Genomic DNA, 55,892 nt, shown 5'->3' with positions numbered 1-55,892 from the left:
TCTTCGCCCGCGTCTTCGATTTCCTTGTTGCCTTCGGCGACACCCTTCTTGAACGAGGTGATGCCCTTGCCCACTTCGCCCATGAGCGAAGAGATCTTGCCGCGCCCGAACAGCACCAGCACCACGACGGCGATCAGAAGAAGGCCCGGAAGGCCGATATTGTTGAACATTGTTTCTCTCTCCCAGTGTCGGGGACTGTTTGTGCGCGCCCCCGGGAATTTCGTCAACCGTATCTAAGCCCTCTGCGCGCGGGTTGGAAGACGCAATGCGCCCCGATCTGCCGGATTCGGGCAAAAAATTCCTTGTGATCGGCGCGTGCGCATACTGATCGCGCGTTCTGCCTCTGTAGCTCCACGCCCCGGATCGCCCACCGTGCCCGGCGGTTGACAACACCAAACCTTGCCCGGTTTGGCTTATCGGGGCCTCCGGCGGGGATATTTGGAAACAGAAGAAAACCTGCCTCTTTCTTCTTCTGTTCAAAAATATCCCGGGGGAGTCGCCCGAAGGGCGGCGGGGGCAGCGCCCCCAGACTTGGCGTCTTTCAGTCCTTGACCGGAAAGGTAAAGCAACGGTCGCGGCGGATCATCAGCCACAAGGGTGTGCCCAGTTTCGGCAAGAAGACATTGGGCACGGTGGCCTTCAGGTAAGAGCCGTCGTGGTCCATCCGGAACTCGACAAGGCTTTCGGATCCCATGAAACGTGCGCGTTCCACGATGCCTCGCGCCGGCGTACCGTATTCGATCGTGGGATCAGGACCGCGCCCCTGCCGGTCGAAGTCGATCTTCATGTGTTGCGGGCGAATGACGATGTCCACCTCGTTGCCTTCATGGACGCCGGGCGCAAGGAACTGCCCGAAAGCGGTCTGCACGAGGCTCCCCTCGACCCGCCCGCGAATAACGTTGATATCGCTGAAAAAGGCCACCGCGTCGCGATCAACCGGGGCGTTGTAGATATTGTAGGGCGCGCCTTGCTGGACAATCTTGCCGTGGCGCATCAGGGCGATCTGGTCGGCCATGCGCATGGCCTCATCCGGCTCGTGGGTGACAAGAAGCACGGCCGTATCCTGTTCCCGCAGGATATCGAGGGTTTCATCGCGGATGCCATCGCGCAGGCGGTTATCCAGCCCCGAAAAGGGCTCATCCATCAGCATGATGCGCGGCCGCGGCGCGAGCGCACGGGCCAGCGCCACGCGCTGCTGCTCGCCTCCCGACAACTCGTGTGGGTATTTGTCGGTGTAATTGCCCAAGCCCACCCGCTTGAGCAATTGGTCCACGCGGCGGCCCATCTCGGCCCGGTCTCCCGAGAGGCCGAAGGCCACGTTCGCCCCGACGCTCAGGTGTGGAAACAACGCGAAATCCTGGAACATCAACCCGATGTGGCGGCGTTCGGGCGGCACCCGGAAAACCGTATCGCAGATCAGCTTGCCGTCGACCCAAATTTCGCCTTCGTCCTGCAGTTCGACGCCCGCGATCATCCGCAGGGTCGTTGACTTGCCGCATCCCGACGGCCCAAGCAGGCAGGTCACCTGCCCCGGCATCACCTGGAGCGAGACATCATCCACAACCAGTTGCCCGCCGTAGCGGCGCATCAGGTGCTTGGTTTCCAATCTCGGTATGGCGTCGGGCTGCAAGCAGGATGCCTCTTGGTCTTTCCGATTGATTTTATCGGGTTTTCTACAGGCCAGATAGCAACCCCGCGCGCCCCGTGCAAGATGGCACGCCTCAGCCTTTGCGCCTTGCACCGGCGAAAACCGCCGTAAACCCCACCCCGAGCACCACAACGCAGATCGCAAGAAGCTGTTCGTACTTGTGACCCACTGGCAAGAGCGCGGCAAACACCCCGTCCCGCGCGAAATAGGCCACCGCCCCCAGAATCGCCGCCGCAAAAGCCACCAGATAAGCCCAAAGCGCCACCCGGCGTCCCATGATGAGTCCCACCACCAGAACCGGCGCCAGGAACATGCTGGCCGTGCCGCTGACGGCGACAGCATCGAACAGCGTCTGGTTCCCCCAAAGCGTCAGGGCGGCCCCAAGCGCCATGAACACCAGCATCGCGGCGCGTCCACCCGACAGGCTGCGGGGCGCAAGGCGCAGTTCCTCCACCACCAGCCGCGCGGCACTGGCCAGTGCCGAATCGAGAGTGCTGAGCGCACTGACCAGCAGCGAGAGCATCAAGGCCGCAAAGACCCAAGCCGGGAACATCGCGGCCCATGTGCCTAAAAGCTGGCCTTCGTAATCGGCCCCCACCAAGGCGGCTTGAATGCCAAAAAGCCCAAAGCCGATGATGCAAAGCGTGGAAATCCAGAACGCATGCAGGAAAGAGGCCCGCGTCGTGACCCGGTCGGCGATAAAGCCCCGGTCCATCATCACCGGGTCGTGCGCCGGGTAGGAAAACACCTGCAAGAACGCCACCAACAAAAGGATTTGCCCATTCCACGCGCCACTTGTCCCTGTGGCCGTCAGAACAGCCCCAATCTGGAACCCCGGTGCCATGATCAGCGCGAAAAGCGCCACCAGAAACACCGCCAGAAAGATCACCATCTGCACCACATCCGTGCGCAACGATGCGCTCAAGCCACCCCAAGCGCTATAGGCCAATCCCAAAACCGCCACGATGATAATCGCCACCGGTTGCGCCAGCGTCATATCAGGCAACACCGCGCCGAAGATCAGGCCGACCACCAGCAGGTTGGCAAACACCTCGGACAGCAAACGCAGGGCAATGACCACGTTATAGGCCATAACGCCCGCACGTCCGAACCGTGCCGCAAGCCAGTCCTGCATCGACCCTGCCCCACCCTCGCGCAGGCGGTCCACGATCAAACCGCCGGTCAGGAAACTACCGTAATAGGCGGCATAAGCCAGAACGCCCCAGATGCCGTAGAAATACCCCAAGATCGCGGCATTCATCAGGGATCGCGCGAAGATCCACGTGGTCACTTGGCTCAGCACCAGAACCCAAAGCCCAGGGGCGCGGCCTGCCTCGCCCATACCACCAAAGAAACCATCGACACTGGCGCGGCGCGGGGCCACCAAGATCGAGGCGAGAACGATAACGCCGAAACCGGCCATCAAAACCAAGGGATGCATGCACGGGACCCTTCAAAAACCATCGGTCCCGTCGGGTTAGCAAGCGCGCCGGGGCCTGCCTAGCGCGCTTGTGTCGTTTGACGCGAACGTGATGGGTCGAGAGCAGGTCTTACAAGGTCGCGTTCACCGCGCCGCCATCCAGCAAGATGTTCTGCCCCACGATAAAGCCGGCATGCTGCGAACACAGGAAGGCACAGGCGGCGCCGAACTCTTCCTTTGTCCCATAGCGGCCTGCGGGGATCGTGGCGCAGCGCTGCGCCTTGGCCTCGTCCATCGAAATCCCTTCCCGCTCGGCCACGCCCTTATCGAGCGAATCGGCGCGGTCCGTGGCATGGATGCCCGGCAGAAGGTTGTTGATCGTCACACCCTTGCCCGCCACCTGCCGCGAGGTGCCCGCGACATAGCCCGTCAGCCCCGCGCGCGCCGAATTCGACAGGCCAAGCACGGGAATGGGCGATTTCACGCTTTGCGAGGTGATATTCACCACCCGGCCCCAGCCGCGCTCCATCATGCCCGGCACGATGGCCTTCATCAGCGCGATGGGGGTCAGCATATTGGCATCGAGTGCCGCGATGAAATCCTCGCGGTCCCAATCGGTCCACATACCCGGCGGAGGACCACCGGCGTTGTTGACCAGAATATCGACGGCCCCCGCCGCATCCAGCACCGCCGCCTGCCCCTCGGGCGTGGTCACGTCACAGGCCACGGTCGTCACCTCGACACCGAAATCAGCGCGAATCGCCTCGGCCGCCGCCTCCAGCGCCTCGGTCCCACGCGCGTTCATGACCAAATGCACACCCGCCTCGGCCAAGGCCCGCGCGCATCCAAGGCCCAGCCCCTTGCTCGACGCACAAACCAGCGCGCGTTTTCCTGTCAAACCCAAATCCATCTTGGTCCTCCCGTTCGTTGCTGCCATGACGGGTATCAGGATTTCATGCCGGAATGCCAGCGAAACACCGCGCCGTTGACCCGATACTGCCACAATCCTAAGCTACCCCTCTTTTAATCAGTTCCATAGAGCTTGAAGATACCTCACCGGCCATGTCGCAAAGCACACCCAGACCCTCGCAATCCATCCCCGTCTACCCGGCGATGGATTTTTCCGTGGTCAACGGCGCGAACCTGGGCGACCCGATCTCCTTCGCCGCCGAATTGGATCAGGGGGACACCTACGAACTGCACAAGCACGCGCAGCTTGAGCGCCTTGCCGTGCTTATGGATGATGACGGGCGGTTCACCATCGCCGAAAACAGCGCCTTGGGCCGACCCGGGGCCGTTCTGCATCTGGATTGTTGCCTGACGATGATGGCCGGCACCGGACAGACGAGCGAGATTCTGATCCTCGTCGAGGTGGATGACGCGGGCTGCGTCGCCGAGGTTTACATGCTGCCACTGGCGGAGTTGACGCCCCGGATGGGCTATGCCCTCGTCGGGATCGACCGCGAGAACGCCCGCCGCAAGTTTGCCGAGGTGGGCTGTGTCTCGTTTTCGCGCGGCACGCATATCACCATGGTCTCGGGCGAACAGCGCGCGATTGAAGATCTGGCCGTTGGCGACATGGTGCTGACCCGTGACGACGGCCCGCAAGAGGTGCGCTGGATCGGTCAATCGACGGTCCGCGCGGTGGGCGAGTTTGCCCCCATCCGCATCAAGGCGGGGACATTGCACAATGAAAACGACCTGCTGGTCAGCCCTGATCACCGGCTTTTCATCTACCAACGCTCCGACGCGCTGGGCGCCGGGCGACACGAGGTTCTGGTCCGCGCGCGGCATCTGGTGAACGGCGATAGCGTGGTGCAGGAGGATGGCGGCTTCGTTGATTACTTCCAACTGCTCTTCGACACGCATCAGATCATCTATGCCGAAGGCATCGCCGCCGAAACCCTGCTGGTCGACACCCGCACAAGGCCCGCTCTACCTGAGGAGTTGTCGGAAAAACTCAGCGAAGCCCTGCCGGGTCACGATGCCCGGGTGCGCACGGATTACGAGGTGGCCGAGGCTTTGCTGAATCACCCCGACGCGGCAAAACTTCTGAAGCGTGCGTCGACGCGGTAACCATGAAAAAACAGCAAGGATAACAGCTGGGCGTCAGGTCTTGCTATCTTTGGCCTGTTCTTGCTTTACCTTGTCATCCGCGCCGCCCAATGATGGCTTGCGCGTCACGGTTTTGATCGCCTCTGGCGTCCACTCTGCATCCGGCTTGGGCGCGCCGAAAGGGTCTTTGGCCTTTACATTATTCGCAGTATGCGCCGTTTGCCCCGGCTCACGCTCGGCAACAGGCTTGGGCGGGTCATGCTTTACAGTGCGAATAGGCTTTTGCGGTGTCTTGTCTTTCGATGACATGAAATACCTTTCCTTTCGCAACGGTAACGCACAACTGGCCCCGATGTTCCGTGATCGAAGGCCCTCCCCGGTCACACCCTGTATTGCACCGCCCTGCCCGCCCCTCTATATGCGCTCCCATGTTGGATACCGCCCATAACCGCCCCGATCTGCCGCCCGAAATCGCGCGGCGGCGCACCTTTGCCATCATCAGCCACCCTGATGCGGGCAAGACCACTTTGACGGAGAAATTCCTGCTTTACGGCGGCGCCATCCAGATGGCGGGCCAGGTGCGCGCCAAGGGCGAGGCGCGGCGCACCCGGTCGGACTTCATGCAGATGGAAAAAGACCGGGGCATTTCGGTCTCCGCCTCGGCGATGTCCTTTGATTTCAACACCTTCCGCTTCAATTTGGTCGACACCCCCGGCCACTCTGATTTCTCGGAAGATACGTACCGCACCCTCACCGCCGTCGATGCCGCCGTCATGGTGATCGACGGGGCGAAAGGCGTCGAGTCCCAGACCCGCAAACTCTTCGAGGTTTGCCGGCTGCGCGATCTGCCGATCCTGACCTTCTGTAACAAGATGGACCGCGAAAGCCGCGATACCTTTGAAATCATTGATGAAATTCAGGAAAATTTGGCGATTGACGTGACGCCCGCCAGTTGGCCCATCGGGGTAGGCCGCGATTTTCTGGGCTGTTACGACATGCTCAACGACCGGCTGGAACTGATGGACCGCGCCGACCGCAACAAGGTGGCGGAATCGATCAAGATCGAAGGGCTGGACGACCCCAAGCTCGACGAGAACATCCCCGCCCACCTGCTGGAACAGTTGCGCGAAGAGGTCGAAATGGCCCGCGAATTGCTGCCCGCGCTCAACCCGCAATCGGTGCTCGAAGGGCATATGACGCCGATCTGGTTCGGCTCGGCCATCAACTCCTTCGGGGTGAAGGAACTGATGGACGGCATCGGCGCTTATGGCCCCGAACCGCAACCGCAAAGCGCCTCGCCCCGGCAAATCTCGCCCGAGGAAAAGAAGGTTACCGGCTTTGTTTTCAAGGTGCAGGCCAATATGGACCCCAAGCACCGCGACCGGGTGGCCTTTGTGCGCATGGCCTCGGGGCATTTCAAACGCGGCATGAAACTCACCCATGTGCGCAGCAAGAAACCCATGGCGGTCTCGAACCCCGTGCTCTTCCTCGCCTCCGACCGGGAGCTGGCCGAGGAGGCTTGGGCCGGCGACATCATCGGCATCCCCAACCACGGGCAATTGCGCATCGGCGACACCCTGACCGAGGGCGAGGCCCTGCGCGTGTCGGGCATCCCCTCTTTCGCGCCGGAGCTTCTGCAATCGGCCCGCGCGGGCGACCCGATGAAGGCCAAGCACCTTGAAAAGGCCCTCATGCAATTCGCCGAGGAAGGCGCGGCAAAAGTCTTCAAACCCGCCTTCGGCTCGGGCTTCATCGTGGGCGTCGTGGGGGCCTTGCAGTTCGAGGTGCTGGGCAGCCGGATCGAGATGGAATACGGCCTGCCGGTGCGCTTTGAAGCCTCGCAATTCACCTCGGCCCGCTGGGTCACCGGCGACAAGGCGGCCGTCGATAAATTCATCGAGGCCAACAAACAACACATCAGCCACGACAACGATGGCGACGTTGTCTACCTCACCCGCCTGCAATGGGATATCGACCGGGTTGAGCGGGATTACCCCGATATCACCCTGTCGGCGACCAAGGAAATGATGGTGTAGCACCACCATCTGAAATATCCCTCGCCCCAGGTTAGGCCGGGGCGGGTAAACGTCTGGTTATCCAAGCCAAAGATGGACGCAGGCTGCAAACCCGGCTATAGGGCGAAAACCATCCTCAGGAGGCCCCAAGACATGGCACAAGATGAGCAGCCGCAGATTTATCTGATCACCCCACCCGAGGTTGAATTATCGCGTTTTCCCAAGGTGTTGTCGCAGGTTCTTGATGCGCATGACGTGGCCTGTGTGCGGCTGGCCCTCGCCACCCGTGACGAAGATGCCATTTGCCGCGCCGCCGACGCCTGCCGCGAAGTGACCCATGCCCGAGACATCGCGCTGGTGATCGAAAGCCATATCCTTTTGGTGGATCGTCTGGGCCTGGATGGCGTGCATTTGACTGATAGTGCGCGCTCGGTCCGCAAGGCACGCAAGGAACTGGGCAATGACGCCATCGTTGGTGCCTACTGCGGCACCTCGCAGCATGATGGCATGAGTGCTGGCGAGGCGGGAGCCGATTACATCAGCTTCGGCCCGGTGGGAGCCTCGGCCCTGATGGGTGGAGAGCAGGCCCCGGCGGAGCTTTTTGAATGGTGGAGCCAGATGATCGAACTGCCGGTCGTGGCCGAGGGCGCACTCAATGAGACGCTGATCCGCAGCCTCGCGCCGGTGACCGACTTCTTCGGTCTGGGCGATGAAATTTGGCAAGCTGAGGACCCGGCCGCGCAATTGGGCGACCTGATCGCCGCGATGCAGGGCTAATGCGTTCGCGAAAAACCTCATGGGCAGATGTTCGAGAAATGCCGTGCTCGGTTCAATCGTTGCACGCGTTTCGTACGACTCGTACGACGTGCCTTGGGACGTGACGGGATTTCGTACGAAATACCGGGGTTAGCCGTACGACTCGTACGATCCTATCCAGCGATTTGCCGCTCGGATGGCATACCGCGTCGCACCATGTCTTCAACATGCGCGGCCAGGGCCTTGCGATTGGCAAAGCTATCCACCTTAACAGGTTGATGGTAAACGACTTTCACCGCCCCATGACGCCGCACAGCCAGCGTCCGGACAAGGTGGGAGCCAAAATCCATATCTCCCCACCAACCGTAGAACCGCGCATCCTCACCCTTCGGGGCGGTGTAGATCACGGTGACCGGTTGAATAAACAACTCATGTCGCAAATCCGGTGTGAAGAATGCCTGAAAGAGCGTTGATTTAAAAGGCAAAACCCGCAATCCATCAGTCGAGGTCCCTTCCGGGAAAAACAACAATTTATGCCCGGCAAGCAAACGCTCTTCGAACACCGCCTGCTGCTTTTTCGCCTGCTTGCGATCCCGCGCGATGAAGACCGTTCCGGTTATCTTCGCCAGAAGCCCGATACCCGGCCATCCGGCCACTTCTGATTTCGAAACGAAATAGATACGCTTCCGAGCATTGAGGGAAAAAATATCCAGCCATGACGCGTGGTTAGCAACCACCGCGCCGGGTTGCGTCATCCGCTCGCCCTGCGTTTCATGACGCATCCCAAGAACCGCAAAAGCCCCGCGGCATACCAATTGAGTGATCCATGGCGTCCAAGGCCGATGGACACCATGAAGAGGTCGTTCTATCAACCTTATCAATGCCATAGCGACCACACCTAATGTAACCAAAAAGGCCAGTGAGCCACCACGCAAAGCCACCCTGAGCCAGCCCATAACGGTGATCGGCTGCGGCGTAGGTTCTTCCTCTGGTGACCACGTGAAATTCACTTCCTAACGCCTCGTGTATAAATGCTTTTTTGCTTTTCACTCATAGTTGCCGCATCCATCACAAGGCAGACATCCGTCGTATTGAAAGCACGGTCCACGAAGGCCCCTTCGCCCACATAGCCACCAAGACGAAGATAGGCCTTGATCAAGGCGGGCACCTGTTTCATGGCTGATACCCTGTTCAATTTTTCCTTTGGAATCAGGTTCATGTCCTGAAAAGCCGCCTCATGCGCCCGCACGCGCAGAGCCTCTGGCGCAAGATGGTTGTGATACAGCATCGACAGGGGCTGCGCCAGATGGCTGGCATCCGTGCCATGGAAACTGGCCACGCCAAACAGAATGTCTATGTCATGGTCCGTGACATAGCGTGCCAATCCCTGCCAAAGGTGAAACATGGCCGCACCGCCGCGATACTCCGCTTCCAAACAAGAGCGGCCCAGTTCCAACAACCGCCGACCCGAAGACTTGAGCACCCTCAAATCATACTCGTCCTCCGAATAGAACTGCCCGGCGCGCGCCGCCTGATCATCGCGCAACACACGGTAGACCCCGACGACTGAGCCATTTTTCGCATCATCCAGTAGCAACAGATGGTCAAAGAACGGATCAAACCTATCCCGCTCCAAACCCGACTCATGGTCGACCAACGGGCCATCACCGCCGAGTTCCTGCACAAAGACACGATAGCGCAACGCCTGCGCCGCGCGCAGCTCTGCCTGTGTTTCTGCCAGCTTTACCCGAAACCTCGGCTCAGCATCCATGATTTGCCCTCGCCCCCTTGCCTGTCAGGCGTTTTATGCAGGCAAAGCCCGGTTGGCAACGGCCAGCCGGCAACGCTCTTTTACAACCGCATAGGTTGTGTTAACCCTCTGGTAACCCTGATGAGTCATCAAAGACAGGTAACAGTTCTACGCGGGCACCATCAAACACCACTTTCCCATGGTCGGGAAAGTTCACTGTGACCTTGCCCGCGATGTTGGATTGCACCTGTCCCGTGCCCCAATCGGGCTGTGTCGGGTGACGCACCAGCATGCCGGGTTCGAGTATTGAGTTCATGTTTGTCACGTCGCTCACGCCTCTTGGGAAGGGAAGTCATGGGCCAGCATACCGATAACCTCGCCGCCCTGATAGGGTCTCGCATTTGCCATGACCTGATAAGCCCGATTGGCGCTGTCACCAATGGGCTTGAACTGATGTCGATGGCTGGCGGCCAAGGCCCCGAGCTCGACCTTGTCAATGAAAGCGCGGCCAATGCCAATGCCCGTATCCGGCTTTTTCGTCTGGCATTTGGACAGGCAACGCCGGACCAGAGCACCAGCGGTGAAGAGATTCGAGGCATCCTCAAAGACGTCTATGACAAGAGCCGGGTCACAATCGATTGGACCCCGCCTTTGGAGCTTCCACGCGCGGATGCCCAAGTGCTCATGCTGGCCCTACTGTGTTGCGAACAGGCCATTCCCCAAGGTGGCACCATAACCGTAACGCAGGAGCAAAGAGCATTTACCTTGATCGCGACCGGCCCGCGCATCATGGCCGATCCATCGATTTGGGAAAATCTCGGCCGTCCCTATCCAAATCGCGATATCGCTCCATCGCAGGTTCAATTCGCGCTTTTGCCACGCCTTTTGGCCGAACGTGGCAAAACCTGTACCTACAGGCTCAGCCAAGGCGAGGCCCGCCTCGCGCTTTAATTGCGGATCGCGCCATCGCCCTCGACCAGGTATTTGAAACTGGTCAATTGCGCGGCGCCAACCGGGCCACGCGCATGCATCTTGCCGGTGGCGATACCGATCTCGGCACCCATGCCGAATTCGCCACCATCAGCGAACTGGGTTGAGGCATTGCGCATCAAGATTGCACTATCGAGCCGGGCGAAAAACCTATCCGCGGCAGCGTCATCTTCGGTGATGATGCAATCGGTATGCTGCGAGTGATGCCTGCGGATATGCTCAATAGCCCCGTCTATATCCTCGACCACCTTCGCGGCGATAATCTTGTCTAGGTATTCACATCCCCAGTCGCCATCTCCGGCGGCATGGGTGCCTTTGATGGCTTGCAGGGTCTCATCGGCCCGCACCTCAACGCCGGCATCCATCAGCGCGCGAACGACCCCCTGGCCTATGGTGTCCACGACATCCTTGTGGATCAAAAGGCATTCAGCCGCGCCGCAAATGCCCGTGCGCCGTGTCTTGGCGTTCATCACCACTCGTAGCGCCTTTTCAGGGTCAGCCGCCTTGTCGATGTAGATATGCACGATGCCTTCGAGATGGGCGAACACCGGCACCCGCGCCTCGCGCTGGACAAGCCCCACAAGGCCCTTGCCCCCGCGCGGCACGATCACGTCAATATAATCGGTCATGCGAAGCATTTCGGAGACCGCTGCACGTTCGCGGGTGGGCACCAGTTGCACGGCATCTTCGGGCAAGCCCGCTGATTTGAGGCCATCGACAAGGCAGGCATGAATGGCCCCTGAGGAATGGAAACTTTCCGAACCACCTCGCAAGATAACCGCATTACCCGATTTGAGGCACAGCGCGCCCGCATCGGCGGTCACATTCGGTCGGCTCTCATAGATCACCCCGATGACGCCCAAAGGCGTGCGAACACGGCGGATGTGCAAGCCGCTCTCCATATCCCATTCGGCCAGAACTTCGCCCACCGGATCGTCTTGGGCCGCAACGGCGCGCAGCCCGTCGCAAATGCCTTGAATGCGGTCCTCATTGAGCAAAAGCCGGTCCATCATGGCATCCGACAGGCCCTTCTCGCGGCCGAAGTCCAGATCCTTGGCATTGGCCTCGATAATCTCGGCGCGGCGGGCCCAAACCGCATCGGCGGCGGCCTCAAGCGCAGTTTGTTTCGCCTGCGATGTGGCCACGGCCAATTCAGCCGAGGCGGCGCGGGCGCGCATTCCGATGTCGGCCATCAGGGCGGGGATGTTTTCAAGGTCTTTCATCGTCAAATCCTGTTCAATCTCTTACATCGCCATATCATCGCGGTGAATAAGCGGGCCACGGCCCGGGTAGCCCAGAACCGCCTCAATCTCTTGGCTACGGCGGCCGCTGATCTTGGCGGCGTCCCCGGCATCATAACGCGTCAAGCCTTGCGCCAGAACCCGGCCCGTCTGATCGGCGATTTCCAGCGGATCACCGCGTTCGAACCGGCCTTCAACCGCGCTCACCCCAGCCGGCAAAAGGCTACTTCCACGCAACAGGGCCTTGGCGGCTCCGGCATCCACAACCACACGGCCGCGCGGCTTCATCGCCGCGATCCACGCCTTGCGCTTTTGCTGCGGGTCCCCTTGCGCGCGGAACCATGTGGCAGGCGCACCGCCCGCAAGCGCGCGCACCGGGTTCAGGACCGAGCCCTCGGTGATCGCCATGTCACAGCCCGCCGCAGTAGCGGTTTTCCCAGCCATCAGCTTGGTTTTCATCCCGCCTTTCGAAAGGCCCGAGCCGGCATCGCCTGCCATGGCCTCGATCTCAGGCGTAATCACCTCGATCACATCAAAGCGGCGCGCCTCGGGGTCTTGGCTAGGATTGGCGGAATAAAACCCATCCACATCCGACAGCAGGATCAATTGGTCGGCCCCCGCCGTCACCGCCACCTGCGCCGCCATCCGGTCATTGTCGCCGTAGCGGATTTCATCGGTGGCGACGGTGTCGTTTTCGTTCACGATAGGCACAGCACCCAATTGCAAAAGCTGCTCCAGCGTGGCGCGGGAATTGAGGTATCTGCGCCGGTCGGTGCTGTCTTCCAGCGTCACCAAGACTTGGGCGGCACGCAGGCCGTGGCCCGCCAAAGCCTCGGCATAGGCGCGGGCCAGTTCGATTTGCCCCACGGCAGCGGCGGCCTGCGATTGCTCGAGCGTCAGGTCTGCCATGGGCAGGCCTAGCGCACCCCGCCCAAGCGCGATAGAGCCTGATGACACAAGGATCACGTCGATTCCCCGCCCACGCAGCCACGCCACGTCATCGGCCAAGGCGCGCAGCCAATCGGCACGCAAATCGCCACTGTCGCGGTCGACCAGCAGGGCAGACCCGATCTTGATGACAATGCGTTTGGCTTGGCTCAGGGCTGCCACGGCTCGGGCTCTTCGTCTTGGGCCTTTTGGCGCAGGCGATTGTCGTCGATCTCGGATCGCAAGGCGCGTAGCACCTCGGTCACACCCAGTTTCGCGGCCCCCGACATCTCGAAAACCGCGCCGCCACAGGCCGCTTCAAGCTCGGCCTTGGCCTCGGCGCGCCGTGCATCGTCAAGCGCATCCACCTTGTTGAGGACCGTCACACGCGGTTTATCGGCCAACTGCCCGCCATAAGCCTCCAATTCTTGAATGATCGTGCGGTAATCTTCTGCCACGGTCTCGGAGGTGCCATCGACCAGATGCAACAAGACCGCGCAGCGCTCGACATGGCCCAAGAACAAGTCCCCAAGGCCCCTGCCCTCACTCGCGCCATCAATCAGGCCAGGAATATCGGCGACAACGAATTCCACCTCATCGACGCCCACCACCCCAAGGTTGGGGTGCAGCGTCGTAAAGGGGTAATCGGCGATCTTGGGCCGCGCGTTCGACGTGGCCGCAAGGAAGGTCGACTTGCCCGCATTGGGCAGGCCCAAAAGCCCCACATCGGCAATCAGCTTGAGCCGCAGCCAAAGCGTGCGCTCAACCCCCGGCTGGCCGGGGTTGGCACGGCGCGGCGCTTGGTTGGTCGAGGATTTGAAATGCAGGTTGCCCCAGCCGCCATTGCCGCCGCGCGCCAGTTCCACACGCTGGCCCACCTCGGTCATATCGGCAATCACCGTTTCCTGATCCTCATCCAGAATCTCGGTCCCGACCGGCACCCGCAACACGATGTCATCGCCATCCTTGCCGGTGCGTTGCTTGCCCATGCCCGGCTGGCCGTTCTTGGCGAAGAAGTGCTGCTGATAGCGGAAGTCTATCAGAGTGTTCAGCCCCTCGACCGCCTCGGCATAGACCGAACCGCCACCGCCGCCATCACCCCCATCGGGGCCACCGTATTCAATATACTTTTCGCGCCGAAAACTGACGCAGCCACCACCGCCCGCGCCCGAACGGATATAGACCTTTGCTAGATCGAGAAATTTCATGTCGTCTCCTTACGCAAAGGCCGCTGCGGCCTCAATCCGCTTTGCGGCTATAGGTCCAGGTGGGCACCTTGGCCCCCCGCGCGACCGAGAATGTTTCGGCATCGCCAAGATAGGCGAAACCGCTGTTCGTCAAAACCCGTGCCGAGGCCGGGTTATCCTGAAACACGCTGGCGAAAAAGGTCTTGCAGGCATGTGGATTGGCCCCAAGGAGCGTCTCCAACGCGGCCGATGCCACGCCGCTGTTCCAAAAGGCTGGTGCCACCCAAAAGCCAACCTCGGACTGACCTTGCTCAATCCGCGTCAGGCCAATCAGGCCCATGACCTCGGGGCCGCCTTGCTTGGTGCCATCCATGGCCCAGACATCCTCGGCCCGGTCAGGGGCCTGCGCGCGGGTGATAAAGGCCTCGGTCGTGCCCGGCGGCAAGGGGTGCGGGATCGACGAGGTCATCGCCGCCACACGCTCATCGCCTGCATAAAACTCGATCAACCCTCGGTCCGAGTCCCGCAAAGGCCGCAGGTCAAAGCGATCGCCTTCGATCAACGGTTGGTCGATCCGTGTTTCCATCGTCATGCCTGTCCTCCTCCAAACAGCACGAACAAGACCGAGGCGACGGTTAATCCCGCCAAGGTCCACATAAGGTATTTTTCCGCTGGCGTTCCGGCGACGGTGCGGGCAATCCGGTCTCCCGCGAAGGTCCAGACCGGATGCAACAAAAGCTGCAAGGCCAGAAGGCCCGCCGCGATCACCATGGTTGCCTGAAGCGCGGGCGTGCCGGGAGCCACGAAATTGGTAAACCCGGCCACAATCATCGCCCAGGCCTTTGGATTGAGCGGATGCACGATCAGCCCCGCCACGAACCCCGGCACGCGCTCCACCTCGCGCCCGTGATCCAGTCGCAGGTTGGCCACTTTCCACGCCAACCAGAAGATATAGGCCGCCGAGGCATATTTGAGCGCGGTAAACACCCAAGGCGCCTGTGCCGCCAGTTCCATCAAGCCAAAACCCACGGGCCAGATGATCAGTTGCTTGCCAAGCGCCACGCCTGCCACGAACGGCAAGGCCGTACGGAAGCCAAAGCGCGCGCCTGTGGCCAAAAGCGCCATGTTGGCGGGCCCCGGCGTGCCCACCTGGCTGGCAGCGAAGGCCAGAAAACTGATCACGGCAACGCCCATGCGGTTGCCTCCTGCAAAGAAAAAAGGGACCGGCGGCGCCGATCCCCTTTTGATTCAAATATCGTAAGGTCGGCTTACTCGGCGGCCTCCGCCACTGGCAGAACCGATACAAAGGTGCGGCCTTTGATGCCCTTGTGGAACTTCACGTTCCCTTCAACGACAGCAAACAGCGTGTGGTCTTTGCCTTGACCCACACCTTCACCCGGCCAGAACTTGTTACCGCGCTGACGCGCGATGATGTTGCCGGGAATGACCGACTGACCGCCGTATTTCTTGACGCCAAGGCGACGACCGGCAGAGTCGCGACCGTTACGGGATGAACCGCCTGCTTTCTTGTGTGCCATTGGGTCTCTCCTTAACCTTTAGCCAGTTCTTTGGCCTGTTCGATCCAGCCTTCGCGCTCGATCCGGCCTTTGAACGACAGTTTCTCGTCCATATCAGCAACGTCTGCTTCCGTCCATGCCGCGATTTGGGCAAAGGTGGTGACGCCTGCTTCGTGCAATTTCTTCTCAAGCGCCGGGCCAACACCGCTCAATTCCTTGAGGTCGTCGCCCGCATCGGCCTTGGCGGCTTTCTTGGGGGCGGCTTTCTTCGGCTCTGCCTTGGCTTCGGCCTTTTTCGGCTCAGCTTTTTTGGCAGGCTTTGCAGCAGCGGCGGCACCAGCGGCCACAGCCGCAATCGAACCTGCGCCAACAGCGGCTTTCACGCCCGATTTGTCAGCGCCTTTTTCAAGGATCTCGGTGACGCGCAGAAGCGTCAATTGCTGGCGGTGGCCAACGGTCCGCTTAGAGCTGTGCTTACGGCGGCGCTTGACGAAGTTGATGACCTTGTCACCCTTCACCTGATCGACGACTTCGGCCTGAACGGCTGCGCCGTCCACCAAAGGTGCGCCCACGACCGGTTTATCACCGCCGAGCATCAGAATTTCGTTGAATTGGACTTTCTCACCGGCGTCCGCTGCAAGCTTTTCCACACGGAGCATGTCACCCGACTGCACCTTGTACTGCTTGCCACCGGTCTTGATGACCGCAAACATCTGCGTCTTCCTTTTCCGTTGCCGCGTCCTGTGGTCCCCGCCTTGGCGGACGTTGTCGGCCCTTGGCCACCCTCGAACTGCGCGCCCTGTCATGGGCGTAATTCATACATGCCCGTACAGCGACTGCTGCCGGGTTGCGCGCTTATTCAAAAGATCGAGCTTAAAGTCAAGGGGGTCTACACGTTCCAACTCAGAGTTTCTCACTCTGCATGTGCTGCGCCACGGCCTGCCCCATCAAATAGGAAAGCTCCTCGTACATTCTGTCGAAGGATTTGAACATGGCACTGTTGAAGACGCGCCCCGCATCCTCGCGCCAGAACGCCAGAAACCTTTCCAAATCCTCGGCAGAAAGCGGGTCATAAGCCATCATCAAGAACGCTCCCAACCAGTTTTCCGAGTCACTGCGAAAGGCCTCCTCTTGCGACCAGAGATCGGCAAGCATATCACTTTGCGTCATCTCCAGTTCGCCACCATCCATCATCCCGCGATAAAACATCATGGTCGAGTTCATGGCCCCCGACACGTTACGTTCAACCAAATCGCTTTCCGCGATCATCTGCTCCACCTGACCGCGCAAACGGGAGTCATCGGGGTGATCTTCGGAATAGCGGGCGCGGGCCTGCTCTTCGATCTCCGGCTCCAAGAAGGCGCGGCGCGCGGAAATCTCCAACGCCACGATCTCGGCCCCCAGATCACTGCCGTAGAAGTCAATGACCGCCTGCATCTCCGGCTCGGTCAAAGCCGCGTCAAACCCTTGCCGGATCACGCGCTGCATGCGGTCGGGGTCATGAATCCGCATCACGGTACTTTGCCAGCTGTCAAGATCGGCTCCGGGCAGCATCTCGGTGGCCACATCCTCGCCATAGCCCCGGCCCTCTTCACGCATGATCTCGATCGTGTCGGCAATCCGCAAGACCTCCATCAGGCGATCCAGCACCGGTGCCTCCTCGGCAAAACTGGCCAAGGGCCAGACAACAAGGGCCGCCAGCAGGCCGAAGTGATGCATCACGCGCGCCATCACAGTTCTTGCCCCGGGTGCAGGTCAGCCATCCGCACTGCCAGCCGCTCATAGCGGCTCGCCATGATCTCGAACTGAACGGCATTCATCAATTCGTAAACCCGCTGCATCTGCGGATGCTCAAGCGCCTCGCGATAGGCCTTCAAATCCTCGGTAGAAATATCCGCATAGGTATAGGCCGCCCCGGCCAAGGCCCCGGCCTTGAGCTCGATGCGCAATTCGTCTTCACCCTCCTTCAAAAGCGCACGCAGGGATTGCTCATCAATCGAACGGTCCAGAACCCCGGCATGCGAAGCGGCCATCAGAAACCTGACCTGTACTTCCTGTATTGCGCGGACCGCGTTGCCGGATTGGTCCACAGCCGCATTCAACCCCTTGAGCACCTGAAGGCGATCATCGCCCGCACGCATCATGTCTGCCACACGCTCTTCGCCGTCCTCGCGCTTGGCGCTGTCATCTTCAATCATATGCGAGGCATTTTCGACCTCAACCAAGCGCTGCCCCAAGTCCGAGGCATAAAACCCAGCTGCGTGGGCCAGATCCTCGTCCGAAAGCGTTTGCGACAGGATATCAAGCGCCACATCGCGCATCTCGTCCGTATCGAACACGTCAAGCGCGACCCGTTCCCAGTCACTGCCGAAATCACTTGCCTGCATGCCCAGCATTTGCGGAGCGTCTGCCGCGTTCAGGGCCAAGCTATCAAGGGCCACGCCAAAGCCAGTGACCTCAAGAAACGCTTCCAGACGGTCCCGATCCGCCGCCTTGGACGGTGCAGCAAAGACCAACACCAAAATGACTGACAGCACCATTGTCATTAAAGGGCCGCGCGCAACTCTGATCGTCATGGCATCTCCTTTCGTGGCGAAGATCTTCGCCCGTATCGCCAACCTATGCAAAAACTCTGCACAAACAATGCAAAACCCCCTTGTCTTAGCAGACAGAGGCGATTAAACGCAGCCCCCAGACCCCCGCGGAGAGGTGCCGGAGTGGTCGAACGGGGCGGTCTCGAAAACCGTTGATCCTTCACGGGATCCCAGGGTTCGAATCCCTGTCTCTCCGCCATTTTACTTTACCAAGCACAGCTTTTTCGCCGGACCGTTTTAGGGCCGGTGTTTCTTGGTGCCTTTTGGCTCAACGGCAGTAATTGGTAATTCTTTTTTACCAATCTTGTTGCCGATAGGAAACTTTGCCGCTACTTTCCCCAAAATCGCATGCAACCGCATGCCCATTTGAAACATGACCGGGAGGGAGCGAGACATGGTGAAGCGTATCGAAAAGCACGGCTTGCAAGTGGCCGAGGATCTGGCCAATTTCGTGGATGAAAAGGCCCTGCCCGGTACGGGTGTCTCGCCCGGGGCGTTTTGGTCCGGCTTTGCCTCTCTGGTCAAGGACATGGCGCCAAAGAACGCCGCTTTTCTTGAGCGCCGCGACGAACTTCAACAGCAGATTGACGACTGGCATATTCGCCACCGCAATCAGCCACATGATCACGAAGCCTACAAACAATTCCTCAAGGATATCGGCTATCTTGTCGAAGAAGGCCCGGATTTCGAGATTGAAACCACCAATGTCGACCCAGAAATTGCCGAGGTGCCCGGGCCGCAACTTGTCGTGCCGGTCACCAATGCGCGTTACGCATTGAATGCCGCCAATGCCCGCTGGGGCAGCCTTTATGACTGTCTCTATGGCACCGACGCCATGGGCAGCCTGCCGCCCAAAGGCGGCTATGACCGTGGCCACGGAGCCCGCGTTGTGGCGCGGGCGCGCGTTTTCCTGGACGAGGCCTTCCCGCTGGTCGGAACAAGCCACGCCGATGTGCGCCGATACTACGTCCAAGACGGCGCGCTTCTGGTGGATGATTGCCCGCTGGTCAGCCCGGAGAAATTCGTCGGCTTCCGCGGCAACCCCAAGGCCCCCGATGCCATCCTGCTGCGCAACAACGGGCTGCACGTGGAATTGATCTTCGACCGCGCCCATTTCATCGGCTGCCGCGATCAGGCGCTCTTGGCCGATGTGCAGATTGAGAGCGCGGTCTCGGCCATCATGGATTGCGAAGATTCGGTCGCCTGCGTGGATGCCGAGGATAAGGTGCTGGCCTATTCCAACTGGCTGGGCCTGATGCAGGGCAATCTTGAGGCCAACCTCGACAAAGGCGGCAAGACCATCACCCGCCGCTTGGCCGAGGACCGCCACTATACCGCGCCCGATGGCAGTGACCTGACGCTCAAGGGCCGGGCCCTGATGTGGGTGCGCAACGTGGGCCACCTGATGACCAACCCCGCCATTCTGGACGCCGACGGCAATGAAATCCCCGAGGGCCTGATGGATGCTGCCATCACCACGCTGATCGGCATGCATGACCTCAAGCGCGACAGCGGCAATTCCGTGCATGGCTCGATCTATATCGTGAAGCCCAAGATGCACGGCCCCGAGGAAGTGGCCTTCACCAACGAGATTTTCAATCAGGTGGAGGGCTTCCTTGGCCTGCCGCAATACACCGTCAAAATCGGCGTGATGGACGAAGAGCGCCGCACCTCGGTCAACCTCAAGGAATGCATCCGCGCAGCCTCGCATCGCGTGGCCTTTATCAACACGGGCTTCCTTGATCGCACCGGTGACGAGATTCACACCAGCATGGAGGCCGGCCCCTTCAGCCGCAAAGACTTTATCAAACGCAAAGCATGGATCAGCGGTTATGAGAACCAGAACGTCGATATTGGTCTGGAATGTGGGCTTTCCGGCAAGGCCCAGATCGGCAAAGGCATGTGGGCCATGCCCGACATGATGGCCGCCATGCTGGAGCAAAAGATCGAACACCCCAAATCCGGCGCCAATTGCGCTTGGGTCCCTTCACCCACGGCGGCCACGCTGCACGCGCTGCACTATCACAAGGTCGATGTCTTCGCCGTGCAGGACAAGCTCAAGGCCGGGGGGCGGCGCGCCTTTGTCGATACGCTGCTCGATATCCCCATGGCCAGCTTCCAGAAATGGTCGAAAGAGCAGATTCTCAAGGAAGTGGAAAACAACGCCCAAGGCATCCTTGGCTATGTCGTCCGCTGGGTGGATCAGGGCGTGGGCTGTTCCAAGGTGCCCGACATCAACGATGTGGGCCTGATGGAAGACCGCGCGACCTGCCGGATCAGTTCGCAACATATCGCCAACTGGTTGCACCATGGGGTGGTCAGCGAGGTTGAGGTGATGGAAGCCATGCAAAAGATGGCCAAGGTGGTGGACCGGCAGAACGCCGACGATCCAAGCTATCGCCCCATGGCACCCGGTTTTGACGGCATCGCCTTCCAAGCCGCCTGCGATCTGGTCTTCAAAGGGCGCGAGCAGCCCTCGGGCTATACCGAGCCGGTGCTTCATCGCCGCCGGTTGGAACTCAAAGCCGCTGACGCGGCATAAGACAGGAGGCCACTATGGCAGAACTTTCGCTCAACCGCGCCCGCTCGATCATCCGCAAGGCCTTGGCCAAGGGCCGCGAGGAAGGCTTCAAACCGCTTTCCGTCGTCGTGCTGGACACCGGCGGCCACGTCAAAGCCTTCGAGCGCGAAGATGGTGCCGCCCCCGGTCGCTTCGGCATCGCCCATGGCAAGGCCTATGGCGCGATCATGCTGGGCATGGCGGGCCGGGCGCAAATGGCCCGCGCCGAACAGCAAGCCTATTTCATGGCCGCAGTGAACGGCGTTTACGGTGGGCAGGTCGTACCCGTGCCGGGCGGCGTTCTGGTACGTGACAAGCGCGGCAACATCGTCGGTGCCGTGGGTGTGACCGGCGACACCTCCGACAACGATGTGATCGCCGCCGTGGCGGGAATCGAATCCGTCGGCCTGACCCCGGAAGAGTAACGCAAAGGCCAATGCGCCCGTCCCGGCGCAGGGCCAAAAATGTGGCGACACCCCCAAAATGACGTATGGTAAACGGTCGCCCCCCTAGACATCTGAACTTGTCGGTTTACTTGTAGGCGAAAAGGCACCAATAGGACACTCGCCATGCAACTCACTATTGATGGAACGACCCACGAGTTAGACATTGAACCCGAGATGCCCCTTTTGTGGGTCTTGCGTGACGAGCTTGACCTGAAAGGCGTGAAATACGGCTGTGGCATTGCGCAATGCGGGGCCTGTACCGTTCAAATTGACGGGCAAGCCGTCCGCTCCTGTCAGGTGATGGCCGGCGATGTCTGGGGCGAGGTCACCACCATCCACGGGCTTGGCACGCCAAAGGCCCTGCACGCGGTCCAGGCCGCTTGGGTCGAGCATCAAGTGGCACAATGCGGTTATTGCCAATCGGGGCAGATCACCGCTGCTGCCGCCCTTCTGGCCGAGGTGCCAAACCCCACTGATACTGATATCGACGATGCGCTCAGTGGCAACCTCTGCCGCTGCGGCACCTACCCGCGCATTCGCGCCGCCGTCAAAACCGCCGCCCAAACATTGCAGGAGGGCTAAGGGATGAGCCGCGCTGGAAAAATCGCCCGTCGTACCTTCCTCATCGGATCGGCCGCCATTGCCGGCGGGGTGGCCTTCGGCGTCGTGGCCTACAAGCGCCCGCATGCCAATCCGCTGCTGGACGACCTGCAAGACGGCGAAGCAGCCCTGACACCTTATGTGCTGATCCGCCCCGAGGGGATCACCCTGATCACCCCGCGCGCCGATTTGGGCCAAGGGGCCTATCACGTACAAGCCGCGCTTCTGGCCGAGGAACTGGATGTGGATCTGGCCGATGTCTCAATCGACCCAGGCCCGCCCAGCCCGGCCTATTACAACACCGCGCTCTCAGCCGATGCGGCCCCCTTCCCGGCCACCGATACCGGGTTCATGGCCGAAACCACCCGCGCCGTTTTGGACGCGCCGATGAAATTCCTTGGGGTGCAAATCACCGGTGGCTCAACCACCGTGCCGGATTCTTACGAGAAACTTCGCCGTGCCGGAGCCATGGCCCGCGAAACCCTGAAAGAGGCCGCCTCGCACGAATCAGGAATACCCCGCAACGAGCTTATGACCAGTGGCGGCGCGGTCATCCTGCCCGACGACACCCTGATGCCCTATACCGAGCTCGCCGGCAAAGCCGCGCAAATCGAGCCTGTGGAGGGTATCCCACTGCGCCATCCAAGCCAGTGGCGTCAGTTGGGCCAGCCCATGCAGCGCTTGGATATTCTGGCCAAATCCACCGGCACGCAGGACTACGGCATTGATGTGGAGATGGAGGGCCTCATTCACGCCGCCGTCCGCACCAACCCCGCCATCGGCGGCGAAATGCATAGCTTTGATGCCGCCCAAGCCGAAACCATGCGCGGCGTCGAGAAAATCGTTCCCATCACCGGCGGCGTCGGCGTTCTGGCTGACAACACGTGGCGCGCCTTTCAGGCCGTGCAGGCCGTCAAGGTGGACTGGGGCCCCGCGCCTTACCCCGCCAACCAAGAAGATCATTGGGCAAGGCTTGAAAACAGCTTCACCCCCGATGCCCAAGACAGCCAATACAAGGACGAGGGCGATGTAGACACCGTTCTCGAAAGCGCCAAGGTGATCGAGGCCGACTACCGCGCCCCCTACCTCGCCCATGCGCCATTGGAACCCATCAACGCCACCGTCCGCGTCACCGATACCCGCGTAGACGTCTGGACCGGCACGCAAATCCCCCGTTTCGTGCAGGATAACGTCGCTGAAATCACAGGGCTTGAGGCTGAAAACGTCCATGTGCATGTGCTTATGATGGGCGGCAGCTTTGGCCACCGGCTCGAAGACATGGTCGTCCGCCAAGCCACCGAACTGGCGATGCAGGCCAAAGGCCGCCCCGTCAAACTCACCTACAGCCGCGAAGAAGACATCTCGCACGACTTTCCCCGGCAAATCGCCATGGCCCGTGGGCGCGGTGCGGTCGCCAACGGCCAAGTCACCGCCTGCGACCTTGGCATCGCCATGCCTTCGGTCATAGCCTCGCAAATGGGCCGCCAAGGCCTGCCCGCCGCTGGCCCGGATTTGCAAATTATCGCTGGCGCTTGGGATCAACCCTTCGCCATCCCCAACTACCGCGTTACCGGCTACCGCGTCGAGGGATTGGCGCCCGTAAGCTCCTGGCGCTCCGTCGGGGCCTCCTCCAACGGTTTCTTCCACGACAGTTTCCTTGATGAACTGATCCACGCCGCAGGTGCCGACCCACTGGAAGAGCGCCTTCGGCTTTGCAACCACGCCCCCTCCCGCAAGGTGCTGGAGGCCGTGGGCGAGATGTCGGACTGGGGCGCGCCCCTGGGCGAGAACCAAGGCCGCGGCGTGGCCTATTGCCTCTCGTTCGGTGTGCCCTGCGCCGAGGTCATCGAGGTGACCAATAGCGACGACGGCATCCGCCTTGACCGCGCTTTCGTCGCCGCCGAAGTGGGCCGCGTCCTCGACCCGGTGAACTTCGAAAACCAAGTCCAAGGCGGCCTGATCTGGGGGCTTGGTCACGCCATGATGGGCGAGATTACCTTCGCCGAAGGCCGGACCGAGCAACAGAACTTCGATACCTACCCTTTCCTGCGCCAATACCAATGCCCCGAGATCACCGTGCGCGGACTGGAAAACGGTGAAAGTGTCCGCGGCGTGGGCGAACCACCGGTCCCCCCCGCCGCCCCGGCACTGGCCAACGCGATCTTCGCCGCCACCGGCAAACGCCTGCGCGAAATGCCCTTCAACAAGCACGTCACCTTCGTCTGACATTGCCTTGCCAAGCCCCGCGCGGGGTGTTTCATGGGGCCATGTCCCACGCCCTGACCACCCTCGCGCTGCTCGGATTTGGCACGCTTGCCGCCTTTGGCGCGCAGGCCCTTGGCCTGCCGCTGCCTTTCCTGATGGGGCCGCTTCTACTCAGTGGCACCGTGGCCATGGCCCTGCCCACGCGGTTGCCGGATGGCTACCAATTCCCGCCATGGCTCAGGCTCATGTTCATCGCCGTGATCGGCTTGATGATCGGCGCGCAGGTCACGCCCGCGCTTTTCGCGCAAATCCCGCGCCTGATGCTCAGCCTTGCGGCGCTCACCCTCTTCGTCGTGGTGGCCCATGCCTTCAACTACACGGTCTTTCGCCGCCTCGGGGCCTATGACCGGGCCACGGCCTTCTATGCCGCCACCCCCGGCGGATTGTTCGAATCCATCGCCATGGGAGAAGAGGCCGGGGCCGACCTTGCCCGCCTGACCTTGCAACAATTCCTGCGGGTGATCGTGGTGGTTACCGCCCTGCCCCTTGGCCTTTCGCTCTGGCTGGGTGAACCGGTGGGCAGCGCCGGCGGCATGACATTGGCCCGCGATGTCGTCCCATGGCAGGCGCTTCCCGGCATTGCCATGGCCGGTCTTGCAGGCCTCGCAATCGGCCGCCTCCTGCGCCTGCCCGCAAAGCAACTTACCGGGCCGATGGCCGTGGCCGCTCTCTTGTCCCTTACTGGGGCATACCCGCTCGATATCCCGCAATGGCTGGTCAATGTGGCGCAGGTCGTGGTGGGCACCGCCCTTGGCATGCGGTTCACCGGGCTTAGCCGCGCGCTCATCCTGCGCGGCGCGGGCTTGTCGATCATCTCGGTCACCGGGATGCTGATCCTCGCCGCCCTCTGCGCCGAGGCGCTTTACCTCACATTGGGCGAACCTTTTGATACCATGCTCATTTCCTTCGCCCCCGGTGGCGTGACCGAAATGGCGCTTGTGGCGCTTAGCCTGCAAGCCAACCCGGCCCTCGTCACGCTGCACCACATCTGGCGCATCCTGATCACCGTGCTGGGGCTGTCGCTCACCCGCCGCTGGCTGCGCCGTTTCCTTTGACAGCGCCCGCGCCTTGCGTTATCTGAACACTTGTTCATTTTCTTAAACGGAGGTCACCCATGCGCATCACCGAAACCGCTGCGATCATCACCGGGGGTGCCTCCGGTCTGGGCGAGGCCACCGCCCGCCACTTCCGCGACCAAGGCGCAAAGGTCACCATCCTTGACCGCGACACCGCCCGGGGCGAGGCGACGGCCAAAGAGATCGGCGCAACCTTCGTGGAAACCGATGTGACCAACGAGGATTCGGTCAAACACGCCGTTGCCACCGCCAAATCGCAAATGGGCAAGATCACCACCGCCATCAATTGCGCAGGGATTGCCACGGGCGAAAAAACCCTTGGCAAAAACGGCCCGCATGACCTTTCTGCCTTCCAGCGCACGATTGACATCAACCTCATTGGATCGTTCAACGTGGCCCGCCTTGCCGCCGCCGAGATTGCCCAGAATGACCCCGATCAGCACGGCCAGCGTGGCGTGATTATCAACACCGCCTCCATCGCCGCCTTCGACGGGCAAAAGGGCCAAGCCGCATATGCTGCCTCCAAGGGGGGTATCGTGGGCCTCTCGCTGCCCATGGCGCGGGATCTGTCGCGCGAAGGCATCCGGGTGATGGCGATTGCGCCGGGCATCTTCCTCACCCCGATGATGCAAGGGCTGCCGCAAGAGGTGCAAGACAGCCTTGCGCAGGATGTGACCTTCCCCAAGCGGCTTGGCGATCCGGCGGAATATGCCTCGCTCGCGCGGTTCATCGTGGAATGCGATTACCTGAACGGCGAGGTCATCCGCCTCGACGGCGCCCTTCGCATGCAGTAACGCCTCAGGTCGCGCCCTCGGTCTCGATCTTCAGATCATTGCCACAGTGCTTGCAGTGGATGGCATCCGTATCATGCTTGGTCAGCCCGCATTCCGGGCAAGTGTGCTTGACCTTGGCGGGCGAGAAAATCGCCCGCACCAATTGCAGGAACAGGCCGACGCCCACCACCATGATGCCCACCGACAAAAGCCGTCCCGCGGGCGTGGTCATGGTGATATCGCCAAAGCCGGTCGTGGTCAGCGTCGCAACCGTAAAATACAGCGCATCGACATAATTGGTGATCCCCGGCTCTTCCTGCCCACGCACCACCAAGACAATCGCCGTCATGGCGAAAATGAATACCAACAGGTTTATCGCCGCAACGATTGTGTCCTCATGCCGCCGGAACAAAAGCGAGTCCCGCCGCAAATCCCGCATCAGATGGTAGGAATGAATAAGTCGAAGCGAGCGGAGCACCCGAAGTACCGCCAACCCCTGCCCCAGGAAGGGCGTCGCCAAAAGCGAAGCCAGAACGGCAATATCCACGATCACGTAGAACCGCCGTAGGAAGCGCAGCTTGTTATCTGCAATCCATAACCGCAGGATGAGGTCCAGCGCGATCAAGCCGCCGATCACCGCGTCGGCCATCAGCAACTCGCGCGTGATGGGCATGGCTGCGGTGGCCAGAAAGAAGATGATCGTCACCGCATCGAAGATCAGAAGCGCATAGCGAAACCGCGATGCGCGCTTGCTGCGTCCCTCGTAGAGCAGCCTGATCCGGTCTTTGAGGGGTCTGTCTTCAGCCATTTTTGCACCGACGTTTTACCGACATGATACCGACGTTATACCGACAGCCCGATTCAGCCAGCATTTTCCGCTTTCTCGGCCAGCTCAAGCCATTCTTCCTCGGCTTGTTCCAAGGCCTCTTGCCGGGTTGTCAGGGCCTCGGTCGCCTTCTTGAACTTCACTGGCTCACGAGTGAAAAGCTCCGGATCGGCCAGTAATTCCTCCAGCTTGGTAATCTCCGCTTCCAGCCGTTCCAACTCCTTGGGCAGTTCCTCAAGCCGGTGCTTCTCGGTGAAACTCAGCTTGGGCTTCGCTTGCGATGCTGACTTTGATTCAGCCTGCTTGGGTTTTGTTTTTGCGTCTTTTTTTGCGGATTCAGGCTGGGCATCCTCACCCTTCTGCGCCTGATAGTCGCTCCAGCCCCCGGCATAGACCGTGGCTCGCCCATTGCCCTCCATGGCAATTGTCGTCGTGGCCACGCGGTCCAGAAAATCCCGGTCGTGACTGACCAAAAGGACCGTGCCATCGTAATCGTCCAGCAATTCCTGAAGCAGATCCAGGGTTTCGATATCCAGATCGTTCGTGGGTTCGTCCAACACCAGAACATTGCTTTCCCGCGCCATCAGCTTGGCTAGTAGCAAGCGCGCTTTTTCCCCGCCAGACAAAGACTTAACAGGCGCTCTTGCCTGCCGCTCATCGAATAGGAAGTCCTTGAGATACCCCACCACATGGCGCGGCTGGCCCCGCACCATGACCTGATCGGCCTGCCCTGAAACCCGCATATCCTTGTCGCCCGTCAGGCTATCCCAAAGGGTCATTTCCGGGTCCAGTTGCGCACGGGCTTGGTCGAAAACCACTGGCAGCAGGTTGGTGCCATGTGTCACCGTACCCGTGTCAGGCTCCACCTCTTTCAACAACATCTTGAGCAGCGTGGTTTTGCCCACCCCATTGGGGCCGACAAAGGCCACACGATCCCCGCGTTGAATGCGGATCGAGAAATCGCGAAGGATGAGCTTATCTTCATAAGCCTTTGAAATATCTTTGGCTTCTATGACTTTCTTACCAGACTTCGGCCCCGACTCGAGCGCCATGGCCGCCGTGCCTTGCCGCTTGATTTGCGCCGCCCGTTCGGCGCGCAGGTCTTGCAGGGCACGCACGCGGCCCTGATTGCGCTTGCGCCGAGCGCTGATGCCTTCCACGGCCCAGCGGGCCTCGGATTTGATCTTGCGGTCCAGCTTGTGACGCGCGTCGTCTTCTTCCTGCCAAACCTTGTCTCGCCAGGCCTCGAACCCTTCGAAGCCGCGTTCCTGCCTTCGCACTTTTCCCCTGTCAATCCAGAGGTTTGCGCGGGTAAGTTCACGCAAAAACGCGCGATCGTGGCTAATCAGGACAAAGGCGGCGCGTGTCTGTTTCAACTCCGCCTCAAGCCATGCGATGGCTTCGATATCCAAGTGGTTCGTAGGCTCGTCCAACAGCATCAGGTCGGGCGCTTCGGCCATGAGCTTGGCCAAGGCTGCGCGCCGCCGCTCCCCGCCCGAAGCGGTCTCCACCGGGCGGTCGGGGTCGAACTTCAACCCTTCGGCCGCCATCTCGACACGATACATTTCACCGGCCTCAAGCGCGCTTGATGCAAATTCCCCAAGCGTGGAAAACCCCGACATATCAGGCTCTTGTTCCATGTAACCAACGCTGGTGCCCGGCGGAACCACGCGCCCCCCGGCGTCGGCCTCCACCAACCCCGCCATGACCTTCATCAAGGTGGATTTACCTGACCCATTGCGCCCCACAAGCGCCACCCGGTCCCCCGGCTGAATCACTAGCGAGAGGTCATGGAACACAGGATCGCCCCCGAAGGTCAGCGATATGTCGGAAAGTTGCATAAGCGGAGCACGAGCCATGCAGGCGGGCTATCCCGGTGCCGCGCAGGCGTCAAGGTGGCCCGAAAACCCACGTCGGCATCACGTCGGTTTTTTGTCGGTATCGCGTCGGTGCACCGCGCCTATTGCGCCACGGCGCGCAACAGCCTTTTGCGGGCCGGAGGGATGGCGGCGATCTCCAACCCCGTGAAGACATGAAGTGTGTTCATCTGACGGTCGACCACAGCATGATCACTGACCCACCCGCCCATGAGAAGATAGGTCCTGAGCAAGGGCGGCATCCGCAGCATGGCCTGCTTGGCATCCGGCCTGCGCCGGCGCAACTTCTTGGCAAATTCGACCACCGAAGGCGCCTTGACCCTTGGCCACCAGCGGCGCGGCGCCAAGTGTTTTGCCGCCAGCATGGCAAAGGCGTCGTGGTATGTATCGGAATCGGTTCCCTTGAAGGACGAACAGCCGAAAAGCATCTCGACGCCGTGGTCATCGACATAGCGTGTCATCGCGGCCCATGCGACCCGCACGACATCCGGGTCGCGCACCTCGGGGTCAACGCAGAAGCGGCCCATCTCGACCATCGGCCCCTCGAAGGCCGCAAGTGCCGACAATTCATAAAACTGCGCGGAATAACTGCGGCCTATTTCACCACCGCCGGACAAAGGCAGGATGCGAAAACAGCACACCAGCCGCTTGCTGGAGGCTTCCTCAACGAGGATATGCGTGCAAATATCGTCGAAGTCATCCCGGTCGCGCCCTGCCTCGGTAGAGCCGTGAAACGCCTTGTACCGCAAAGCCTGAGCGGCTTCGACATCGTCAGGGCCCTCGGCATGGCGCGCGATGTATCGCCCTTTGGCAAAACCAGTCATCAGAATACTCCCGCTCATGGGAAAGCGTATGCCCGCCTCCCGTATCACGCAAGCCATGACATATCTGTGACGTTATCCACCCAATGCATTGGCCGGGTTGAAGTTGCCGATATTGCCAAGCATCTGGCGCAGGAACCCATTATCGACCACCGAAGAATCGGTCACGCGGCGGGACAGCGGCACGATGCGACCGTCCTCAAGCCCGAAGCGTTCAATATTGGCAATCGCGTCTGTATCATCGAAACTGATGGCCAAGACCTGACGCTCAATGACCTCGGGGCGGAACATGCCGTATTCGCGCACCCTTTTGCGGACGTAGTAGTAGTTGCCATCTCCCAGAACGCCGCCAACCGACGGCGGCCCCACAACATCGTCCACCGTGGCGCGCGTATCGACCCCGACGACCAGTTGCTGGAGGTCTTCCTCGGGAGGGACATATCCATGATTGCGATAGGTCGCGCTACATGCCGTGAGCACAGACAACCCCAGTACGGCAGCAAGTTTCACGACTCGGTTTCTACTCGCAGACATCGCTGCCCCCTTGATCTCGACCGCATGCGGCTTTTATCCCGCTTACAACAAGGTGAGTGCAAGGTTCAAGAAAGGAAGATCGTTCATCATGCCCGAAACCACGCCTGAAACCACCGTTTTGCGGTTGGCCGATCTTTCGCAGCGCAAGCCGCACCGCTTTTCAATTCGCCCCGACCGCCCCAAGCAGGAGGCGATTGCGGCGCAGCTTGACCTGTCGGGACTTCGTAAATTGTCCTTCAAGGGTGAGCTTGCCGCGGATCGCGGCCGCGATTGGCGGCTGGAGGGGCAACTGGGGGCCACCGTCACCCAGCCCTGCGTCGTGACGCTGGAGCCGGTGACCACGCGTCTGGATGTCGATGTGACACGCCGTTTTCTTGACGAGATGCCGAATCCCTCTGCAAATGCCGAGGAAATCGAAATGTCCGAAGACGAAACGATTGAGCCGCTGACCGAACGTATTGACCTTGAGGCGGTGATGATCGAGGCCCTTGCCCTTGCCCTGCCCGACTATCCGCGCAAGGACAATCCGCCCCCCGTGGCGGCCGAATTCACCCCGCCCGGTGCCAGCCCGATCAAAGACGAGCATCAAAAGCCGTTTGCCGGTCTGGCCGATCTGAAAAAGAAGCTGGAAGGCGATGAGTGACTCCAGATCAGGCTCAGGCAAAAAACTGCTTGCTCTATAAGGGATTCGCTGTATTTTCGCGCTCTCATCGGAATTTGGGGTTGAACCGGCGGCTCGTGACGGATTAAGAGCCGCCTTAACCCGTGAAACCCGGGCCTCAGGGCCCACAGGAAATTGAGGTTGTGACATGGCTGTCCAACAGAACAAAGTATCGAAATCGCGCCGCAACAATCGTCGTGCGCATGACGCCCTGACGGCGGCCAACCCCAACGAGTGCCCCAACTGTGGCGAACTCAAGCGCCCGCACCACGTGTGCTCGGCCTGCGGCCACTATGCCGACCGTGAAGTCGTCGCGATGGCCGACGAAGTCGATCTGGACGACGACGCAGCCTAATAAAGCCAAAGGGCGGGCGTCCGCATGACTGCACCAGTGGATCAGTCGACCGCAGCGCGCGGGCGCATCATTGTCTCCGTAGACGCCATGGGTGGCGATCAGGGGCCGGCAGCTGTTGTTGCCGGCGTTGCCCGTTCGGCCCACAAGAACCCTGACATCGGTTTTATCCTGCACGGTCAGAAAGACGTGCTTCAACCATTGGTCGCCAAGCGCCGCGACTTGGCAGGCCGGTGTGAGGTTCGCCACGCGCCCGATGTGGTCGCGATGGAAGACAAGCCGGCACATGTTTTGCGCCACGGCCGCGACACCTCGATGTGGTCGGCGCTGGATTCGGTGCGCGACGGCGAGGCGACGGTATGTGTGTCATGTGGGAACACCGGCGCACTGATGCTGCTTTCGGTCATGCGCCTGCGAAAACTTCCCGGAATTTACCGCCCCGCGATCGGCGTCTTGTGGCCATCGCAAAACCCGCAGCGTTTCAACATCATGCTGGATGGCGGTGCCGATATCCGCGCCGACGCCAAGGATTTGATGCAATACGCGCTCATGGGAGTATCCTACGCGCGCAATGGGTTCGACCTGGAACGCCCGCGTGTTGGCTTGCTGAACGTCGGCACCGAAGAGCACAAGGGCCGCGCTGAACTCAAAGAGGCCCATGACCTTATCTCGGCCAACGCGCGGCATGCGGATTTCGAATTCGTCGGCTTTGTCGAGGGGCGAGACCTGCCCGGCACCACTTGCGACGTGATCGTGACCGATGGATTTACCGGCAACGTGGCGCTCAAGACCGGCGAAGGTACCGCCGGGCTGATCTCGGATCTGTTGAAAGAAGCGTTCCGCTATTCGCCCCTGTCGCGCCTGGCCTCGCTCTTGGCGCTGACCTCACTGCGGCGTTTGAAAAAGCGGATCGACCCGCGCCGCGCCAATGGCGGTGTCTTTCTGGGCCTGAATGGCACGGTGGTGAAATCGCATGGCTCGGCCGACGCAATGGGGGTATCCTCGGCCGTCAAACTGGCGTTTCAACTGGCGCAGACGGGCTTCAACGAAAAACTCGCGGCCCGGGTTGCATCCGCCTCGATGCTCGAACAAGATGCCACCACCGAAGACTCAGCCAACGGTGAAAAAGAATGACATTGCGCGCCGTTGTCGAGGGCGTGGGGCACTACTTACCTGATCGCGTCGTCCCAAACTCGGAATTCGAAAAATCTCTCGACACATCGGATGAATGGATTCGGACACGTTCTGGGATAGAGCGTCGGCATTTTGCCGCGGATGATGAAACGACATCAGATCTGGCCGTCCACGCGGCACGCGCGGCACTTGAGAACGCAGGGCTGAATATCGACGACATCGACGGTATTCTCGTTGCCACCTCAACCCCCGACCTGACCTTTCCGTCAGTGGCCACCATGGTCCAGCGAGACCTTGGCATGACCCGCGGTTTCGGGTTTGACGTTCAAGCGGTATGTGCCGGGTTCATTTACGCGCTGACCAATGCCAACGCCCTTATCCTTGCCGGTCAGGCCAAACGTCTTTTGGTCATTGGCGCCGAAACCTTCAGCCGGATTATGGACTGGACCGACCGGTCGACATGCGTGTTGTTCGGCGATGGCGCGGGCGCTGTGGTCCTCTGCGCACAGGAAGGAGACGGGACCAATGCCGATCGAGGGATTCTCTCGGCGGATTTGAATTCCGACGGGCGCTATCGGGAGATGCTCTATGTCGATGGCGGGGTGTCGACCTCGGGGTCGGCTGGCAAACTTCGGATGCAAGGCAACCCGCTTTTCCGGCAGGCGGTTGAAAAACTGACCTCGACCGCCGACACCGCGCTGGAGAAGATCGGCATGCAGGGGTCCGACGTGGATTGGATCGTCCCGCATCAGGCCAATATCCGCATCATCCAAGGCACGGCCAAGAAGATGGGCGTGCCGATGGATCGGGTCATCGTCACCGTGCAAGACCATGGCAATACCTCGGCGGCGTCAATCCCGCTGGCCCTTTCGGTGGGCGTATCCGAGGGCCGGATCAAACCGGGTGACATTGTCCTTTCCGAAGCGATTGGTGGCGGTCTAGCGTGGGGTGCCGTGGTTTTGCGCTGGTGACTCGCAAAAAATCGCTGTTTTCCGCCGCTTAAAGAACACCCTGCAAGCCGTTGACATTGACTCGGAAAATCCTTCGGTCCTAAAGTCCTTTCAAAGACAGAGGGGTCGTGATGAATAATAAAACATTAACAAGACTGGATTTGAGCGAGGCCGTATTCCAAGAGGTCGGGCTGTCGCGCAATGACTCATCGCAATTGGTGGAAAGCGTGCTGGCGCATATGTCCGACGCGCTGGCCAAGGGTGAACAGGTCAAGATTTCGTCTTTCGGCACCTTTTCGGTGCGCGAGAAATCGGCCCGCGTCGGCCGCAACCCCAAGACCGGCGAAGAGGTTCCGATCAAGCCGCGCCGCGTTCTGACCTTCCGGCCCTCGCACCTGATGAAGGAACGCGTGGCGGCGGGCAACAAAAGCTAGGCACGGATCGCATAGATGCCCAAATCCGCAGATGCCTTTCGCACCATAAGCGAAGTTGCCGATTGGCTTGAAACGCCAGCGCATGTCCTGCGGTTTTGGGAAAGCAAGTTCAGTCAGGTCAAACCGGTCAAGCGGGCCGGCGGGCGGCGCTATTATCGGCCCACGGATATGCTGCTTCTGGGTGGGATCAAGAAACTGCTGCACGACGATGGCATGACCATCAAGGGCGTTCAAAAAATCCTGCGTGAACAGGGCGTCAAACACGTTTCGGCCATGTCCCAACCCCTCGAAGAAGGCTTGGAAGTTGACGGCGCATCCAGCGGTATCACCCTTGATGCCGAGCCTGCTCCCCCTGACAGCGCGACAGTGGTGAATTTCAAGTCCTCATCCGCCAAGTCCGAGATCGCAGAGCCGACCGCCGAGCTGAAAGATGAGCCCGAGTATTCGGACGACGGCGATCCAATCGCCAAACCCGATCAAGCCCCGGATACTCTGGCTGGCATCGGTGAAGACACGCTGCCCGAGGCAGCGCCTGCAACTTTGGACGACACAACGCCGGAACAGGCCCCTGATACCTTGGCCGGTGGCGCCCCCGAGGGTGTCGAGGACACGGTGCTCAATGCGCTGGCGGATGCCGACGAGACACCCACCGAGAGCGAGGCACCGGAAGAACCGCAAGCCCCCGTCATGCCGAGTTTCCTGCGCCACCGAGAGGCCGAAAGCGACAGCGCGGACGAAACGACGCCTGCCGCCGAAGAGGAAGCGCCACAGGTTGACACGCCCGAAGATGATGTTCCCGCCGCCGCCCCGGCACAGGTCGAGGTGCCCGAGGACCCAACCGACGACATAAATGCCGATCCCGGCCTTCTGTCGCAGTTGCTCTCCCGCAAGGATGGGTTTGATCCCTCTATGGCCAAGGAGCTTGCACCGCTCATGGAGCGCCTGCGCGCCTTGCACGATGGCGCGCGTTCCGCGGGCTGAGTTTCCGTCAAAAAACCCGAAAATCCCCCTTGTTCCCGGTGCGAAAACAGGTATGTAACGCGTCAGTCGGGCTATAGCGCAGTCTGGTAGCGCGTCCGTCTGGGGGACGGGAGGTCGCAGGTTCGAATCCTGCTAGCCCGACCATTTCAAACCGCCCCCGACATCACAGGCCCCTGCCCCGGCATGATCCGATGCAGGGCGCCCGCGCAGGGAGGGCGACAATGACCGGTGTTTTGGCAAGCCAACAGATTTCGGCCCTGATCGCCGATGGCCGCCTTTCGGCCCAACCCGCTATCCTGCCCGAACAAGTCCAACCCGCCAGCCTTGATTTGCGCCTTGGCACCGTGGCCTACCGCGTACGCGCCTCGTTTCTGGCCGGGCAAAGCCGGACGGTGGCCGACCGTCTGGACGAGTTCGAAATGCACCGCATCGACCTGTCCCAAGGCGCAGTTCTGGAAAAGGGTTGCGTCTACGTTGTGCCGCTGATGGAGCATCTGGACCTGCCCGCCGATATGCAGGCGGTGGCCAATGCCAAATCTTCGACCGGGCGGCTTGACCTGTTGACCCGTGCCATCACCGATGGCGGCACCGAATTTGACCGTATCGCACCAGGGTATTCCGGCCCGCTATATGCCGAGATTTGCCCGCGCTCCTTCTCGGTTCTGGTGCGGCCCGGCATGCGCCTCAATCAAATCCGCTTCCGCGCGGGTCAGGCGCAATTGTCTGACGATGCCCTGCGCGCTTTACACACCGAAACGCCGCTGGTGGATGGCGAGGCGGTGATCAGCGATGGTTTGGGGTTCTCTGTCGATCTGAAGCCCGAAAAAGGAACGCTGGTGGGCTATCGAGCCAAACCGCATACCGGGGTGATCGACCTTGATAACATCGCGGGCTACGAGGCGGCGGAATACTGGGAAGAGGTGCATTCCGAAACAGGGCGCATCATCCTTGACCCCGGTGCTTTCTATATCCTTGTCAGCCGCGAGGCGGTGCATATCCCCCCCGACTATGCTGCCGAAATGGCCCCCTATCTGGCCATGGTGGGCGAATTCCGGGTGCATTATGCGGGGTTCTTTGACCCCGGTTTCGGACATGACGCAGCGGGCGGCAAAGGATCACGCGGGGTATTGGAGGTGCGGTGCCACGAAGCGCCTTTCGTGCTGGAACATGGGCAGGTCGTCGGCCGCTTGGTCTATGAACACATGGATCAAGCCCCGCAGCAGCTTTATGGCGCGGGGATCAAATCCAACTATCAGGGTCAAGGCCTGAAACTGTCCAAGCACTTCCGGGCTTGAAAGCGCCCAAGATCTATTGATCGCCGGGGTCTCGCTGTTGCTTGGACTTGCGGCCCTTGCTCATTGCGCCCATGCCCTTGTTGATGCCGGCACCGATGACTTTACGCATCACGATGCGCATCACCATATTGATAATCTGGTTGGCGTTCATTGCGCCCTCCTTCTCTGCCTCTGGGTCGGCATATAACACGCAATCATGCAATTTTCAGGGCAAGGCCCGAATTTTGTTGTGAGCTCAATCCTCGAAAAGCTCGCTTTGCCCTTCTTCCGTTTCTTCCTCGGCATCCTCGTCGCCTTCGCCCATCTGGGGCATGGTGCCGGGCGGCGGACGGTTTTCCAGCAAGCCCGCCGAGCGCAATTCCTTGAGCCCTGGCAGATCGCGGGCTGATTCCAGCCCGAAGTGATCCAGAAATTCCTGCGTCACGACGAATGTCACCGGGCGGCCCGGCGTCATCCGCCGACGACCAAAGCGAATCCACTCCATCTCAAGCAGTTGGTCCACTGTGCCGCGGCTGACGGATACGCCACGGATTTCCTCGATCTCGGCACGGGTGACGGGTTGATGGTAGGCGATAATCGCCAGCGTTTCGATCGCCGCGCGCGATAGCTTGCGGGTCTCGACGGTTTCCTTTTGCATCAGGAAGCCAAGGTCAGGGGCCGTGCGAATGGCCCATGCATCGCCCACCTTGACCACACGCACCCCGCGCCCCTCATAGCGCTTGCGCAAATGCACCACGGCCTCGGCAGCGTCACAGCCATGCGGCATGCGTGCCTCCATCTCCTTGATGCTGACAGGCTCAGCCGAGGCAAAGAGGATCGCTTCGCACATCCGCTCTTGTTCGGCGATGGGCGGAGCTTCGAAAAGACTTTCTGCCGCTTGCGCGTCAACGCTATCTTCTTGTGCGTTTTCAATATCTTCCGACATGCTCTTAATCCTTACGGCGCAACTCGATGGGTGCGAATGTCTCTGTCTGCCTGATCTCGGCGCGGCCTTCTTTCACCAACTCCAAAGAGGCCGCAAAGGTCGAGGCCGTGGCCGAGCGTAAACGCGCCGGATCGCCGGTAAAATCCTCGGGCAGATAGGTTGAAATATCCGTCCAGGTCCCGGCAAAACCAATCAGGGGGCGCATGCGCTCCAAGGCCTGCTCCAAGGTGAAAACCGCCTCGCGGTCCATTGTATATGGGCGGAATTCATCCTTCGTGCGGATGCGCGCATAGCCTTGCATCAGGTCCAGAAGCGTCGCGGTATAGGTCACCGTCTTGACCCTTTGCACATCCTCGGGAATGCCCCGCGCAAAGAAATCGCGGCCCATCTGATCACGCGCCATGAGCTTTGCAGCGTGTTCGCGCATGGCTTGAAGACGCTCAAGTTGAAACGCCAGATGCGCGGCCAGTTCCTCGCCAGAGGGCCCCTCTTCTTCAGGGTCGGGCGGCAGCAACAATCGCGATTTCAGAAACGCCAGCCATGCCGCCATCACAAGATAATCCGCGGCCAATTCGATACGCAGTTGCTTTGCGCGCTCCACGAAGGCGAGATATTGCTGCGCCAACTCCAGAACCGAGATCTTCCGCAGGTCAACTTTCTGCGTGCGGCTCAGGGTCAGAAGCACGTCCAAAGGGCCTTCGAACCCATCCACATCAACGATCAACGCCTCCGCCGCCATCCGGTCGGAGACACTGGTCACCGTGGTTTCTGTCTCGAAATCGTCCTCAGCCATTACCGCGCCTTGATATCAGCGCATCCAGCTTTGCCTCAAGGGCGGGAATGTCAACCTCCGTCGGGGTCTGCCGCGCGGCAATCGCGCGTGCGGCGCGGGCCTCGGACGCCCCCCAAAGTTGCCCCGAGGCTGCGGCGACGGCACGCCGATCGTCCAAAGAGGCATTGCAAAGCAACACCACATCGCAGCCCGCCTCGATCGACCCTGCGGCGATATCCTCAAGCGACCCGGACAGAGCCTTCATCGAGATATCGTCGGTCATCACCAATCCATCAAAGCCGACATCCTCGCGGATCACTTGCATCATCACCGGCGAAAGGGTCGCGGGGCGGTCATCAATCTGCGAATAGACCAGATGCGCAGTCATCCCCATCGGCAGGCCGTTGAGCAACTTGAAGGGCAGAAAATCCACCGCCTCCAACTGCTCGCGCGCGGCATCGACCTCGGGCAGTTCAAGATGGCTATCCGCCTGGGCGCGGCCATGTCCGGGAATATGCTTGAGTACTGGAAGCACCCCGCCCTCCAACATGCCATCGGCCACGGCGCGACCAATGCGCGCCACCTGCGCCGGATCGGTGCCGTAGCACCGGTTTTTCAGGAAGGGGTGGGTGGCATCACTGGCGACATCCACCAAGGGGGCGCAATTGCTGTCGATTCCCAAATCGCGCAGTTCATGTGCGATCAGGCGATAGCGCAGGTACATGGCTTCTTCGGCCCGCTCTCCTGCGGCCCCGACATGCTCCATGGGCGGCAACCATTCGCGCCACGCAGGCGCGCGCAATCGCTGTACCCGCCCGCCTTCCTGGTCGATGGTGATGGGCGCCTCGCGCCCAACGGCCTGCCGCAGTTCATCGCAAAGCGCACGCACTTGCTCGGGCGTGTCGATATTACGGGCAAACAGGATAAAGCCAAAGGGGTTGGCCTCGGCGAAAAATTGTTTCTCGTCAGGGGTCAGGCGCAGGCCTTCGGCATCAAGGATACAGGCCCCAATGCCGCTCACCGCGTCACCACCGGGATGCATTCGGCGTTTTCCGCCACCAGAGCCGAACAGAACCGCCGCGCATCGCTCAGGTCGTCAAAGCCCATGGCGCGCAGCCGGTAAAAGGTCCGCCCGCCGCTTTGCGCCTTCTGGATCACACGGTCCTTGTCCTGCAAGTAATCCTCGAACCGGCCGGACAGGCGCGTCCATTCCTTGCGAGCCACCTCGGCGGATTCGAAGGCACCAAGCTGGGCAAGGCGGGTTCCTGTGGGGATATTGTCAGGGTCCACGTCGCGCGGGCCTGCCGTGGTCGCAACTGCGGCAACCTGTTGTACATTGGACAGGTTCGCGGGGCGTAATTTCGGACGCAAGGACACGCCCATCCCCTCGGTGACCGCGGGTTGCGGTTTTGCCTCGGGGGTTTCTTCGGTCACGGGGGCCAGTTCTTCAAGCGGGGCGGCGCCGGCGGTCAGCTCTTGCGCCAAGGCCTCGACCGCGGCCAGTTGTACGGCCTCATCCTCGGCGCTCAACTGCTCTGCCGCCTCGGCTGTGGGGCTTACCTCATCCTCAGGCGCAGCGGCCACTTCGGTTGGCGGGGTGTCCTCGAGCGTCAAATCCAGCGGTTCGGGCGCAAGGATCAATTGCTCGACCGGGCCAGCCGCCGTGCCTTCTGCGGCCACCTCGTTGACGGCCAGCCCTTGGTTGAGTGCTTGCCGTCCACCCGGATCGTCGGGCTGAATGCGCATCGGACCTTCGGCGGCGCGCACCACAGGCACACCGCTCACGTCGCGCACCAACAATTTGTAGCCCCATATACCAATCCCGACGATCAGCGTCAGCGATACCGCCGCACCCGCCAGATTGGCCATTCGTGCAAATCCATTGTTCTGCTCCGGCGCAGCGCCCGGCTGCGCCCCGTGCATATCTGCCATTTCTCGCCTCACTGCCACGGCGGTACATGGCCGCCGGGGTTTGCTTAATCTGCCTCGCCCCGGCGCGTTCTGTGCGATTTGTTACCGCATCTCCTCGGCCGGAGTTACGCCAAGAATACCAAGACCTGCGGAAATAACAACGGTCGTGGCCCGCGCCAGCGCGATTTTCGCCTGTGACGTGGCCGCGTCGCCCTCCTGCAAGAACCGCAGGGAGGGATCATCGTTGCCCCGGTTCCAAAGCGCGTGCAATTCGCTTGCCAGATCATAAAGGTAAAAGGCCACGCGATGCGGCTCGTTCGTGCGGCCTGCAATTTCCACCATGCGCGGCCATTCGGCCAATTTCTTAGCAACGGCCAGTTCGGCCTCATGCGTCAGGCTGGCCAGATCGGATTTGGCCAGCGTGGCGTCGTCCACGTCAATCCCCGCCTCGCGCGCCTTGCGCAAAACGCTGTTCACCCGGGCATTGGCGTATTGCACGTAAAACACCGGGTTGTCCTTGGATTGCTCCAACACCTTATCGAAATCGAAGTCCAGCGGCGCGTCGTTCTTGCGGGTCAGCATGTGGAAGCGTGTGACATCCTTGCCCACGGCATCGACAACATCGCGCAGGGTCACGAAGGTGCCTGCCCGCTTCGACATCTTGAAGGGTTCACCGTTCTTGTAGAGCTTCACAAGCTGCGTCAGCTTGATATCCAGCGGCACCTTGCCATCCGTAAGGGCCGAGACGGCGGCCTTCATCCGTTTGACATAACCGCCGTGATCGGCGCCGAAGACGTCGATCAGCATATCGAACCCGCGTTCCACCTTGTCATAGTGATAGGCGATATCGGGGGCGAAATAGGTCCAGCTTCCGTCGGACTTTTTAACGGGCCGGTCCACGTCATCTCCATGCTCGGTGGACTTGAACAGCGTCTGTTCGCGCGGCTCCCAGTCCTCGGGCTTTTTGCCCTTGGGCGGCTCCAACACGCCTTCATAGATCAGGCCCTTGGCCTCCAGCGCCTTCAATGCCTCTTCGATCCGGCCCGTGCCATAAAGCGATTTTTCCGAAAAGAAGACATCCATCTCTACACCAAGCGCTTTAAGGTCTTCGCGGATCATCCCCATCATCGCGTCGGTCGCAAAGGCCCGCACTTCGGCCAGCCAGACCGCTTCGGGCTGATCGACATAGGCCTCGCCCACCTCGGTCATAAGCGCTTCGCCCACGGCAATCAGGTAATCGCCCGGATAGGTGCCATCCTCGAAAGCCACCTCGCGGCCATGGGCCTCCAAGTAGCGCAGGTAAACCGACCGTGCGAGCACATCGACCTGCGCGCCGCCATCGTTGATGTAATATTCGCGGGTCACATCATAACCCACGAAATCCAGCAGGCTGGCCAAAGCATCGCCAAAGACCGCGCCGCGCGTGTGGCCCACGTGCAGCGGGCCGGTGGGATTGGCGCTGACGTATTCGACGTTCACGCGCTTGCCCTGCCCCATGTCAGAACGGCCAAAATCATCGCCGGTTTCCAGAGCGGAGCGCATTACCGCCTGCCACATCGACGGGGCCAGCCGCAGGTTCAGAAAGCCGGGCCCGGCCACCTCGGCCTGCGTGATCCGCTCATCCGTGCGCAAACGGGTCGCCAGTGCTTCGGCAATATCGCGGGGCTTGGATTTGGCGGGCTTGGCCAGCACCATCGCGGCATTGGTGGCCATGTCGCCATGCGCGGGGTCGCGCGGCGGCTCAACCGTCACATTGCCAAGGTCCAGCCCCTCGGGCAGCGCGCCATCGGCCTGCATCGCGGCCAGCGCTTCCAGAACCAGTGCATGGATTTCGGTGAAAAGGTTCATGGTGTTATCCCTCATTCGTCGCGCGTCGGTTTAACACCGTTACCGCCCGCGTCAATCGGATCAGGGGCCAAGGGCAAAACCACACCCGGCGCAAAAGCCGTATCTTCGGCCATCAGGCCACAGACCACGCGGCGCAGGCTTTTGACCGTGGCTTTGGTGCGCGGCAGGCGAAGCCCGGTCACCGCAAGCCCCCCGGCCCAGCTTTCGGCTTGCATGAGCGGTGGCAATGCCTCAAGCGCTTGCATCAGCGCCGCAGGCCCCGGCCCGGCATCGGGTGCTGCCGGCCAAAACAGCACAAGCACACGGCCCCGGCCTTGCGTCAGCCCTTTTGACAAGCCTTCGGTCAGCGCCGCGATCCCCTGAACGGCCGCCCCAGCCCGGTGCGGCGTACGCAACGCCTGACAATGGATCAAAAGGTCCAGCGGTTCGGCCGCCCATGTCGTGCCGAGCAACTGGCAATGCGCCGGGCGCAAGGCGTCGAGATGCAACGCCTCGATCCGGTCCGGCGCGGTTTTGGCGATCGCCTTCACCTGCTCCGCATCGTGGTCCACCACAACCACGCGCGCCCCGGCGCAGGCCGCCATGCGCGCCAGATCGCGGCCCTCGGCGCACCCCGCGGCCAGGATCACGACAACCTTGTCCCTGAACTCTCCCGCATCCATGCTTGCGCGTATTTCCCTCGCATACTGGCAGCCCCAGATTGGCCACAGATTGCTTAATCCTGCCTTGCCTCGTCATTCCGCGTTTCGCGCCGTTCCGACAACGCCAAAAGGCGGGTTCCCGGTACCGCCTTCGGCGTGGCGTCCTCGGCCAGAATGCGCAGGTCACCGCCCTCTGGCACCTCGGCGACAAGCACCGCATCCGGATTCGCCTCTCGCCAGTCATCAAGCGTATAGTCCTCGCTAAGCCGGGTCCTTCGAACCTCCCAGCCGGTGTTCATCTTCGAGGCAATTTCATAGTAGGTCAGACCACCCGCAATGGCCCGCCCGCCCAAGGTCGAGGGAAGGGCATGGCGGCGGCTGTCCTGTTTCGCACGCTTGAACTGAAACACGTTCTCACGGCCAAATTCCGGCGCAAGGTCGGTGGCCACAAGCGTGTTATAGGCGTCATTGTCCGACGCGGCGATCACCTTGCCGTAGCTCATGATCTCAACCCCGTGCTCGGCGGCTTCCGACAGGATGTCACCAAAGAACACCGGCAGCCCTTCCTCGCGTGCGGCCCGCAGGCGTGTACGGTTGGCATCGGTCACCAGCACCGGCACCTCCAACTCGCCCAGAGCTTTGGCCAGCGAGGCCGCAAATCGTGACCCACCGACGATGATCACCCCCGGCGTCGCCGCCCCGGCCAGCCCAAGCGCACGCGCCATCGGACGCAGGGAAAAGCCATGCAAGACGACCGTCGCCGCCACCAAGGCAAAGGCGAGCGGCGTTAAAAGCGCCGCCTTTTCAATACCTTCGGCAACCAACCTCTCACCGAATAATCCGGCGACCGCCACCAGTACGACACCGCGCGGCCCCGTGAAGCCCACCAGAAGCCGCTCTTTCATCGGCAAACCTGTACCGGCCAAGGACAACAACACCGTAACGGGTCGCACCAAGAGGATTACCACGAGAACCAATCCCACCGCGCGCCAATCCAAAAGCGCCAGCGTTTCAAAATCCATACTGGCCGCCAAAAGGATGAACACGCCCGAAACCAGCAGGATCGTCGCGTGCTCCTTGAACCGGCGAAGCTCGGTGTAACTCGGCAGATCGGCATTGGCGATCCAGATGCCCATGACCGTCACCGCCAAAAGCCCACTTTCGTGCAACACGTAATCCGACAGGGCAAAGATGCCCAAAAGCGCAGCAAACAGCACCGGCACCTTCATGAACTCCGGCACATAGGCCCGCCGGAAACCTTCGGAGATGACCCAACCGCCAGCGGCCCCCAGCACACTGGCCACCACGATCCCGCGCACGATATCCCAGACCGCGTCGCCCATCGTTTCCGCCGCTTGCAGGACCAGAACAACTTCGAAAGCCAACACCGCCGCCAAGGCGCCGATCGGGTCATTGACGATGGCTTCCCATTGCAGCAATTGCGCCGGGCGATGGTTCAGACGCGCCTGACGCAGCAACGGGGCGATCACCGTCGGGCCGGTGACGATCATGATGCCCCCGAAAACAGCGGACGACGCCCAATCCAGCCCCGCCACATAGCGCAGCGCCAATGTCGACAAAAGCCAGCCCAAGGGCGCTCCGACGACAACCAGACGCTTCACACCCTCAGCCGCGCCACGCAGGGAATGGAGGCTCAAGGTCAGGCCACCCTCGAACAGGATGATCGCCACAGCGACCGAAATCATCGGCCCCATAAGCGGGCCGATATCACGCTCGGGGTCGAACACACCCAGAACCGGGCCCACCAGAAGCCCGGCCAGTAGCATCAAGACAATCGCAGGCATCCGCAGGCGCCACGCCAGCCATTGCGAGCCGACCCCAAGCGCGCCCACAAGGGCAAAGGCCATCACCGGGGCCATTGCGCCGTCGGTCGCGGTTTCAATGGCCATTGTCACACACCCCCACGTTCAATACCGACATTCGCGCCGCCCAGCAGCCGGGAATGGCTTTCCAAGGCGAACCTGTCAGTCATTCCAGCGATATAGTCACTGACCAGGCGCGCCAAGCCGGTTTCGTCCCGCGCTGCGACCACGTCGCCCTGCCAACGGCTTGGGAGATGAGTCGGGTTGGCCATATAAAACGGGAACAGATCTTCAACCACATGGGTCACGCGCTTGCGCATTTCGATCACGCTGGGCGCGCGATACATGCGCTCGAACAGAAATGCATGGATCTCGCGAATATCCCGGCCGCCTTGATCCGAGAAACAGATCACCGGGCGGCCCAGATCGCGCACCTCTTGCGCGCTGCCCGGCGCAACCTCGGCCAGCACGGCGCGCGAGGCGTCGATCACATCGCCGACCATGACGCCGAAGACCCGGCGCAGCGCCTCGTGGCGGCGGCGATAGTCGTCAATATCGGGATATAAAGCATCCACCTCCGCGTAACAGGCCCCGACTATGGGCAGGCCGCGAATATCGGCCTCGGTAAACAACCCCGCACGCAGCCCATCATGCAGGTCGTGGTTGTTATAGGCAATGTCATCGGCCAGCGCGGCCACCTGCGCCTCGGCACTGGCATGGCTGTGCAACTCAAGATCGTGCCGCGCGTTGTACTCGGCCAAGGCCCAGGGCAATTCCCCCGTGACAGGCCCGTTGTGCTTGGCGATCCCTTCCAGCGTGTCCCACGTCAGGTTCAGGCCGTCGAATTCAGCATAGTGCCGCTCAAGGCTGGTGACGATGCGCACCGCCTGCGCGTTGTGATCGAACCCGCCATAGGGCTGCATCAGCGCATCAAGCGCATCCTCGCCGGTATGCCCGAAAGGCGTGTGCCCCAGATCATGTGCCAGCGCCACCGCCTCGGTCAGTTCCTGGTTGAGGCCAAGCGCCCCGGCAATCGTCCGTGCCACCTGCGCCACTTCGATGGAATGGGTCAACCGCGTGCGGAAATAATCGCCTTCATGCTCGACGAAAACCTGCGTCTTGTGCTTGAGCCGCCGAAAGGCGCTTGAGTGGATGATCCGGTCGCGATCCCGCTGATAACAGGAGCGGAACGCGCTTTCTTCCTCCTCTACCTTCCGCCCACGCGAATGGCCGGGGTCCGAGGCATAGGGCATTTGCATAACAGCCATCCTTGTCGCCAGTTGACGCGCCCCATATATTGTAAAGCAATTCAATAAGGAACAGTCAGGAGCGTGCCATGCAATTGCCCCCGAAAGTGACCGACCGCGCCTTTGCCCGGCTGGCCGAAATCGGCGCCGGTGATCAGGGTCAAGCCCTTCGGATCGCCGTCGAAGGCGGCGGCTGTTCCGGGTTTCAATACGAGATCAAGCTCGACGAACCGGCGCAAGACGACGTGGTGCTGGAAGGCCAAGGCCAAAAAGTCGTGGTCGACAGCGTGTCCCTGCCCTTCCTGACCGGGGCAACCATCGACTTCACCGAAGAACTGATCGGCGCGCGCTTCACCATCGAAAACCCCAACGCCAGCAGCTCTTGCGGCTGCGGAACATCCTTCTCCATGTAAGCTGGCTTGCCGCCTTCAGGCGGCTTTGGCCTCTTTCTCGTCGCCCGCCTCAGCAGAGCGCTCATCTGTGCCCGCTTCGGAATCATTCCTGTCCTCTGACGTCGCCTCGGTCGTGTCAGGCTTGGGCAGGGTCAGAGCCTCGTCCGGAAACTGCTCGGGCATGTCAAAGGATATGTGTCCGCTGTCCGGCTGCACGGTCACCGCTGGCTTGTCCGTCAACTCGTCCAGCGCCTCGTTCAACTCCGATACCAGACGTTCAAAGCGCGCGCGCTGCGATTCGGGTTTGTTCGGCGCACTGACCCCGCCCAGACGTTTCAGAAATTCCAGCATGACATCCCCTTTCATTTTTGGCCTTGCCAGAGGCTACGCAAATCAGGGGCGGGAATCGCGGGGAAATCCGGAAAATCCAACGCACGGGCACCAATCTGCCTATTCCGCAGGCATTGCCGCGCTTCGGCCGGGTATCGGGCGCGCCTGATCCCGCACCAACCACAGACCGGCGAGCATGACAATCATCGCCCCAAGAAACACGCCCGGCCCCGGTGTTTCGCCAAAACCCACTGCGCCAATCAGCACCATCCAGACGAACTGCATGTTCATCAAAGGCGTCACCACATAGGCGGGCAAGGCCTGCAACGCGGCCACCAGCACCCACCGCGCCGCAAAGAGCAGCACGGCATAGGCCACGGCCCAGGCCACATCGACAAGCCCCATCGGCACAAAAACAAAGGGCAAGGCCGCGCACATCACCGCGCCAAGCGCGAGGTTCGGGTAAAACACCTGCGCCAGAAGGTTGCTTTCCCGCTGGCTGATGTAGCGCGAGGTGACCAAAGACACCGTGCCAAGTGCCACCGCCACAAAGGCCACCAGATGGCCCATGCCAATCTCGCCCAGCCCGCCGGGAAAAAGCCACAGCACGCCAAAGGCTCCAAGGCCAAGGGCACCCCAGACCGGGCCGCGTACCCCCTCGCCCAGCACAGGACCAGACAACAGCGCCGCCAACAGCGGAATCAAGGCGACGAAAATGAACACTTCGGCAAAAGGCAGCAAGACAAAGGCATAGTAAAAGGCGACCGATCCCAAAACCGTCGCCCCCGCCCGTATGGTCATCGCCCTTGGACAACTGGTACGCAGGCCATGCCCCCGGTGATGCCCCACCTGCCCGATAACAAGGCAGGCCCCCGCCACCAGCAGACCTGACAGGGCAAACAACTGTGGCGCGGCATAGGCTTGGCCAAACAGCTTGGTGATGGCATCCGCCCCGGTGATCAACACCGTGTAAAGCAGGCACAGGGCCAGCCCGAGCACCAAGGGCCGGGCCATTATAGCGCCACCTGTTGCATGCCCGTTCGGGCAAAGCCCGCGAAGAAGGTTTCGAACCGGTCGGTCGCAGCCTCGGCGGCCAAGAGCACCCGCCGCGCATCGTCCGAAAGGGCCTCTTGTACAGGGGTGCGCATCTTCTGCCAGTCGCCGCGGCGCGCCTCGTCCATCTGGTACAGGCAATCCGATAATTCCCTAAGCGGCCCCGCCGTTGGCGCGGGTTGGCGAAAGACAACCCGGCCTTCCGGTATCTGCTGGGCAAAACCGCCTTTTCCCGCCACCCGCATGGCCCAGTTGACCACAAGCCAAGGGTGATAATCATCCTGCGGCGCACCCGCGCCCGGCACGGCCTCAAGCCGGAAAAGTTCCACCTGATCGCTCAGCCAAGTTTCCCAGACCTCCGGCGGCGTGGCCCCGGCAAAGCGAAGTGCGATGCAGATTTCGGCCAAAAGATCGAGGTTCAATTCCAGGAACGCGAGTGTGCCGGCGAAATGCAGGCTATCGATAAAGTCCTGCCCCACCTCCGGGTCTTGCCGGCCATATTCCGAAAGGTAAAAAATAATATGGGTCAGCTCATAGGCGGCTTTCTTGTTAGGCAGCGCGAAGGTTTCCGAACGCCGCGCAAAACCGCGCAGCCGGTCGGTCAGCCCCCCATCCTCGGCCACAGGGTCAACGCCCCGTCGCAGGCACAGCCGCCGCGCCTCGGCGCGTTGCAAATCCGATAACTCCGCGCGGGCCAGCCCCTGATCGGCAACCCACTGCACCAGCTTGCCTCCCTTCTGTCCGCCAATCCCAAGATCCTCAAGATCCAAGCAAAGACCCAGAAAGAAACGATAATATTGCGGGAAAAACCCCATGCGGCGCTCGACCTCATCGTAAAAGCCGCGATGCACCTCCAACGCCCCCTCCGGCAATATCGCGCCCGTGCTTTCCAAGACGTTAAGCGCCTCGGCATTTTCCTTGAGCCAGAACACGTCGCCATCGCGGCGACGCTCCTGTGCGAAGCGGTCCAGCATGGCCGCCTGCCGCGCGGCCATGCTGTGCTGACGAAACAGGACATCCAGTGGAACAACGTTACCCATCTGCCGATCTCCTTTTCACGGGGGGTGGAAAGGGCGCATGCCCCGTTTCGCTTGCAGGTCAGAGGCTTGTGGTGAAGGCCTCGACCGCCTCACCGCTTTGCGCGTCGCTTGCGGCGACGGGGCCAAGCGATGTGGTCATCATTTCAACGCCTTCGCCAAGGCCCATGTCTGACCCCGCGATCAGCGATGTGGTAAAGGCTTCAACCGCCTGTCCGGCGTGCAGATCTGCGTGGATTTCAGGGGCAAGGCGCTCTTCTGTTTTGAGTTGTGCAAGCATGTTTTCCTCCAGCGTTGCATTTGGTTGCAGCACCAAAACGCTTACACGCAAAGGTTGCTTTCCAAAGCGTTTTTTCCTGTCCAGAGGGTTATCCACAAAGGTATTTCTACCTATCCGGGTTTTTAATTGATTGAATTCTCGCCCGTTAAAAATACCTCGATATATAGCGGAAAAACTTATCCACACCCCCCAAATGTGGATAATTTCAACCCTATATCGACGTCCACAAGACGAATCAACCTATGGGAATCCCATGCAGCAAGGGTGCGATTGACCATGGGCCTTGCCCCTGCCCGCCCGCTGCGCGATAGAAAGGTCAACGCCAAACAGGGGGCCGCCATGAAAATCGCCAGCTTCAATATCAACGGCATCAAGGCACGCATCGGCGCGCTGTCTGATTGGTTGCAAGAGGCACAGCCTGACGTGGCCCTTTTGCAGGAAATCAAATCGATCGACGAAAATTTCCCGCGCGAGCATTTCGAGGACATGGGCTATACCGTCGAAACCCATGGGCAAAAGAGCTTCAACGGCGTGGCGATCCTCTCCAAGCTGCCGCTTGAGGATGTCACCCGCGGCCTGCCCGGAGATGACGCCGACGAACAGGCCCGCTGGATCGAGGCCACGGTGATCGGTGACACCCGGCCGGTGCATGTCTGTGGCCTCTACCTGCCAAATGGCAACCCGGCACCGGGGCCGAAATACGACTACAAGCTCAAGTGGATGGAACGCCTCAAGACCCGCGCGAAGGCGCTGCTGGCGACAGAGGAACCCTTCCTCATGGCAGGCGATTACAACATCATCCCACAGGATGAAGACGCCAAACGCCCCGAAGCCTGGGCCAAGGATGCCCTCGCCCTCCCCGACAGCCGCGCCGCCTTCCGCCGGATCGTGAACCTCGGCTTTACCGAAGCCTTCCGAAGCCGCCAGCACGGCCCCGGCCATTACACCTTCTGGGATTATCAGGCGGGCGCGTGGAACCGCGATGACGGCATCCGCATCGACCATGTCCTGCTCAGCCCGCAATGCGCCGACCTGCTGCTCGACTGCCAGATCGACAAGGAGATTCGCGGCCGCGAAAAACCCTCCGATCACGTGCCGATCTGGGTCGAGCTTGACGCCTGACCGCCATCGGACCAAGCGATTTGAAAATCGCTTGGCGACCAAGGCTTTTGCAAAAGCCTTGCCCGCGCCCAAACCCGAAGTGTATCCCCTGCGACCTCAGCTTGCGGTTTCGTCGTGGCCATAAATCCAATCGAACTGCCGCATCATCCGCTCGGGCGCGAAACGACCGCCGGCGCGCAACACACCATGCGCGGCCCAGCGAAGCGGCGGGAAAGACAGGTGGTATTTCCACGCATTGCCGCTGGCCGCGTCAACCACGCGCTTGGCCCGCCCCGCACGCCGCGCCTGATAGGCCGACAACCGGGCCTCAAGCGCGCCCTCGCCCGACAGCGCCTCGGCCAAGGCCCATGCATCCTCAAGCGCCATACAGGCCCCCTGCGCCATGAAGGGTAGCGTGGGATGCGCAGCATCGCCCAAAATCGCGACGCCATCCGCATGCCACTTGGGCGCCACGGGATGGCGGAAAAGGCCCCAAAGATAAACCTCCTCCACCCTCGAAAGCATGGTCTGCACCTCTGGCCCGAAATCCTCGAAGGCCGCGCGCAAGGACAGCGGGTCATCCCTCTGGCTCCAGCTTTCAGCAGTCCATGCGGCCCGCTCCTGTACCGCAACAAGGTTCAGCAAACGCCCCTCGCGCAGCGGGTAACTCACCACGTGGCGCATCGGGCCCATATGCACACGCGCCTCCGGCCCCCGCGCTTCGGTATTGGGGATCACCGCGCGCCATGCGACCTGCCGGGTGAAGAACGGCGCAGTCGTGCCATTCAATGCTTGGCGCGCCTTGGAGTGCAAACCATCGGCCCCGACCACCAGGTCGGCCTCCAGCACCGCCCCATTGCACAGATGCACCGCCGGGCGCGCGCCCGGCTCGACCTTGGCCACCCTCTGCAACAGACGAATGCGCACGCCCGCCGCGCGCGCGCCCTCGGCCAGAACCTCGATCAAATCGGCCCGGTGCAGAAAATAGTAATCACGGCTGTCCAGCCGCGTCAGGTCCAGCCGCGCCACCTCGCCCTTGCGATAGTCACGCAGGCTGACAGCCTCCCCCTGCACGCCCACGGCGCGCAGGGCTTCATCCAAACCAAGCGCGCGCAGCACGGCAAAGCCGTTCGGGCTGATTTGCAGCCCCGCGCCCACTTCGCGAATCGCCTCGGCCTGCTCCAGCACCGTCACCTCGGCCCCACGCAGCGCCAAGGCGCGCGCGACGGTCAGCCCGCCGATGCCGGCACCGATCACAAGGCATTTCAGTCCCTGAAGGCTCATGGCGCTCTTTCCCCGACCCGGACGAAAAACGCCGAGGCCATGGCCCCGGCGCCCTATCCGTCCCGCATCGCAACGATCAATCGTCGCGATGCACTTTCTCGCGTCTTTCATGACGCTCTTGCGCTTCAAGGCTCATGGTCGCGATCGGACGTGCATCCAGCCGCTTGAGGCTGATCGGCTCGCCGGTCACTTCGCAATACCCGTATTCCCCTTCTTCGATGCGGCGCAGGGCCGCGTCGATCTTGGCCACCAGCTTGCGCTGGCGATCACGCGTGCGCAATTCCAACGCTCGGTCCGTTTCCTCGCTGGCGCGGTCGGCCACATCCGGGATCGCGCGGGTGCTGTCCTGCAGCCCCTCGATGGTATCCCGGCTGCCTTCCAGCAGCTCGTTTTTCCAAGTGGTCAGCTTGCGACGGAAATACTCCAGCTGACGTTCGTTCATGAACGGCTCGTCTTCGGCCGGGCGATAGTCTTCAGGTAGAAAGACTTCGGCTTTCATGGTGCTCCCCTCATCAAGGCCAATGTCTGTCATGGCTTGCGTCTCCTCAGACCGTTGGCGCTTCCATGCGCTCGCTCTACACTTCACGCGCGGTAATGTCACTAGGCAATCACGGTGCATTGATGTGTTTCCGGCTTCGCCCTACTGTCGCGCCGAATACACAAGCAAATCCCAAACACAAGGTCAGGGAAACACATGAAATTTCAGGGTACCGAGGCCTATGTCGCCACCGATGACCTCAATATCGCCGTCAACGCCGCCGTCACGCTGGAACGCCCCCTCCTGGTCAAGGGCGAACCCGGCACCGGCAAGACCGAACTGGCCCGGCAGGTGGCGCAGGGCCTTGGCCTTGAGATGATCGAATGGAACATCAAATCCACGACCAAAGCGCAACAAGGGCTCTATGAATACGATGCCGTATCGCGCCTGCGCGACAGCCAACTGGGCGATGAACGCGTCCATGATGTGAAAAACTATATCCGCAAAGGCAAGCTCTGGCAGGCATTCGAAGCGGGCAAGAAGGTCGTCCTGCTGATCGACGAAATCGACAAGGCCGATATCGAGTTTCCCAACGACCTTTTGCAGGAACTCGACCGGATGGAGTTTTATGTTTACGAGACCGGCGAAACCATCCGCGCACAAAACCGCCCGATCGTGATCATCACCTCGAACAATGAAAAGGAACTGCCCGACGCCTTCCTGCGCCGCTGTTTCTTCCATTACATCCGCTTCCCGGACATGGAGACCATGAAACAGATCGTCGAGGTGCATCATCCCGGCATCAAGGATCAGCTTCTGACCACCGCCCTCACCCAGTTCTACGAGATTCGCGAGCAATCGGGCCTGAAGAAAAAACCTTCCACATCCGAGGTTCTGGACTGGCTGAAACTCCTGCTGGCCGAAGACCTCGACCCCGCCGATCTCAAGCGGGATGGCGCCGATGCCCTGCCGAAACTGCACGGCGCGCTTCTCAAGAACGAAGCCGACGTGCATCTTTTCGAACGGCTCGCCTTCATGGCGCGACGTCAACGCTAACCCGAAAGACGCCAACCTATTGTTAAAAGGCAATAAAATAGCAAATGCGGCAACCGGTTCGGGCACAAGCCGAATCGGTCACATTTTTGCCTTTATTGCTCCTTACCGTGGTCAGGATGAGGGGCATAACTACCTCCGATCCTGCCAAGGCAACGAGCAGACCGGACATCAGGTGCAACGGGGCAACGCACCACTGACCGTAACCCGCCGACGCAGGACAGGCGGGCCATACCATTCCGGTAAGGCCCGTGTGTTTTGGAATACAGGCTTCGGGGGGCACATGCGCCGCGTTATTCTACCTATTTGTCTGATGCTCGGGGCATGTATGCCCGGCACAACGGCGGACATGCCGTCGCGCGCCGCAACGCATACAGAAAGCACCATGCCCGCCATGAAACGCTTCTCGGCGCCGCGTCCCGTGCCCGCGATGCGGTCCAACCGCGACATTGAACGCGATTTCATCGAACTCAGCTTCGAACTGGAGTCGGGCCGCCCTCTCCAATATTTTTCGCGGTTCGAGGACCCGATCTCGATTCGCGTCACCGGCAGCCCGCCGCCCACCTTGATTCCCGATCTCAACCGCCTCGTGCACCGCTTGCGCACCGAAGCCGGGATCGACGTGGCCCGTGTCCGTTCGGACACCGCCAACATCACGATCGAGGCGGTCCCGCGCAGCGAAATCCGCCGCCACCTGCCAAAGGCGGCCTGTTTCGTGGTGCCCAACATCTCGCGACTGTCGCAATATCGCAAGGCACGCCACAGCCGCATCACCAACTGGTCGCTGTTGAAAAAACGCGAAAAACTGGCGATTTTCCTGCCCAACGACAGTTCCCCCCAGGAAGTGCGCGACTGCCTGCACGAGGAGCTGGCACAGGCCATCGGCCCGCTGAACGATCTTTACCGCCTGCGCGATTCCGTCTTCAACGACGATAACGTGCATACCGTGCTCACCGGCTTCGACATGCTCATCCTGCGGGCCTACTACGCACCCGAATTGCGCTCGGGTATGTCCCGCGCAGAGGTGGCACGCCGCCTGCCCGCCATACTCAGCCGCCTGAACCCCGCCGGCGACAAGATCGCTCCGCGCCATGCCAGCAGCACACCGCGCGCTTGGGTGCGCAACATCCAGACCGCACTTGGGCCGGGCACCCGCCCCTCCCAACGCCGCAGCGCCGCGCGTGAAGCCCTGCGTATTGCCGAGGCTGTCGGCTGGCACGACCACCGCCGTGCCTTCTCGCACTTCGCACTGGGCCGGTTGACGCAGGCCACCGACCCGGAATTCGCGCAAGATCAGTTCGTCATTGCCGACCAGTTCTACAAGCGCACCCCCGGCACCGAGTTGCACCGCGCCTATACCGCGTCGCAATTGGCCGCCTACGCCATTGCCCAAGGTCGTGGCAAAGATGCCCTGATGTTGCTGACCCCACATCTGGCCACCGCCGAACGGCACGAAAACGCCGCCCTTCTGGCCACGCTGATGATGCTGCGCGCCGAGGCTCTGGAACTTTCAGGCCGCGTCGCCGAGGCGCAGTCTGTCCGGCTGGACAGTCTGGGCTGGGCGCGCTACGGATTCGGCGCGGACTGGGCCGTGCGCGCCAAACTGCGCGAGATCTCGGCACTCAGCCCGCTCAAAGGACCCAACGGCTAACAGGGCTGGCACACATGATCATCATTATTGGCGCCATCCTCGGCGCCATCACCGGCGCGCTGATCGCCAAGCGCCGCAAAGGCAACACCGCCGATATTCTGCAATACGCGGCTGTCTATTGCCTCGTCTTCACGCTGGCGGCGCTGTTCATCACGATCTTCATCTATCGCGGCGCCACCTGACCCGCGATGTTCCTGCCGTTCTTCGATACCCTGCGCAAAACCGGTGTTCCGGTCAGCCTGCGGGAGTACCTCACCTTTCTTGAGGCTCTGACCACCGATCTGGTTACCTATGACGTCGAGGGCTTCTATTACCTCGCGCGCAGCGCCATGGTGAAGGACGAGCGGATGATCGACCGCTTCGACCGCGCCTTTTCCCATTGCTTCCAAGGGCTTGAAGAAATCAGCGCGCAAGATGTGCTAAACGCCGTGGACATCCCCGAGGACTGGCTGCGCAAGATGGCCGAAAAGCACCTTTCCCCCGAGGAACAGGCCGAGATCGAGGCGCTTGGCGGCTTCGACAAGCTGATGGAAACCCTCAAAGAACGCCTCAAGGAACAGGAAGGCCGCCACCAGGGTGGCAACAAATGGATCGGCACCGCCGGCACCTCGCCCTTTGGCGCCTATGGCTACAACCCCGAAGGCGTGCGCATCGGGCAGGACAAATCGCGCCACCGCCGCGCCGTGAAAGTCTGGGACAAACGCGAGTTTCGCAACCTCGACGACAGCGTCGAGATCGGCACCCGCAACATCAAGGTCGCCCTCAAGCGCCTACGCCAATGGGTGCGCGACGGGGCGGATGAAGAACTCGACCTCGATGGCACCATCCGCGCCACCGCCGAACATGGCTACCTCGACGTGCAAACCCGCCCCGAGCGGCGCAACGCCGTGAAAGTGCTGCTGTTTCTCGACGTGGGCGGCTCGATGGACGACCACATCAAGGTGGTCGAAGAACTGTTTTCCGCCGCCCGCGCCGAATTCAAGCACCTTGAATACTACTACTTCCACAACTGCCTTTACGAAGGCGTCTGGCGCGACAATGCCCGACGCTGGAACGAGGTGACGCCCACATGGGACGTGCTGCACACCTACGGGCCGGACTATAAATGCATCTTCGTCGGCGATGCCTCCATGTCGCCTTATGAGATCGCCTATCCCGGCGGCGCGAATGAACACTGGAACGCCGAGGCAGGCCAAACATGGCTGGAGCGCGCGCGGGAACAATGGCCCGATCACCTCTGGATCAACCCGGTGCCGCAGGGGCACTGGCCCTATACCCAGTCGATCAAGATGATCCACGAGATTTTCGAAGGCCGCATGGTGCCGATGACCCTTGAAGGGCTGGACGCAGGCATGCGCGAACTGGTGCGGTGAACCGACGCGCGGGTTGAAACCACCCGCTCGTATGTTATCTCACGCTCACATGCGGCGTGCGCCCGACGCGAAACGCTGCCACGGGAAAGCGGCGCAGCACAGCGCCCGGACCACCATGTATTGGCCCGGTCTTCCCCTTATCAAGCGATCGTCCTGCCATACCCCGGCGCTCCCGCGCCATGCGCGGCATTTGATCATCGCGACACGAAAAAGAAGGAGTTTTGACCATGACCATCGAAGAACTGGAAACCCGTATCGAATCCTTGCGCGCCTCGGGCATGCATATCGCCGCCAAGGCCATGATCCGCGAACGCGACAAGCTCAAGCGAAAGGCTTGACCCAATTGTGCGGCTGCGCCGCGCAGGTTTAGTGAAAATGAGGGGCTCTGCCCCTCAAACTCCCCGGGATATTTGAAAACAGAAGAAGGGCTATTCGAGCGCCTGTTCAATATCCTCGATCAGGTCGCTTGCATCTTCGATCCCAACCGACAGGCGCAGCAGGTTTTCCGGGATACCTGTGTGCGGCTCGATGACATGGCGGTGTTCCACAAGGCTTTCGACGCCCCCCAGTGACGTGGCGCGGTGAAAGATTTGCAAACGGGATGCGACCCGCGCCGCGCCCTCGAACCCGCCTTTGACGAGAAGAGACAGCAGGCAGCCATAGCCGCCCTGCATCTGATGCTTGGCCAATGGGTGCTGGGGATGCGTCGCAAGGCCGGGATACCAAACCGCTTCGATCTGCGCATGCTGTTCGAGGCGCTCGGCGATCTGCAAGGCCGTCTGACTGCTACGCTCGACGCGCAGCGGCAAGGTCCGCATCCCGCGCATCAAAAGCCATGCCTCGAAGGGCCCGAGGATCGCGCCTGCATCGTGACGGTCGGTGCAAATCGCCTGCCATGCGGGCAAGCTGTCATCGGCCACCGATAGAACACCGGCCACCACATCAGAATGGCCGTTCAGCCCCTTGGTGGCCGAATGCATCACCAGATCGGCCCCCATGTTCAAAGGG

At 61.2% G+C, this 55,892-nt stretch carries 60 protein-coding genes and 2 tRNA genes (1 of these 62 running past the window's edge); 25 read left to right on the top strand and 37 right to left on the bottom strand.

Annotated features, from left to right (window positions below; all coding sequences use genetic code 11):
* The 4 genes from QZ498_RS08775 to QZ498_RS08760 form a co-directional block, all read right to left on the bottom strand.
* Positions 1-170: the 5' portion of a twin-arginine translocase TatA/TatE family subunit gene (locus tag QZ498_RS08775; protein WP_294621501.1), read on the bottom strand. It extends 64 nt beyond the left edge of the window; only the first 170 of its 234 coding nucleotides appear in the window; it begins with the start codon at positions 168-170; its stop codon lies beyond the left edge, outside the window.
* Positions 171-541: 371 nt separating this feature from the next.
* Positions 542-1,588: an ABC transporter ATP-binding protein gene (locus QZ498_RS08770; RefSeq protein ID WP_294621522.1), complete on the bottom strand. Its 1,047-nt coding sequence runs from the start codon at positions 1,586-1,588 to the stop codon at positions 542-544.
* Positions 1,589-1,721: 133 nt separating this feature from the next.
* Positions 1,722-3,089: a sodium:proline symporter gene (locus QZ498_RS08765; RefSeq protein ID WP_294621500.1), complete on the bottom strand. Its 1,368-nt coding sequence runs from the start codon at positions 3,087-3,089 to the stop codon at positions 1,722-1,724.
* A 109-nt stretch (positions 3,090-3,198) separates the two neighbouring features.
* Positions 3,199-3,978, bottom strand: coding sequence for an SDR family oxidoreductase (locus QZ498_RS08760; RefSeq protein ID WP_294621499.1), 780 nt, complete (start codon positions 3,976-3,978; stop codon positions 3,199-3,201).
* Positions 3,979-4,130: 152 nt separating this feature from the next.
* On the opposite strand from QZ498_RS08760, the gene QZ498_RS08755 reads away from it, so the two are divergent.
* Entirely contained in the window at positions 4,131-5,144 is a 1,014-nt protein-coding gene (locus QZ498_RS08755; protein WP_294621498.1) for a Hint domain-containing protein, read from the top strand.
* 33 nt (positions 5,145-5,177) lie between these two features.
* On the opposite strand, the gene QZ498_RS08750 is transcribed toward QZ498_RS08755, so the two are convergent.
* A complete protein-coding gene (locus tag QZ498_RS08750) occupies positions 5,178-5,432 on the bottom strand; it encodes a hypothetical protein (RefSeq protein ID WP_294621497.1) in 255 nt (84 codons plus the stop codon).
* Positions 5,433-5,551: 119 nt separating this feature from the next.
* Between QZ498_RS08750 and QZ498_RS08745 the strand changes: the two genes are divergently transcribed.
* Entirely contained in the window at positions 5,552-7,159 is a 1,608-nt protein-coding gene (locus QZ498_RS08745; RefSeq protein ID WP_294621496.1) for a peptide chain release factor 3, read from the top strand.
* 132 nt (positions 7,160-7,291) lie between these two features.
* The gene (locus tag QZ498_RS08740; protein ID WP_294621495.1) at positions 7,292-7,915 is read left to right on the top strand and encodes a thiamine phosphate synthase; all 624 of its coding nucleotides are present in this window, start codon (positions 7,292-7,294) and stop codon (positions 7,913-7,915) included.
* Between the two features lie 152 nt (positions 7,916-8,067).
* On the opposite strand, the gene QZ498_RS08735 is transcribed toward QZ498_RS08740, so the two are convergent.
* From QZ498_RS08735 to QZ498_RS08725, 3 genes are all read right to left on the bottom strand, one after another.
* Entirely contained in the window at positions 8,068-8,904 is an 837-nt protein-coding gene (locus QZ498_RS08735; protein WP_294621494.1) for a 1-acyl-sn-glycerol-3-phosphate acyltransferase, read from the bottom strand.
* Positions 8,901-9,668: a GNAT family N-acyltransferase gene (locus QZ498_RS08730; RefSeq protein WP_294621521.1), complete on the bottom strand. Its 768-nt coding sequence runs from the start codon at positions 9,666-9,668 to the stop codon at positions 8,901-8,903. The genes QZ498_RS08735 and QZ498_RS08730 overlap by 4 nt, the downstream gene beginning before the upstream one ends.
* A 97-nt stretch (positions 9,669-9,765) precedes the next feature.
* Entirely contained in the window at positions 9,766-9,969 is a 204-nt protein-coding gene (locus tag QZ498_RS08725) for a DUF3553 domain-containing protein (RefSeq protein WP_294621520.1), read from the bottom strand.
* Positions 9,970-9,998: 29 nt separating this feature from the next.
* Between QZ498_RS08725 and QZ498_RS08720 the strand changes: the two genes are divergently transcribed.
* On the top strand, positions 9,999-10,595 hold the full coding sequence (locus QZ498_RS08720) for a histidine phosphotransferase family protein (RefSeq protein WP_294621493.1): 597 nt from the start codon (positions 9,999-10,001) through the stop codon (positions 10,593-10,595).
* Here the strand turns inward: QZ498_RS08720 and QZ498_RS08715 are convergent.
* From QZ498_RS08715 to QZ498_RS08675, 9 genes are all read right to left on the bottom strand, one after another.
* Entirely contained in the window at positions 10,592-11,857 is a 1,266-nt protein-coding gene (locus QZ498_RS08715; RefSeq protein WP_294621492.1) for a glutamate-5-semialdehyde dehydrogenase, read from the bottom strand. The two genes, QZ498_RS08720 and QZ498_RS08715, sit on opposite strands and share 4 nt — an antisense overlap.
* Before the next feature lie 21 nt (positions 11,858-11,878).
* Entirely contained in the window at positions 11,879-12,985 is a 1,107-nt protein-coding gene (proB, locus tag QZ498_RS08710; protein WP_294621491.1) for a glutamate 5-kinase, read from the bottom strand.
* Positions 12,973-14,010 (bottom strand): GTPase ObgE, encoded by a 1,038-nt coding sequence (gene obgE, locus QZ498_RS08705; protein ID WP_294621490.1) that lies wholly within the window; start codon positions 14,008-14,010, stop codon positions 12,973-12,975. The genes proB and obgE overlap by 13 nt, the downstream gene beginning before the upstream one ends.
* A 31-nt stretch (positions 14,011-14,041) precedes the next feature.
* Positions 14,042-14,581 (bottom strand): GNAT family protein, encoded by a 540-nt coding sequence (locus QZ498_RS08700; protein WP_294621489.1) that lies wholly within the window; start codon positions 14,579-14,581, stop codon positions 14,042-14,044.
* Positions 14,578-15,183: a LysE family translocator gene (locus QZ498_RS08695; protein WP_294621487.1), complete on the bottom strand. Its 606-nt coding sequence runs from the start codon at positions 15,181-15,183 to the stop codon at positions 14,578-14,580. Before QZ498_RS08695 ends, QZ498_RS08700 begins: the two co-directional genes overlap by 4 nt.
* A 74-nt stretch (positions 15,184-15,257) precedes the next feature.
* Positions 15,258-15,527: a 50S ribosomal protein L27 gene (rpmA, locus tag QZ498_RS08690; RefSeq protein ID WP_154148271.1), complete on the bottom strand. Its 270-nt coding sequence runs from the start codon at positions 15,525-15,527 to the stop codon at positions 15,258-15,260.
* Positions 15,528-15,538: 11 nt separating this feature from the next.
* Positions 15,539-16,219, bottom strand: a complete 681-nt coding sequence (locus QZ498_RS08685) for a 50S ribosomal protein L21 (protein ID WP_294621486.1) — start codon at positions 16,217-16,219, stop codon at positions 15,539-15,541.
* Positions 16,220-16,409: 190 nt separating this feature from the next.
* The gene (locus QZ498_RS08680) at positions 16,410-17,237 is read right to left on the bottom strand and encodes a DUF2059 domain-containing protein (RefSeq protein ID WP_294621485.1); all 828 of its coding nucleotides are present in this window, start codon (positions 17,235-17,237) and stop codon (positions 16,410-16,412) included.
* Entirely contained in the window at positions 17,237-18,082 is an 846-nt protein-coding gene (locus QZ498_RS08675; RefSeq protein ID WP_294621484.1) for a DUF2059 domain-containing protein, read from the bottom strand. The genes QZ498_RS08680 and QZ498_RS08675 overlap by 1 nt, the downstream gene beginning before the upstream one ends.
* A 127-nt stretch (positions 18,083-18,209) precedes the next feature.
* Here QZ498_RS08675 and QZ498_RS08670 point away from each other — a divergent pair.
* The 7 genes from QZ498_RS08670 to QZ498_RS08640 all read left to right on the top strand — a co-directional run bounded on the left by QZ498_RS08670 (position 18,210) and on the right by QZ498_RS08640 (position 25,841).
* A tRNA-Ser gene (locus QZ498_RS08670) sits at positions 18,210-18,299 on the top strand.
* Between the two features lie 195 nt (positions 18,300-18,494).
* Entirely contained in the window at positions 18,495-20,642 is a 2,148-nt protein-coding gene (locus QZ498_RS08665; RefSeq protein WP_294621483.1) for a malate synthase G, read from the top strand.
* A gap of 14 nt (positions 20,643-20,656) precedes the next feature.
* Positions 20,657-21,085 (top strand): heme-binding protein, encoded by a 429-nt coding sequence (locus tag QZ498_RS08660; protein ID WP_294621481.1) that lies wholly within the window; start codon positions 20,657-20,659, stop codon positions 21,083-21,085.
* 144 nt (positions 21,086-21,229) lie between these two features.
* Complete coding sequence (locus tag QZ498_RS08655) at positions 21,230-21,688, top strand: (2Fe-2S)-binding protein (RefSeq protein ID WP_294621480.1); 459 nt, start codon at positions 21,230-21,232, stop codon at positions 21,686-21,688.
* Between the two features lie 3 nt (positions 21,689-21,691).
* Positions 21,692-23,932: a molybdopterin cofactor-binding domain-containing protein gene (locus tag QZ498_RS08650; protein WP_294621479.1), complete on the top strand. Its 2,241-nt coding sequence runs from the start codon at positions 21,692-21,694 to the stop codon at positions 23,930-23,932.
* A 41-nt stretch (positions 23,933-23,973) separates the two neighbouring features.
* Entirely contained in the window at positions 23,974-25,026 is a 1,053-nt protein-coding gene (locus QZ498_RS08645; protein WP_294621478.1) for an AbrB family transcriptional regulator, read from the top strand.
* A 59-nt stretch (positions 25,027-25,085) separates the two neighbouring features.
* Positions 25,086-25,841 carry a 3-hydroxyacyl-CoA dehydrogenase gene (locus tag QZ498_RS08640; protein WP_294621477.1) on the top strand — a complete coding sequence of 252 codons (756 nt, stop codon included), beginning with the start codon at positions 25,086-25,088 and terminating at the stop codon, positions 25,839-25,841.
* A gap of 4 nt (positions 25,842-25,845) precedes the next feature.
* Here the strand turns inward: QZ498_RS08640 and QZ498_RS08635 are convergent, their stop codons facing one another.
* From QZ498_RS08635 to QZ498_RS08620, 4 genes are all read right to left on the bottom strand, one after another.
* A complete protein-coding gene (locus QZ498_RS08635; RefSeq protein WP_294621475.1) occupies positions 25,846-26,628 on the bottom strand; it encodes an ion channel in 783 nt (260 codons plus the stop codon).
* Positions 26,629-26,681: 53 nt separating this feature from the next.
* Positions 26,682-28,505, bottom strand: coding sequence for an ABC-F family ATP-binding cassette domain-containing protein (locus QZ498_RS08630; protein WP_294621474.1), 1,824 nt, complete (start codon positions 28,503-28,505; stop codon positions 26,682-26,684).
* A gap of 101 nt (positions 28,506-28,606) precedes the next feature.
* The gene (locus QZ498_RS08625) at positions 28,607-29,347 is read right to left on the bottom strand and encodes a GNAT family N-acetyltransferase (RefSeq protein WP_294621473.1); all 741 of its coding nucleotides are present in this window, start codon (positions 29,345-29,347) and stop codon (positions 28,607-28,609) included.
* Between the two features lie 72 nt (positions 29,348-29,419).
* Entirely contained in the window at positions 29,420-29,878 is a 459-nt protein-coding gene (locus QZ498_RS08620) for an outer membrane protein assembly factor BamE (protein ID WP_294621472.1), read from the bottom strand.
* 88 nt (positions 29,879-29,966) lie between these two features.
* On the opposite strand from QZ498_RS08620, the gene QZ498_RS08615 reads away from it, so the two are divergent.
* The 8 genes from QZ498_RS08615 (at position 29,967) to QZ498_RS08580 (ending at position 35,685) form a co-directional block, all read left to right on the top strand.
* On the top strand, positions 29,967-30,521 hold the full coding sequence (locus QZ498_RS08615; RefSeq protein ID WP_294621471.1) for a DUF177 domain-containing protein: 555 nt from the start codon (positions 29,967-29,969) through the stop codon (positions 30,519-30,521).
* A gap of 166 nt (positions 30,522-30,687) precedes the next feature.
* Entirely contained in the window at positions 30,688-30,894 is a 207-nt protein-coding gene (gene rpmF, locus QZ498_RS08610; RefSeq protein ID WP_294621470.1) for a 50S ribosomal protein L32, read from the top strand.
* Between the two features lie 24 nt (positions 30,895-30,918).
* Complete coding sequence (gene plsX / locus QZ498_RS08605) at positions 30,919-32,025, top strand: phosphate acyltransferase PlsX (RefSeq protein ID WP_294621469.1); 1,107 nt, start codon at positions 30,919-30,921, stop codon at positions 32,023-32,025.
* Positions 32,022-32,996, top strand: a complete 975-nt coding sequence (locus QZ498_RS08600; RefSeq protein WP_294621468.1) for a beta-ketoacyl-ACP synthase III — start codon at positions 32,022-32,024, stop codon at positions 32,994-32,996. The genes plsX and QZ498_RS08600 overlap by 4 nt, the downstream gene beginning before the upstream one ends.
* Before the next feature lie 110 nt (positions 32,997-33,106).
* Entirely contained in the window at positions 33,107-33,409 is a 303-nt protein-coding gene (gene ihfA, locus QZ498_RS08595; protein WP_294621467.1) for an integration host factor subunit alpha, read from the top strand.
* Between the two features lie 15 nt (positions 33,410-33,424).
* Positions 33,425-34,390: a MerR family transcriptional regulator gene (locus QZ498_RS08590; RefSeq protein WP_294621466.1), complete on the top strand. Its 966-nt coding sequence runs from the start codon at positions 33,425-33,427 to the stop codon at positions 34,388-34,390.
* A 67-nt stretch (positions 34,391-34,457) separates the two neighbouring features.
* Positions 34,458-34,534, top strand: a tRNA-Pro gene (locus QZ498_RS08585).
* A 77-nt stretch (positions 34,535-34,611) separates the two neighbouring features.
* A complete protein-coding gene (locus QZ498_RS08580; protein WP_294621465.1) occupies positions 34,612-35,685 on the top strand; it encodes a 2'-deoxycytidine 5'-triphosphate deaminase in 1,074 nt (357 codons plus the stop codon).
* Between the two features lie 13 nt (positions 35,686-35,698).
* Here QZ498_RS08580 and QZ498_RS08575 read toward each other — a convergent pair whose 3' ends face one another.
* From QZ498_RS08575 to QZ498_RS08535, 9 genes are all read right to left on the bottom strand, one after another.
* Entirely contained in the window at positions 35,699-35,836 is a 138-nt protein-coding gene (locus QZ498_RS08575; protein WP_294621463.1) for a hypothetical protein, read from the bottom strand.
* Between the two features lie 84 nt (positions 35,837-35,920).
* Positions 35,921-36,610 (bottom strand): SMC-Scp complex subunit ScpB, encoded by a 690-nt coding sequence (gene scpB / locus QZ498_RS08570; RefSeq protein WP_294621462.1) that lies wholly within the window; start codon positions 36,608-36,610, stop codon positions 35,921-35,923.
* Positions 36,611-36,614: 4 nt separating this feature from the next.
* Positions 36,615-37,403 (bottom strand): ScpA family protein, encoded by a 789-nt coding sequence (locus tag QZ498_RS08565; RefSeq protein WP_294621461.1) that lies wholly within the window; start codon positions 37,401-37,403, stop codon positions 36,615-36,617.
* Positions 37,396-38,424, bottom strand: coding sequence for a beta-N-acetylhexosaminidase (gene nagZ / locus QZ498_RS08560; protein WP_294621460.1), 1,029 nt, complete (start codon positions 38,422-38,424; stop codon positions 37,396-37,398). The genes QZ498_RS08565 and nagZ overlap by 8 nt, the downstream gene beginning before the upstream one ends.
* A complete protein-coding gene (locus tag QZ498_RS08555; protein ID WP_294621459.1) occupies positions 38,400-39,314 on the bottom strand; it encodes an SPOR domain-containing protein in 915 nt (304 codons plus the stop codon). The genes nagZ and QZ498_RS08555 overlap by 25 nt, the downstream gene beginning before the upstream one ends.
* Before the next feature lie 81 nt (positions 39,315-39,395).
* On the bottom strand, positions 39,396-41,141 hold the full coding sequence (argS, locus tag QZ498_RS08550; RefSeq protein ID WP_294621458.1) for an arginine--tRNA ligase: 1,746 nt from the start codon (positions 41,139-41,141) through the stop codon (positions 39,396-39,398).
* Between the two features lie 11 nt (positions 41,142-41,152).
* Positions 41,153-41,803: a hypothetical protein gene (locus QZ498_RS08545; RefSeq protein ID WP_294621457.1), complete on the bottom strand. Its 651-nt coding sequence runs from the start codon at positions 41,801-41,803 to the stop codon at positions 41,153-41,155.
* Positions 41,804-41,856: 53 nt separating this feature from the next.
* Positions 41,857-43,692 carry a sodium:proton antiporter gene (locus tag QZ498_RS08540; RefSeq protein WP_294621456.1) on the bottom strand — a complete coding sequence of 612 codons (1,836 nt, stop codon included), beginning with the start codon at positions 43,690-43,692 and terminating at the stop codon, positions 41,857-41,859.
* A 2-nt stretch (positions 43,693-43,694) separates the two neighbouring features.
* A complete protein-coding gene (locus QZ498_RS08535; RefSeq protein ID WP_294621455.1) occupies positions 43,695-44,873 on the bottom strand; it encodes a deoxyguanosinetriphosphate triphosphohydrolase in 1,179 nt (392 codons plus the stop codon).
* A 68-nt stretch (positions 44,874-44,941) separates the two neighbouring features.
* On the opposite strand from QZ498_RS08535, the gene QZ498_RS08530 reads away from it, so the two are divergent.
* Entirely contained in the window at positions 44,942-45,265 is a 324-nt protein-coding gene (locus QZ498_RS08530) for an iron-sulfur cluster assembly accessory protein (RefSeq protein ID WP_294621454.1), read from the top strand.
* Between the two features lie 15 nt (positions 45,266-45,280).
* On the opposite strand, the gene QZ498_RS08525 is transcribed toward QZ498_RS08530, so the two are convergent.
* From QZ498_RS08525 to QZ498_RS08510, 4 genes are all read right to left on the bottom strand, one after another.
* On the bottom strand, positions 45,281-45,595 hold the full coding sequence (locus QZ498_RS08525; RefSeq protein WP_294621453.1) for a hypothetical protein: 315 nt from the start codon (positions 45,593-45,595) through the stop codon (positions 45,281-45,283).
* Between the two features lie 99 nt (positions 45,596-45,694).
* The gene (locus QZ498_RS08520; protein ID WP_294621452.1) at positions 45,695-46,588 is read right to left on the bottom strand and encodes a DMT family transporter; all 894 of its coding nucleotides are present in this window, start codon (positions 46,586-46,588) and stop codon (positions 45,695-45,697) included.
* Complete coding sequence (locus QZ498_RS08515; protein WP_294621451.1) at positions 46,588-47,667, bottom strand: hypothetical protein; 1,080 nt, start codon at positions 47,665-47,667, stop codon at positions 46,588-46,590. The genes QZ498_RS08520 and QZ498_RS08515 overlap by 1 nt, the downstream gene beginning before the upstream one ends.
* Positions 47,668-47,725: 58 nt before the next feature.
* Positions 47,726-47,944, bottom strand: a complete 219-nt coding sequence (locus QZ498_RS08510) for a DUF6749 domain-containing protein (RefSeq protein WP_294621449.1) — start codon at positions 47,942-47,944, stop codon at positions 47,726-47,728.
* 339 nt (positions 47,945-48,283) lie between these two features.
* On the opposite strand from QZ498_RS08510, the gene xth reads away from it, so the two are divergent.
* The gene (gene xth / locus QZ498_RS08505; RefSeq protein WP_294621519.1) at positions 48,284-49,066 is read left to right on the top strand and encodes an exodeoxyribonuclease III; all 783 of its coding nucleotides are present in this window, start codon (positions 48,284-48,286) and stop codon (positions 49,064-49,066) included.
* 96 nt (positions 49,067-49,162) lie between these two features.
* Here the strand turns inward: xth and QZ498_RS08500 are convergent, their stop codons facing one another.
* Both QZ498_RS08500 and dksA read right to left on the bottom strand, forming a co-directional pair.
* Entirely contained in the window at positions 49,163-50,329 is a 1,167-nt protein-coding gene (locus QZ498_RS08500) for an FAD-dependent monooxygenase (RefSeq protein ID WP_294621448.1), read from the bottom strand.
* 76 nt (positions 50,330-50,405) lie between these two features.
* The gene (gene dksA, locus QZ498_RS08495; protein WP_294621447.1) at positions 50,406-50,861 is read right to left on the bottom strand and encodes an RNA polymerase-binding protein DksA; all 456 of its coding nucleotides are present in this window, start codon (positions 50,859-50,861) and stop codon (positions 50,406-50,408) included.
* A 162-nt stretch (positions 50,862-51,023) separates the two neighbouring features.
* On the opposite strand from dksA, the gene QZ498_RS08490 reads away from it, so the two are divergent.
* The 4 genes from QZ498_RS08490 (at position 51,024) to QZ498_RS08475 (ending at position 54,884) form a co-directional block, all read left to right on the top strand.
* Entirely contained in the window at positions 51,024-51,863 is an 840-nt protein-coding gene (locus QZ498_RS08490; protein ID WP_294621446.1) for a MoxR family ATPase, read from the top strand.
* Positions 51,864-52,143: 280 nt separating this feature from the next.
* A complete protein-coding gene (locus QZ498_RS08485; protein ID WP_294621445.1) occupies positions 52,144-53,511 on the top strand; it encodes a DUF2927 domain-containing protein in 1,368 nt (455 codons plus the stop codon).
* A 14-nt stretch (positions 53,512-53,525) separates the two neighbouring features.
* Positions 53,526-53,693: a hypothetical protein gene (locus tag QZ498_RS08480; RefSeq protein ID WP_294621444.1), complete on the top strand. Its 168-nt coding sequence runs from the start codon at positions 53,526-53,528 to the stop codon at positions 53,691-53,693.
* A 6-nt stretch (positions 53,694-53,699) separates the two neighbouring features.
* A complete protein-coding gene (locus tag QZ498_RS08475; RefSeq protein WP_294621442.1) occupies positions 53,700-54,884 on the top strand; it encodes a VWA domain-containing protein in 1,185 nt (394 codons plus the stop codon).
* Positions 54,885-55,312: 428 nt separating this feature from the next.
* Here the strand turns inward: QZ498_RS08475 and QZ498_RS08470 are convergent.
* On the bottom strand, positions 55,313-55,892 hold a 580-nt coding region (locus QZ498_RS08470; protein ID WP_294621441.1), incomplete at its 5' end, for a PLP-dependent aspartate aminotransferase family protein.

The organism is uncultured Roseovarius sp. (genome assembly GCF_913057115.1).
Lineage (GTDB): Bacteria > Pseudomonadota > Alphaproteobacteria > Rhodobacterales > Rhodobacteraceae > Roseovarius.
The sequence above is the reverse complement of the archived record's forward strand: the minus strand, read 5'-3'. Positions and strand labels throughout refer to the sequence as shown.

Coding starts and splice junctions, on each gene's coding strand:
- argS (WP_294621458.1), bottom strand. CDS start 41,141: ATGAACCTTTTCACCGAAATCCATGCACTGGTTCTGGAAGCGCTGGCC.
- QZ498_RS08510 (WP_294621449.1), bottom strand. CDS start 47,944: ATGCTTGCACAACTCAAAACAGAAGAGCGCCTTGCCCCTGAAATCCAC.
- QZ498_RS08770 (WP_294621522.1), bottom strand. CDS start 1,588: ATGCGCCGCTACGGCGGGCAACTGGTTGTGGATGATGTCTCGCTCCAG.
- QZ498_RS08660 (WP_294621481.1), top strand. CDS start 20,657: ATGGCAGAACTTTCGCTCAACCGCGCCCGCTCGATCATCCGCAAGGCC.
- QZ498_RS08715 (WP_294621492.1), bottom strand. CDS start 11,857: ATGAAAGACCTTGAAAACATCCCCGCCCTGATGGCCGACATCGGAATG.
- QZ498_RS08765 (WP_294621500.1), bottom strand. CDS start 3,089: ATGCATCCCTTGGTTTTGATGGCCGGTTTCGGCGTTATCGTTCTCGCC.
- QZ498_RS08635 (WP_294621475.1), bottom strand. CDS start 26,628: ATGGCTGAAGACAGACCCCTCAAAGACCGGATCAGGCTGCTCTACGAG.
- QZ498_RS08525 (WP_294621453.1), bottom strand. CDS start 45,595: ATGCTGGAATTTCTGAAACGTCTGGGCGGGGTCAGTGCGCCGAACAAA.
- QZ498_RS08515 (WP_294621451.1), bottom strand. CDS start 47,667: ATGGGTAACGTTGTTCCACTGGATGTCCTGTTTCGTCAGCACAGCATG.
- QZ498_RS08500 (WP_294621448.1), bottom strand. CDS start 50,329: ATGAGCCTTCAGGGACTGAAATGCCTTGTGATCGGTGCCGGCATCGGC.
- QZ498_RS08615 (WP_294621471.1), top strand. CDS start 29,967: ATGCCCGAAACCACGCCTGAAACCACCGTTTTGCGGTTGGCCGATCTT.
- QZ498_RS08565 (WP_294621461.1), bottom strand. CDS start 37,403: ATGGCTGAGGACGATTTCGAGACAGAAACCACGGTGACCAGTGTCTCC.
- QZ498_RS08625 (WP_294621473.1), bottom strand. CDS start 29,347: ATGACTGGTTTTGCCAAAGGGCGATACATCGCGCGCCATGCCGAGGGC.
- QZ498_RS08665 (WP_294621483.1), top strand. CDS start 18,495: ATGGTGAAGCGTATCGAAAAGCACGGCTTGCAAGTGGCCGAGGATCTG.
- QZ498_RS08600 (WP_294621468.1), top strand. CDS start 32,022: ATGACATTGCGCGCCGTTGTCGAGGGCGTGGGGCACTACTTACCTGAT.
- QZ498_RS08630 (WP_294621474.1), bottom strand. CDS start 28,505: ATGGCTCGTGCTCCGCTTATGCAACTTTCCGACATATCGCTGACCTTC.
- QZ498_RS08490 (WP_294621446.1), top strand. CDS start 51,024: ATGAAATTTCAGGGTACCGAGGCCTATGTCGCCACCGATGACCTCAAT.
- QZ498_RS08755 (WP_294621498.1), top strand. CDS start 4,131: ATGTCGCAAAGCACACCCAGACCCTCGCAATCCATCCCCGTCTACCCG.
- QZ498_RS08530 (WP_294621454.1), top strand. CDS start 44,942: ATGCAATTGCCCCCGAAAGTGACCGACCGCGCCTTTGCCCGGCTGGCC.
- QZ498_RS08655 (WP_294621480.1), top strand. CDS start 21,230: ATGCAACTCACTATTGATGGAACGACCCACGAGTTAGACATTGAACCC.
- QZ498_RS08575 (WP_294621463.1), bottom strand. CDS start 35,836: ATGAACGCCAACCAGATTATCAATATGGTGATGCGCATCGTGATGCGT.
- QZ498_RS08740 (WP_294621495.1), top strand. CDS start 7,292: ATGGCACAAGATGAGCAGCCGCAGATTTATCTGATCACCCCACCCGAG.
- QZ498_RS08700 (WP_294621489.1), bottom strand. CDS start 14,581: ATGACGATGGAAACACGGATCGACCAACCGTTGATCGAAGGCGATCGC.
- QZ498_RS08480 (WP_294621444.1), top strand. CDS start 53,526: ATGATCATCATTATTGGCGCCATCCTCGGCGCCATCACCGGCGCGCTG.
- ihfA (WP_294621467.1), top strand. CDS start 33,107: ATGAATAATAAAACATTAACAAGACTGGATTTGAGCGAGGCCGTATTC.
- QZ498_RS08760 (WP_294621499.1), bottom strand. CDS start 3,978: ATGGATTTGGGTTTGACAGGAAAACGCGCGCTGGTTTGTGCGTCGAGC.
- QZ498_RS08475 (WP_294621442.1), top strand. CDS start 53,700: ATGTTCCTGCCGTTCTTCGATACCCTGCGCAAAACCGGTGTTCCGGTC.
- QZ498_RS08540 (WP_294621456.1), bottom strand. CDS start 43,692: ATGGCCATTGAAACCGCGACCGACGGCGCAATGGCCCCGGTGATGGCC.
- QZ498_RS08620 (WP_294621472.1), bottom strand. CDS start 29,878: ATGTCTGCGAGTAGAAACCGAGTCGTGAAACTTGCTGCCGTACTGGGG.
- QZ498_RS08675 (WP_294621484.1), bottom strand. CDS start 18,082: ATGACGATCAGAGTTGCGCGCGGCCCTTTAATGACAATGGTGCTGTCA.
- QZ498_RS08685 (WP_294621486.1), bottom strand. CDS start 16,219: ATGTTTGCGGTCATCAAGACCGGTGGCAAGCAGTACAAGGTGCAGTCG.
- obgE (WP_294621490.1), bottom strand. CDS start 14,010: ATGAAATTTCTCGATCTAGCAAAGGTCTATATCCGTTCGGGCGCGGGC.
- QZ498_RS08750 (WP_294621497.1), bottom strand. CDS start 5,432: ATGTCATCGAAAGACAAGACACCGCAAAAGCCTATTCGCACTGTAAAG.
- plsX (WP_294621469.1), top strand. CDS start 30,919: ATGACTGCACCAGTGGATCAGTCGACCGCAGCGCGCGGGCGCATCATT.
- QZ498_RS08485 (WP_294621445.1), top strand. CDS start 52,144: ATGCGCCGCGTTATTCTACCTATTTGTCTGATGCTCGGGGCATGTATG.
- QZ498_RS08580 (WP_294621465.1), top strand. CDS start 34,612: ATGACCGGTGTTTTGGCAAGCCAACAGATTTCGGCCCTGATCGCCGAT.
- QZ498_RS08545 (WP_294621457.1), bottom strand. CDS start 41,803: ATGGATGCGGGAGAGTTCAGGGACAAGGTTGTCGTGATCCTGGCCGCG.
- xth (WP_294621519.1), top strand. CDS start 48,284: ATGAAAATCGCCAGCTTCAATATCAACGGCATCAAGGCACGCATCGGC.
- QZ498_RS08640 (WP_294621477.1), top strand. CDS start 25,086: ATGCGCATCACCGAAACCGCTGCGATCATCACCGGGGGTGCCTCCGGT.
- QZ498_RS08650 (WP_294621479.1), top strand. CDS start 21,692: ATGAGCCGCGCTGGAAAAATCGCCCGTCGTACCTTCCTCATCGGATCG.
- QZ498_RS08520 (WP_294621452.1), bottom strand. CDS start 46,588: ATGGCCCGGCCCTTGGTGCTCGGGCTGGCCCTGTGCCTGCTTTACACG.
- dksA (WP_294621447.1), bottom strand. CDS start 50,861: ATGACAGACATTGGCCTTGATGAGGGGAGCACCATGAAAGCCGAAGTC.
- scpB (WP_294621462.1), bottom strand. CDS start 36,610: ATGTCGGAAGATATTGAAAACGCACAAGAAGATAGCGTTGACGCGCAA.
- rpmA (WP_154148271.1), bottom strand. CDS start 15,527: ATGGCACACAAGAAAGCAGGCGGTTCATCCCGTAACGGTCGCGACTCT.
- QZ498_RS08590 (WP_294621466.1), top strand. CDS start 33,425: ATGCCCAAATCCGCAGATGCCTTTCGCACCATAAGCGAAGTTGCCGAT.
- QZ498_RS08695 (WP_294621487.1), bottom strand. CDS start 15,183: ATGGGCGTTGCCGTGATCAGTTTTCTGGCCTTCGCTGCCAGCCAGGTG.
- QZ498_RS08745 (WP_294621496.1), top strand. CDS start 5,552: ATGTTGGATACCGCCCATAACCGCCCCGATCTGCCGCCCGAAATCGCG.
- QZ498_RS08720 (WP_294621493.1), top strand. CDS start 9,999: ATGGGCCAGCATACCGATAACCTCGCCGCCCTGATAGGGTCTCGCATT.
- QZ498_RS08680 (WP_294621485.1), bottom strand. CDS start 17,237: ATGGCGCGCGTGATGCATCACTTCGGCCTGCTGGCGGCCCTTGTTGTC.
- rpmF (WP_294621470.1), top strand. CDS start 30,688: ATGGCTGTCCAACAGAACAAAGTATCGAAATCGCGCCGCAACAATCGT.
- QZ498_RS08535 (WP_294621455.1), bottom strand. CDS start 44,873: ATGGCTGTTATGCAAATGCCCTATGCCTCGGACCCCGGCCATTCGCGT.
- nagZ (WP_294621460.1), bottom strand. CDS start 38,424: ATGCATCCCGGTGGTGACGCGGTGAGCGGCATTGGGGCCTGTATCCTT.
- QZ498_RS08645 (WP_294621478.1), top strand. CDS start 23,974: ATGTCCCACGCCCTGACCACCCTCGCGCTGCTCGGATTTGGCACGCTT.
- QZ498_RS08555 (WP_294621459.1), bottom strand. CDS start 39,314: ATGGCAGATATGCACGGGGCGCAGCCGGGCGCTGCGCCGGAGCAGAAC.